This is a genomic window from Bacillus sp. BPN334 (assembly GCF_008368885.1).
GTDB lineage: Bacteria > Bacillota > Bacilli > Bacillales > Bacillaceae_G > Bacillus_A > Bacillus_A wiedmannii.
The window spans coordinates 1-57,671 of record NZ_QOZW01000016.1 but is presented as its reverse complement, the minus strand read 5'-3'; the positions used below and the strand labels follow the sequence as shown (position 1 = coordinate 57,671).

Genomic DNA, 57,671 nt, shown 5'->3' with positions numbered 1-57,671 from the left:
CTTTTTTGATTTCCGATCTGTTGCAACATATAACACAAAATCTTCGTGGAAAAACATCATAAAGGCGCTATGAGGTTTATTTTCACGTACAGTAGATAATACACCAGTTCGTTGACCACAAATAATAGTTTCAATTTTTTCTTTTAAATGCATGCTTTTAACCCCTGTTCATAATTTATTGTTTTCTCCGTTTAAACAAGATAATTTGAATATCTTTTATACTGTTTTCTTCAATCCGATTTTTTAAACGTAATTGTGATGAAATCGGACAAGTTAGGAGAAGAATAATAATAATATCGAGGAGAAATACATACGATGGAAGGATGAAAAGCATGTTTAATAAAATATTTCTTATAGTAGCGCTAATCGGGGTACCACTTTCTGTACTTGGAAAAACGCTTCATTGGCCTCAAACAATTATGTTCGCTGTGTATTGTATTACGATTATCGCATTAGCAGGCTTTATGGGCAGAGCGACAGAAAGTTTGGCAATTGTCTCTGGACCTAGAATAGGCGGATTATTAAATGCTACTTTCGGTAATGCTGTTGAACTGATCATTTCCATTTTTGCACTTCAGGCGGGATTAATTGAAGTGGTGTTAGCCTCATTAACGGGTTCTGTACTTGGAAATTTATTATTAGTAGGAGGGCTATCCTTCTTTATAGGAGGGCTTAAATACAAAAGACAAAGTTTTAATGTGTATGATGCAAGGCATAATTCAGCTTTATTAATCTTTGCTGTAGTAGTAGCTTTTGTTATTCCAGAGATTTTTTCAATGAAGATGGATGCTGGAAAGACGTATCAATTAAGTATCGGTGTGTCTATTATTATGATTATTATGTACCTTGCTGCATTGCTATTTAAGTTAGTTACGCATCGTGGTGTATATCAGCATAAAAGTGATGAAGTCGCTCATGAGGAAGAACCAGAGTGGTCGAAAGGTAAAGCACTACTCATTTTAGCAATAGCGACAATTGCGGTAGCGTATGTGTCAGAGGCGCTCGTGCATACATTTGAGACAGTTGCAAAGTCATTTGGTTGGTCAGAGTTATTTATAGGAGTTATTATCGTTGCAATTGTTGGGAATGCAGCGGAACATGCATCTGCAATTATTATGGCGTATAAAAATAAAGTAAATATTGCAGTTGAAATTGCAGTCGGTTCTACGTTACAAATTGCCATGTTTGTTGCTCCTGTATTAGTACTGCTTTCTATGTTATTCACGCAAAGGATGCCTTTAGTATTTACAATACCAGAACTTGTTTCTATGATTACAGCTGTTTTCTTAACAATTGCAATTTCAAATGATGGAGATACAAATTGGTTTGAAGGCGGTACGTTATTAGCAGCGTATGTCATTATGGGAATTGGTTTTTATTTATTATGAAAAATAGGCATAACAATTGTATTGAGAGAAAACAATAAACAAAGTAGTATATATACCTTTACGTAGGAAGGAGCCAGACAGGTGAAACGAGTATACAGCATATGTCTTTCAACTATGGTCTCGTTTATTCTATTATTTCCTAACATGAGTTTTGCAAAGACAACGGTAGAAACAAAAATGCCTTCATCTGTTTTAAATATTTCTAAAGACAATACGTTTCCAAATGATGCGCAAGATTTGCCGCGCTTACAACCGAGTAAGTTTGCTCAAGAACTATTGAAAACAGCAAATATTAAAATTGAAAATCCGGACTTAATTCGAATGTTTAATGAAACGACAATTTCGAATGCTCCGCTTGCGGTAGGGTACCGAGCGAAGATTTATTTAGGTCAATGGGCTTTAAATTATGAATCGGTTGATACATCGATTAATTGGGAATATAAACAAGTAAATCGTAATGTGTACGATAATCGCGGAGGGGATCGCTTATATCCGCTATGCTATAAGCAAGAAACGCAAAAGACGGTTGAAGGTGATTTAACAGCAGATATGAAAAATACTGCGGATGTGAAAAAAATGATGCTTCTCAAAGCACTTGAAAAAGTACAATTGCCGCTTTCATTTAAAACGACCATTGGTTATGGTACTGGACATGAGCGTGTGTATAATATTAGTCCGAGTCAACTTGGATATTTATACGCTTATACACCAGCAGTAAATGAAAAAGGAAAAGTAACGTTTGGAGAAGTGTACCTTGTGTTAAAAGGAAATCAAAAGAGGCTTGTAGTGAAAAATATTACCTCACAAGGAATTGGAGCGGCGATTCCAATTCATGATCATTTATATTTTAAATTCATTTCATCTTCTCACTCGCAATAATATGAAAAAAACGTCAGCTTATAAGCTGACGTTTTTATTTATCCCGCTAGTTGTGGGCAATTGGTTCAACTTTAAAATGTTATGTTTGCTGTTTTTGATAAGAAATCTTCTGTCGGATAGTAGCTATTTTTTACAAGAACATTTGGTCCAAGGCATTTTACTGCAGGACAGTGACAGCTTAATGATTGTGCTGTTTTTGAAGCACTCCATTTGTCATACGCTTCTTGTAGTGTGTTTGTTTGTACGTTACCTAGAAGGGGAACGTCACCGAAATCAGTTACAATAATATTTCCATCGAAAATGTTGACGTTTAAACGAGAACGACCATCTGGATCGTTACGAACTGTTACATTTTTGCTTTCTTGTAATTTCTTAAATGTGGCAATGTCTCGCTCGTCATCGCTACAAGCGTAGAAAGGTAAAGTTCCAAATAACATCCATACATTTTCATCGCGAATTTCTAGTAAATGCTCAATTGCATCACGAATTTCAGCTTTTGTTAAAATCTCTAGATTGCTCGCAAAATCACTCGGATACATCGGGTGAACTTCATGACGTTTACAGCCCATCTCTTCGACAATTTGACGATGAATATGTTCAATATGTGGTAGAGTTCTTTTGTTTAACATTGTTTCAGCTGATACGAGTACACCTGCATCTGATAGAGCTTTACTATTTGTAATCATTCGTTCAAATAGTTTTGCACGTTGTTCATAAGTAGGTTTACGTTCCATCATTGCAAATCCACCTTCAACGAAGTCATCAATTGTTCCCCAGTTATGGGATATATGCAATACGTCTAGATAAGGAATAATTTGTTCGTAACGTGCTAAATCTATAGTTAAGTTTGAGTTGATTTGAGTGCGAACGCCTCGTTCATGGGCGTATTTTAAGAGTGGTGTTACATAGTTGTCGACGGATTTCTTTGAAAGCATTGGTTCTCCGCCAGTAATACTTAAAGAACGTAAATGAGGAATCTCATCTAATCTTTTTAATAAAAGCTCCATCGGAAGCGGATTTGGATCTTTCGGCTGTAATGTGTAACCAACAGCACAATGCTCGCAACGCATATTGCATAACGTTGTCGTTGTAAACTCAACGTTTGTTAATAGTAGTTTGCCGTACTCTTCAAGGTCCATATACGCTTCCCATGGATCGTAAGAAGGAGTAATCGGCTTCATTTTTTGTGATATCGTCATATGAAATACTCCTTTGACTATTGAAATAACAATTTGTCCATTCTCTATAATAGAAGAATATGTACTTTTTATAAAGTGAAACTTTTTTGTGAAAAAAGAGAGAGGGCTTACATTTGAATGAATGACTGTGATAAAATTGATGAAATTTCATGCCCATAGCAATCATTTTTGCGGTATAATAAAAGCAACTCGAATTAAAAGGAGAGTGCCTTCATGGGAAAAGCAATTGAAGATAAAGATTCACAACTAGTATATTTAAAAGAACGTTTAAATATGTTCATTGAAGTAATTGATACAATTGAACCTGAAGAAGTAGAGTTAGAGGATGTAGATCGTCTTCTTGCGATGTTAGATGAATTAGAATTAAAATGTGAGCAATTTAAAAAAGACGAATAATATATTAAAAAGGCTGCCAATGCAAAATTGGCAGCCTTTTTCTGTATGGATAATAGAAGGACGGTAGAAAAAAAGGTATAATCAAGTTGTGAAAAATTTCATTTATGCTTTAATAGCGTGAAACAAATAAAAAGCTGAAGAGCATAACAATGGAATTTTCAGCTCATAACGTTTTGGTAGCGTTCACAATTGAGGGGGAAGTAACAATGGAAAAGCTTCAAGAAAGCATGTATCAACTAATTGTTGAAACGTCAACGAACTTACCGAAAGATGTTCGTCGTGCGATTCAACAAGCGAAAGAACGAGAAAATTCAGGGACTCGTTCTGCGATGGCACTTGGCACAATTACGAATAATATTAAAATGGCTGATGATAACATCTCGCCAATTTGCCAAGATACAGGGATGCCAACGTTTAAAATTTATACACCAGTTGGTGTGAATCAATTAAAGTTGAAGGAAGCTATCTATAATGCGCTTGAGCGGGCGACAAAAGATGGTAAACTTCGTCCCAATTCTGTTGATTCTCTTTTTGGAGACAATAGTGGAAATAATTTAGGACCAGGTACACCGGTTATTAAGTTTGAACAATGGGAAAAAGATTATATTGATGCACGCTTAATTCTAAAGGGTGGTGGCTGTGAGAATAAAAATATACAGTATAGCTTACCGTGTGAATTAGAAGGACTTGGACGCGCTGGTCGTGATTTAGAAGGAATTCGTAAATGCCTTCTTCATGCTGTATATCAAGCGCAAGGTCAAGGTTGTAGTGCAGGTGTAATTGGTGTTGGTATCGGGGGAGACCGCACATCAGGTTACGAATTAGCAAAAAATCAATTATTCCGTACATTAGATGATGTCAATCCAGTACCAGAGTTACAAAAACTTGAAGAGTACGTATTAGAAAATGCGAATAAGCTTGGCATTGGTACGATGGGATTTGGCGGAGAAACGACTTTACTTGGTTGTAAAATTGGCGTGTATAATCGTCTGCCCGCTAGTTTCTACGTATCTGTTGCGTATAATTGCTGGGCATATCGCCGCCTTGGCGTAACAATCGATCCTGAAACAGGTGAAATTATGGACTGGCTATATCAAGAAGGTGAGGATACACTTCAGCAAGAAGCGCAAGAAAAAACAGAGCAACGTGAGATTGTATTACAAGCACCAATTACAGAAGAGCAAATTCGAGAACTTCGCGTTGGTGATGTTGTAACAATTAATGGCATGATGTATACAGGTCGTGACGCAATCCATAAGCATTTAATGGATAACGATTGTCCAGTAGATTTAAAAGGACAAGTTATTTATCACTGTGGTCCAGTTGTCGTGAAAGATGAAAATGAAAACTGGCAAATTAAAGCGGCAGGTCCAACGACAAGTATTCGTGAAGAACCGTACCAAGGCGATATTATGAAGAAATTCGGTATTCGTGCTGTCATTGGAAAAGGTGGTATGGGTGCGAAAACATTAGCGGCTTTAGAAGAGCATGGTGGTGTATATTTAAATGCAATTGGCGGTGCAGCGCAATATTATGCTGAATGTATTAAAGAAGTGAAAGATGTTGATTTCTTACAATTTGGTATTCCAGAGGCAATGTGGCATTTACGTATCGAAGGATTTAAAGCGGTTGTAACGATGGATTCTCATGGTAATAGCTTACATGCAGATGTTGATAAAACATCACTTGAAAAATTAGCTAGCTTTAAAGAGCCAGTATTTAAGTAAACAAAAATGCATCTCGAATCATTCGAGATGCATTTTTTTGGTATATATAGAAAAACATGTTCAGCATGAAAGAATGCACGGCAACAGAAACTACAAGTACGATTATATATGGAAAGGAGACTATTTATGAAATATAAATGGTTATATATCGGTCTCATTTTTTCAATTATGATGGCACTTGTTCCAGTTTCAACATTAGCTTATACAAATACTCCACATAACTGGGGAATCCCGCGTCCTAAAAATGAAACAGTACCAGATGCAGGGAAGCTATATACAGAATTACTACAAAAAAATGGTGGGTTTTATTTAGGGGATACAAAGAAAAAAGATATTTATTTAACATTCGATAATGGGTACGAGAATGGATACACAGGGAAAATCTTAGACGTATTAAAAGAGAAAAAAGTACCGGCAACTTTCTTTGTAACGGGTCATTATATAAAAACACAAAAAGATTTGTTATTAAGAATGAAGGATGAAGGACATATTATTGGAAACCATTCGTGGAGTCATCCTGATTTTACAACGGTAAATGATGCGAAACTTCGTGAAGAATTAACGAGTGTAACGGAAGAGATTAAAAAAGTAACGGGGCAAAAAGAAGTAAAATATGTACGTCCGCCGCGCGGCGTATTTAGTGAAAGAACATTGGCTCTTACGAAAGAAATGGGCTATTATAATGTATTTTGGTCACTTGCATTTTTGGATTGGAAAGTGGACGAGCAAAGAGGATGGCAATATGCACATAATAATGTAATGACGATGATTCATCCAGGATCTGTTTTATTACTTCATGCAATATCAAAAGATAATGCAGAAGCACTTGCGAAAATCATTGATGATTTGCGCGAGAAAGGGTATCATTTTAAAAGTCTAGATGACTTAGTAAAAAGCAATCAACCGTAAGCATGTATGCTTGCGGTTTTCTCATGCTATAATGATGTGTAAAAAGGATGGGGAAACGTATGTGGAGCGAACATGTTACGTTAGAGTATCCGTATCATTTTGAAGAAGTATTAAAACGTTTATCTTTTGATCCTCTTAACGTCATTCAATTAGATGAGAAAGTCATTTATGTCCCGCTTTGTATAGACGAGGAACAGATTGTTGTTCGCTTGCAAGGGATTGGTACTGTTCAAAATCCACAGTTTTGGATCTCTAGTCAGGCAGGAGATCCGGAGAAAGTCATGAAACGAATGAGGGCCATTTTTCATTGGAATGAACCGTTTCAAGATATACAAAATCATTTTTTAAACACATCATTACGTCCACTATTTGAAACATATGCTTATACTCCAATTATTTTAGAGTTTGATTATTTTGCTTGTCTTCTTCGCTGTATCATTCATCAACAAATAAATTTGAAATTTGCTACTGTGTTAACAGAACAGTTTGTGAAACGGTATGGAACAGAGAAGAACGGTGTATTCTTTTTCCCCACTCCAGAAATATTAGCAAATATTTCAATAGAAGAATTGAGAGAGCAGAAGTTTAGTCAGCGAAAGGCTGAATATATAGTAGGGTTAGGTCGAAGTATTGTCAGCGGTACATTAAATTTAGCGAGTATAGAAACCAGGGCGGATGAAGAGGTTTCCGCACAATTGTTACCAATTAGGGGGATTGGTACATGGACAGTGCAAAATTTTTTAATGTTTGGGCTTGGACGGAAAAATATGTTTCCGAAAGCGGACATTGGGATTCAGCGTGCAGTGCAAGGTGTATTTCAATTAGATGATAAACCTGATGATGCATTTTTAGAAAAAGTGAAACAAGAGTGTGAACCATACTGCAGTTATGCAGCGTTATATTTATGGAAAAGTATAGAGTAGAGGTGTAATAATGATACAAAAGCAACATGAGAGTAAGTTGGAAGTTGGTCAAACGTTTCCTGTGACAATTAAACGTCTTGGGATTAACGGAGAAGGCGTTGGTTATTTTAAGAGACAAGTTGTTTTCATTCCAGGGGCATTACCAGGAGAAGAAGTTGTTGCTGAAACAACGAAAATTCAGCGTGGCTTCGCTGAAGCGAAAGTGAAAAAAGTTCGTAAAGCTTCACCACATCGTGTGAAAGCACCATGTCCGGTATATGAAGAGTGTGGCGGTTGTCAGCTGCAACATTTAGATTATAAAGAACAATTAAATCAAAAGCGTGATATCGTTGTACAAGCATTCGAGAAGTATATGAACAACAGTTTGGAAGAAAAAATTCGTCCAACGCTTGGTATGGAAAACCCATGGCATTATCGTAATAAGAGTCAATTACAAGTGGGACGTAAAGACGAAAAGGTTATTACAGGGCTGTATAAGCAAAACTCACATCAGTTAATTGATATTGCTCACTGTATGATTCAACATAAAGCAACGAATGAAGCGACAAAAGTTGTAAGACGTATATTAGAAAAATTAAATGTTTCTATTTACAATGAGAAAAAACAAAAAGGTTTAGTACGCACAATTGTGACACGTACTGCAGTTCAAACAGGGGAAGTACAAGTTACACTTATTACAACAAAAGAAGAATTACCAAATAAAGATCAATTTATCGCAGAAGTACAAAAACAGATGCCAGCTGTTAAATCAATTATGCAAAACGTAAACTGGCGTAAAACATCTGTTATTTTCGGTGATAAAACATTTAAATTAGCTGGAAAAGAAGTAATTCAAGAAACACTAGGTGATTTATCATTTGAATTATCAGCACGTGCATTCTTCCAGTTAAATCCAGAACAAACAGTTGTTTTATACGATGAAGCGAAAAAAGCAGCTGCTTTAACAGGCGATGAGAAAATTGTAGATGCGTATTGTGGTGTTGGTACAATCGGTCTTTGGCTTGCAAATGATGCAGCGGAAGTACGTGGTATGGATGTAATTCCAGAAGCGATTGAAGATGCAAGAAAAAATGCGAAGCGTCACGGATTTACAAATACGAAATATGAAGCAGGTAAAGCTGAACAATGGTTACCGAAATGGGTAAAAGAAGGATGGCGTCCAGATGTAATTGTTGTCGATCCACCTCGTACAGGTTGCGATGATAAATTACTGGAAACAATTTTAAAAGTGAAACCAAAACAAGTTGTTTACGTATCTTGTAATCCTTCTTCATTAGCACGTGATGTACAAGCATTAATGAAGAGTTATGAAGTGGAATATGTACAACCAGTTGATATGTTCCCACATACAGCTCATGTAGAAAATGTAGTGAAGCTTGTTAGAAAGTAAAGTGTATTCATATTCCCTCACGATATGAGGGAATATTTTCTATGAAGGAGAGTAAAATGAATAATTATAAATTAACGATTCAGTACGATGGTGCACGTTTTAAAGGATGGCAACGTCTCGGTAATAACGATAATACAATTCAAGGAAAAATCGAGAGTGTCATATCTGAAATGATCGGAAAAGAAATTGAAATTATCGGTTGCAGTAGAACAGATGCGGGTGTACATGCTTTGAATCAAGTTGCTAACTTTCAAAGTGATGAGAAGTTAGTGGAACATAAAGTGAAAAAATATTTAAATCAATATTTACCCAACGATATTAGCATTACGAGTGTAGAAGAAGTACAAGATCGCTTCCATGCTCGTTACAATTCTAAAGCAAAAACATATCTTTATAAAATTTGGAATGAAGAGCATACAAATCCATTTATGCGTAAATACAGCATGCATGTGAATAAAAAATTAAATATGAAAAGCATGAAAGAAGCTGCGAAACATTTAGTTGGTTCACATGATTTTACTGCTTTTTCAAATGCGAAATCAAAGAAAAAGTCTATGGTTCGAGAAGTATATACACTTGAAGTGATGGAAGAAGCAGGATTTGTACAAATTAGAGTAAGTGGTAACGGATTCCTTCATAACATGGTAAGAAAAATTGTTGGAGCATTAATTGAAGTTGGATTAGGACAATTAGATGCGGACACAATCCCAAATATTTTAGAGGAAAAACAACGTAATCAAATTAATTGTCTTGCTGAGGCAAGTGGTTTGTATTTGGAGAATGTTGAGTTTTAATAAACAGTAAAAAAATCGAGCTGTGTAAGCTCGATTTTTTTATTGTTTTGGCATTAAGAAGATTTTTCTTTCTTCATACGTATCTTCAAATTCCAAAAAGCAGCAAGCATAATAGCTGCAAAGGAGCCGCTAATTGTTGCTAATAGTTTTGCATAAGGATAAGCATTCATATCAACTAGTAACATCATACATACAATGGTAGGGAAGAAGGCTAAGTATTGTAATAACTTTAATTTGTTATCATTACTCATATATATCGTTCCTTTCTAGTATGTTATATGTTTATTGTAGCATATTTTTCCAATTTATATTTGCGCTTGGAAGCAGATTTATCCTGCATTAACAGGCAATAAAAGTCCAATTGGTGAGGGTAGACAAAACCTCCACAGATTAAAGCTTCACTTCATTTCATATGTGTAAATGCAATTTTTTAATTCGATATTGTAAGTTTTGCCTACTTAATCCTAAAAACTTTGCAGCCTGTGAGATATTACCGTGATACTCTGTCAGAATTTGATTGATGTAGTTCTTCTCCATTGCCTCTATTGTGTGCTTTAACGTTTTAGGTGCATCAGCATCGTTATTAGTTAGGGAAGGTTGCATATTGAATTCTTTTTTTATTTGTTCACGAAAGCGAGTGGGAAGATGAAAAGCTGTAATGATATTTTCATCTTCAACTAAATTCATTGAACCTTCAATGATATGTTCCAATTCTCGTACGTTTCCAGGCCAATCATATGCATACAAGAATTCTCTTACATGTACATCTAGATCCGTTACGCCAAGTCCAAATTGAATGTTGTACTTTTCGATAAAGTGCTGCACAAGATCAGGAATATCTTCTTTTCGTTCACGTAAAGGCGGGAGACATAAAGTAACGACGCTTAATCGGTAATATAAGTCTTTCCGTAATCGATTGTGTGTAATAGCTTCAAGAGGATCTTCATTAATAGTTGCTATAATACGAACATCAATTTCTTTTTCTTGTGTGCCTCCGATTCTTCGTATTGTTTTTTCTTGTATAGCTCGTAGTAACTTCGCTTGAAGTGCTGGACTTAATGAGTTGATCTCATCTAATAACAAAGTTCCTCCATTTGCTTCTTCAAATAAACCAGCTTTATCGATAGCTCCTGTAAATGCACCTCGGTTCGTACCAAATAATAAGCTTTCCATGAGTGTATCAGGTATAGCGGCACAGTTTTGTGAAATAAATGGTTTTGTTGAACGTTGACTTTCATTATGGATACTTTGTGCAAATAGTTCTTTACCGGTCCCTGTTTCTCCTACGAGAAGTATGGATGAGGATGTACGAATTACTCTCTTTGCTTCTGTAATGACAGATTGAAGAGCATTAGAATCACCGATTATGTGATCAAAGGTAAATTTATTATTTTGTTTTCGAGAAAGGTTCGTTTTCATCGTTTGTTTGAAATGGCTAATCTCTGTTGAAATTTCAATAGCGCCTTTAATTTTTCCGTTTTCTATTATAGGGAAAGTATTGTTAATCGTTGTAATTTCTTGCTCTTTATTGTTAAAATACGTTTGTTTTATATTTTTGTTTGTTTTTCCTAATTTTAATGCCTCTATAAGAGTACTATTTTTATTTTCTTCAAATGCGAATACTTCTATAGGACTTTTATATAGCACATCTGAGCGTTCCATTGATTCAATTTCCATCATTTTGCGGTTATAGATAATCGTTTTACTTTCCTCATTAATAATATGAATCCCGATATCGAGCTCATTAAGTAAAGTTTCATATAGCATATTCATTTCAATGATCTGTTTAAAATTAATTTCTTCTGTACGCATAGATTATCTTCTCCTCATTTCACCCTATGAAGACTGACTTTTTATAATTTTATTAAAATTCTTATAAAATCGCAAAATTTTTTTGCTATTTTCTCTTTAAAATTTCTCAAATGATAGAAAAATTTTGCGGTTATGAAGATTTTTTTTTGAGAAACCTTCATTTTAAATAGGAATTGGAGATTGGTACGCATTTTGCATAAATAATAGTTGAAATCTCTAAAGGAGGGATATGCAACGTTTCAGTACCAATTAATAAGAAGGAGGAGTTTATAAAGTGAAGATGGTTATAGAAGGCGTGTATAGTCCTTGTTATGGGAAAGTAGAGAAGTTATTTGTTACGGAAAGTTCTTACGTATACGAGTGGGAGAAATTAGCGTTAATTGAAACAATAGATAAACAGAAAGTAGAAATTAAAGTAGGGATCAGTGGATATATCGAATCATTAGAAGTAGTAGAAGGACAAGCTATCGCTGATAAAAAGTTATTAATAACAGTGAGGGATGATCTTTTAATAACAGGTAGTGATTGATACTATGTATTTTGCTCTTTTCAATAATTATTCTTATTATGAATATTTTTAAAAACGCTTACATGAAATGGGTTTCCAAAGGGAAAAGGGGGGATTTATATGATGGATCAAAACCAAGGGTTAAAACGGGAATTGAAAAGCAGGCACATATTTATGATTGCACTTGGAGGAGTTATTGGTACCGGTCTTTTTTTAGGATCTGGGTATACAATTCATGAAGCTGGGCCTGGAGGAGCGATTGTAGCGTATCTTGTTGGAGGATTTGTTATGTATTTAACGATGCTCTGTCTTGGAGAGTTAGCTGTTGCGATGCCTGACGCAGGATCTTATCAAACGTATGCTACAAAGCACATTTCCCCTGCAGCGGGTTATGTAGTCGGCTGGATGTCGTGGCTAAACTGGTCTGCTACGATAGGTATTGAACTGATTGCAGTTAGTATTTTAATGAAACGATGGTTTCCTGATGTACCGTCATGGATTTGGTGTGTAGTGTTTGCGGTGCTTCTTTTTGCTATCAATGCGTTATCTTCAAGAAGTTTTGCAGAAGTTGAATTTTGGTTTGCAAGTATTAAAGTAATTACAATCATTGCATTTATTATTTTAGGCGGGGCAGCAATGTTTGGTTTTCTAGATATGAAAGGAAACGAACCTGCACCGATGTTCTCTAGCTTTACTGATTATGGTGGGTTGTTTCCAAATGGATTATCAGCCATTTTAATTACGATGATTGCAGTTAATTTTTCCTTCCAAGGAACGGAACTAGTTGGTATTGCAGCTGGAGAGAGTGAAAATCCAGAGAAAACGATCCCGAAGGCAATTAATAATACAGTTTGGCGTATACTTGTGTTCTTTGTATTATCTATTTTCATTCTTGCAGGCTTATTCCCTTGGCAGCAAGCAGGAGTGATAGAAAGTCCATTCGTAGTTGTATTTGATAAAATTGGCATTCCTTATGCAGCCGATATTATAAATTTCGTTATTATTACAGCGGTTCTATCCGTTGCGAATTCAGGATTATATGCAACTTCTCGTATGCTATGGTCTATGTCTAACCAAGGCATGATTAGTCCAATTTTCGGTAAGTTATCTAAAAATGGTGTTCCTATTTATGCATTGATTGTAAGTACAATTGTAGGTTGCCTTTCATTACTATCAGGTATTTATGCGGAAGATACAGTTTATTTATGGCTACTTTCTATTGCTGGGTTTGGGGCGATATTAGTTTGGGCATCTATTGCTCTATCTAACTTATTGGCTAGAAGGTCATACATTAAGCAGGGCGGGGATGTGAAGGACTTGAAATTTAAAACACCGCTGTATCCATTTGTACCACTGCTTGCGTTAGTATTAAATGTAACAGTAATTGTTGGTATGGCTTTTATTCCAGAACAAAGAATGGCATTATATTGTGGTATTCCATTTATGATTGTTTGTTTACTGTTTTACCGTGCGACAAGAAATCAGGCACGTAAGGTAGAACATATTGAAAAAACAAATAAAACAGAGGCAGAAAGTTTATAAATATAGTAGAAACTTATGCTAAAAAAAGAGACTGTAAAATTGTAAACAGTCTCTTTTTTTGTGACAATAAAGCTGGAAACATACTATGTATGCAAAGGGGAATTAGCGATGAATCAAGAAGTTTCACAGCTATTAGAACAGATTGATTTACGAAAAGATGAGTTACTAGAGCTTACAAAAACTTTAATTCGCTTTGAAACACCAGCACCGCCGGCGAGGAATACAAATGAGGTGCAAGAATTTGTTGCAGATTTTCTAAGAAAACGAAATTTTAGTGTTGATAAATGGGATGTATATCCGAATGACCCGAACGTTGTTGGGGTGAGAAAAGGGATAGAAAGTGACACACATAAAAGTCTTATTATTAATGGACATGTGGATGTAGCTGAAGTGTCAGCAGATGAGGCGTGGGATACAAATCCGTTTGAACCATTTATAAAAGATGGTTGGTTAGTTGGACGTGGTGCGGCAGATATGAAAGGGGGACTGGCTGGAGCGCTATTTGCTATTCAGCTTTTACAAGAAGCTGGTATTGAATTACCTGGAGATTTAATCTTTCAATCCGTAATTGGGGAAGAAGTGGGAGAGGCAGGTACACTTCAATGCTGCAAAAGAGGTTATGATGCTGATTTTGCAGTCGTAGTGGATACAAGTGATTTACATATGCAAGGACAGGGCGGCGTAATTACTGGATGGATTACTGTGAAAAGCCCCCAGACGTTTCATGATGCAACACGCAGGCAAATGATTCATGCTGGAGGACGTTTATTCGGAGCGAGTGCAATTGAAAAAATGATGAAAATTGTGCAAAGTTTACAAGAATTAGAGCGTCATTGGGCAGTCATGAAAACATATGAAGGCTATCCATCTGGAACAACAACAATTAATCCAGCTGTTATTGAAGGCGGACGTCATGCAGCGTTTATTGCAGATGAGTGCCGGTTATGGATAACGGTGCACTTCTATCCGAATGAAACATATGAACAAATAATAAAAGAAATTGAAGAGTATATTGAGAAAGTAGCGGCTGCCGATCCATGGTTAAGTGAAAATCCACCACAATTTAAGTGGGGCGGAGAATCAATGATTGTGGATCGTGGCGAAATTTTCCCTTCTTTAGAAGTAGATTGTGAACATGCAGCAGTAAAAACGCTTAGCTCAGTGCACGAATCAATTCTATCTAAAAATGCAATTTTAGATATGTCTGCAACGGTAACGGATGGTGGTTGGTTTAGTGAATTTCATATTCCAGCTGTTATTTACGGACCAGGTACATTAGAAGAAGCTCATTCAATAAATGAGAAAGTTGAAGTAGAACAGTTAATTGAATTTACAAAAGTAATAACAGCATTTATATATGAATGGTGTCATACAAAAAAATAGATTAGTGTGTTGAAATCGTACAGGTATGTATACTTGTACGATTTTTTAGTGAACTATTTCAGAGTTGAACAGAAACAACTGAAATAGTTCTTTATTTTTCTATGTCTTTCGTTTTAGTTCGATTAATTTCTCTTTCGCTAATTCAACAGCAATTGCATCATCTAAATAGCCAATTGGAAAGAGATAGTCGGGAATAATATCTGTCGATAAAATGAAATACAGTAATGCGCCTCCAAGAACTGCACGTTCTTCTTTTGAGATAGTTTCATTGCAAAATTGTTGATACATATCGGTTAATTGTTCAATAAAAGGACCAGCGCTATCAATTTGTTCTAATTTACTGGCGAAACTTTCATGAATACGTTTTTCGCCTTCTGTTGTCTGAGCATAGCGTTCATAGTTTTCAAGTTCTTGTTTTACGCGAGTTGTTGTATAGTCGAAATCGAATAAGTTAGAGGATTGCAGCGTTTGCTGAATTGTATCAAGAGACGTGTACATATCCGTCTTCTCTTTATTAATGTGAGGAGAATCAGGATACATTTCATCAAATAACAATTGGGGTGGAACTTGCAAACATTCTGCAAATTTTTGTAGATGTTTTTGTTTTGGCGGTTGTTTACCATTCATAATTCTTGAGATTGTTGCGGGATCAATATTTGTATGCATTCCTAATTGGCGCATGGATAAGGCACGTTCTTTTAAAAGTTTTTTTATTAATGTACTAAGCCGCTCATTTGGATTTTCTCTAGGCATAGTGAAGGCACTCCTTTTTTATTGTTGAAAAAATGTTGAGCATTTATTACATGTATATGAAACAGACAGGCACAGTTGCTCAACATTTTCATAAGATGCATGGAAAAGTGAGAAAAAGGGGTGGCTGTTTATGAGTACGGCAGGTCTATTTTCAATTTTTTTAATCGGGATTGCTTCTAATTTAGATAATGCAGGTGTTGGGATTGCATATGGCATTCGTAAAATTCGAATTTCGTGGCTTAACAATTTTATCATCGCATTTTTGGGGTTTTTATTTACTTTGTTAGCTGGATTTTTTGGGAACTGGATAGCGTTACTTATTTCAGAGTTTACTGCAAACCTGATTGGAGCAATCGTTTTAGGAATAATCGGGATGTTTATTTTGTGTCAGCCTTTCTTGGGGCAAAGAAATACTGTAGGTTCTAACGATGGTAATGTACTTATGGGAATTTTACGTGATCCAGAAAAAGCAGATTTTGATGGTTCTAAAACAATTAGTTTTTCAGAAGCAATTGTTTTAGGGATTGCATTGTCTATTAATAATATTGCAGGTGGATTTGATGCTGGGGTAACAAACTTGAATCTGTGGCTTACAGCAACTATTTCTGGGGTGTTTAGTTTTATTTGTATTAGTGGTTTTGCGTATGTAGGAAAAAGATTTTTAGCAGCATACTTAGGGAAATGGGCTACTGTTATTGCGGGCATGCTATTAGTTTTTATTGGGATAGATCAGTTATTGTAACATACAATGTTCGAGCATTTCCTCGGAAATATTCGAATGAATTGCATATATCGACACCGGATGCGCAATTACCGAAACGTTACTGTTTTTATAAATATTAAAGCACCTACATAGGTGCTTTTTTAACGTATATCTTCAATTAATTGTTCCGATTCTTCATGCATACTGTACTCACTTAACACTTGAATGCAAAGCCACTTTAATTCTTCAATAGTATGTTCAAGTTCTTCAGGAAGCACATGATGAATGTCTTCAAGTCCCATTCCGAAGTGGATGAGTTCAAGTACTTGATCATCGATGTTTCGATCCATTAGTAGTTCAAGCACTTCTAAATTGAATATGTATCGGTGAGCTTCATCGAGTGAAACAACTTTTAACTTCAAGCTTTCTACAATACTCAATATAAAAAGGAGAATTGTTTTTTCAAGAACAGGCTGTTTTTCCATTTGAAATATTAGTTTCATCTTTCACACCTCCACATATAGCGCTAGGTTGTACTATATTATTCAGGAGGGGGGAGCAAATATGCATGATATAGAGAAACTTTCAGTACGGTTTTTGTAAGGATATGGATAGCTGATAAAATTGAGGGTTTTATGAAATAAAAAAATCCTGCTAGTATAGCAGGATAACTCTGAATTAAAAAATGCTCCAACCTTCTTGAGCAGAAAGAAGTTCAAGAATTTTAAAACCGGCGATACTATTTCCGTTTGCATCTAAAGCTGGTCCGAAAATACCAATTCCCATTTCTCCTTTTACGCAGCCGAAAATACCACCAGCTACACCACTTTTGGCTGGAATACCAACACGAATCGCAAATTCACCAGACTCGTTATACATACCGCATGTAACCATAAATGTTTTACAGATTTTTGTAATATGTTTAGGGATAATTTGTTTTTTCTTATATGGATCATAGCCATCCATCGCAAAAATTAAGCCGATACGCGCTAAATCGATACAGTTTACTTCAACTGCACATTGACGAGTGTATAAATCCATAAGTTCTTCGATGTCACAATCGATAATTCCGTTTTGTTTCATATAGTAACAAAGTGAACGGTTTAAGTAAGCTGTCTCTAATTCTGAATTGGCAACTTTAGAAGAATAATTAATAGTAGGATTATCTGTTATTTCACGTACAAAATGAAGGATGCGCTCCATTTTTTCTTCATTATCATTTCCGGTTAACATACTTGTAATAGCTAGTGCCCCTGCATTAATCATTGGATTAAGTGGCTTAGAAGGACTTGTCGTTTCTAACTTAATAATAGAATTAAATGGGTCACCAGTTGGTTCCATTCCAACTTTAGAAAATACATATTCTTCACCACGATCTAAAAGGGCAAGTGCAAGTGTAATTACTTTTGAAATACTTTGAAGAGTAAATAGTGTTTGTGAGTTGCCAGCATGGATGTATTCTGTTTCTTTATGGAAAATGGCAATCCCTAAATCAGCCGGATTTGCATTTCCTAGTTCGGGGATATAAGTAGCAAGCTTTCCTTTTTTCGTATATGGTTTTACTTGTTCTAACAACTGTTGTAAGTTGTTTGTTTCAATGCACTGCATAGTACCAACGCTCCTATTTCGAATTAACTACGTTTACTTTTCCCGATATGCTCGGAAATAAATAATAACATGAAAAGGTGGAATGATAAAACGAAAGTTATATGTACTATAGTAGGTATTTCGTTTCGAGTATTCTATATTAAAAAAGGATAATTTTCCTTTTATATAACAGTTTGGAAATAGGAGATTTATCCATAAAAAATTCGAAAATAAAAACTACACATCTATACAACTATATGTTATTATGGTTATGTAAATAGAAAGCGTTTTCTAAGGCGTACTTATAATGATAACGATTTCATAAATTTGATAGGGGGAATTAAAATGTTGCAGTTTTTACAACGTATTGGTAAAGCGTTAATGCTTCCAATCGCCGTACTACCAGCAGCAGGATTATTGCTTCGTTTAGGGCAACCGGATGTATTTGATATTCCTGTTATGGCACAGGCCGGCGCAGCGGTTTTTGATAATTTAGCACTTATTTTTGCAATTGGTATTGCAATCGGTCTTTCAGTGGATGGTAGTGGTGCAGCAGGTCTTGCAGGTGCAATTGGTTATCTGGTTATGAAAAACAGTATTGATGCACTTAGTAAGGGATATTCTACTGTAGAATTACAAGATAAATTAGGTAAAGTTCAAGATTTAATAGGCAATAGCGCAAATGTAGATCCATCTAAGCTGGCAGATACAATGACACAAGTATCTAAGGCCGCCGAATTATCGACTAAAGTGGATATGAAAGTTTTAGGTGGTATTATTGTCGGCGTTATAGCAGGATTCCTTTATAATAAATTCCATAAGATTAAACTTCCAGAATGGTTAGGTTTCTTTGCTGGAAAACGTTTCGTTCCGATTGTTACATCGGTTGTGATGCTAATATTAGGAATTCTATTCGCTCAAATTTGGCCAGCAATTCAAAATGCTATCGATGCATTAGCTCATGGAATTGTTAATTTAGGTGCAGTTGGTTCAGGTCTATTTGGTTTATTAAACCGTCTATTAATTCCAATTGGTTTACACCACGTAATGAACACATACTTCTGGTTCGTATTTGGTGACTTTACAAATGCAGCAGGTAATGTTGTAAATGGTGATATTGCTCGCTTCCTTGCAGGGGATAAAACAGCAGGTATGTTTATGACTGGTTTCTTCCCAGTTATGATGTTCGGTTTACCAGCAGCATGTTTCGCAATGATTGCAGCTGCTAAACCAGAAAAACGTAAAATGGTTACAGGTATGTTAGGTGGTCTAGCATTAACTTCATTCTTAACTGGTATTACAGAACCAATTGAATTCTCATTCATGTTCTTATCACCAGTATTATATGGTATTCATGCCGTGTTAACAGGTATTTCTTTATTTGTAACAACATCACTTGGCATTCACGATGGTTTCACATTTAGTGCCGGTGCAATTGATTACTTCTTAAACTTCGGTATTGCAACAAAACCAGTATTGCTAGCGGGAATCGGTTTAATTTACGCAGTAATTTACTTTGTAGTATTCTACTTCTTAATTAAGAAATTCGACCTAAAAACTCCTGGTCGTGAAGATGACGATGAGTTAGCTGAAGAGGATGATGCGCCAGTTGCAGGTTCAATTGGTGAAACTTACGTAGCAGCTTTAGGTGGAAAAGAAAACTTAACAGTTATTGATAACTGTGCAACACGTCTACGCTTACAAGTGAAAGATGCTGGTCAAGTAAACGAAGCAGCATTAAAACGTGCTGGTGCAAAAGGTGTTATGAAATTAAGTAACACGAGTGTCCAAGTTATCGTAGGTACAAATGTTGAATCCGTTGCCGATGATATGAAAAAACACGTATAAATAATGAGATAAGAGGATATCCCAAAAGATTGATAACATCAATTTTTTTAGAGGATATCCTCTTTTTTTGTTAACAATTTAACGGGAATCTTACTTTTGTAAATTTTCTTTTTCTTTTTCATACATATAGGTTGGTAATATGGGTAGTGCGTGATAAAGTAGGGATGACGTCGAATGGAATGTCAAAAATCTATGAAAAAGATCCGGAATGAATCTTGTGTAGTGGAATTAAATTATCGGTAAATAAGGGGAAAAAAGCAATCATGGATCAGGAAAAAAATAATGCGAATGGGAAAGCACGTCGGCCGATTGTATACATAAAAAGAACAATCATTCTCGTCTTACTATTTTCAGTTGTATATTTCATGTATACAAAAATTGTTGCGCATAATAAGAAAGAAGAAACTTTAAAAGCAGCAGAAATGAAGAAACAAGAAGAGCTAAAAAAGAAAGAAGAAAAGAAGAAGCAAGAAGCACAAAAACAAAAAGAGCAGGAAGAACAAGTAAAGCAAGTACAAGCTGTGGAAAAGCCTGCTGAGGGACCACCTCAAGAAATTAATGAAAACGCTCAATTAGATCAATATTTACAAAACGCAGGATTTAGCGGGACGGCTGTTATTGTGAAGAACGGAAAAGTTCTTTTAAATAAGGGATACGGTATGGCGAACAAAGAGAAACAAGTACCGAATAATTCAGAGACAACTTTTTATATTGGTTCTATTTCAAAGGCATTTGTAGCGACTGCTATTATGCAATTAAAGGATCAAAATAAATTAAACGTAGAGGATACGGTTGCAAAGTATATTCCAGATTTCCCTCAAGGTAATGGTATTCAGTTAAAACATTTACTAACACATACATCAGGAATCCCAGAGTATGAGCAGGGAACAGAGGATATTTCTCATGAAGAATTGATAAAACGAATAGGAAAGCAAAAGCGTGTTGGGGGTCCAGGAGAGAAATGGAAATATTCCGATTCGAACTATTCGATACTTGCCTACATCGCTGAGAAGGTAAGTGGACAACCGTTAGAAGAATATATTAAACAACATATTTTTGCTACTGCGGGTATGAAACATTCTGGTTTCGGTAAAGCGTTAGAGCAAACAAGGTTTCCATCGACAGGTTATAAAATAGTAAATAACAATATGACAACACCTAATATTCCAAGTATGTCACAACTATATGGTTGTGGTGATATATATACAAGTGCACATGATTTATATTTATTTAATGAAGCACTCTTCTCTGGGAAGTTAATTTCAAAAGAGAGCTATGATCAAATGTTTACAGGCGGAAAAAAAGATTACGGATTTGGTTGGTACGTAGACCCAGGTAGTTATTCAAATCACGGTGTAATGCCAGGATGGAATTGCTTAAATGGATTTAGTAAAAACGGAAGTGTGTATGTCGTTTTATTATCTAACATTCAAAACAACATTAAATCGTTTGGTAAAGTGAATAACGACATTTATACGATGTTGCGAAATATTGAAGTGTAAGAGGCTATCCTATTGGATGGTCTTTTTTTATTGAGGAAGTGTAGGGGGCAATGAGATAATGAAATAAAGTGAAACTTTAATCAGTGGGGGCCTTACTGCCAGTTAATGCGGGATAAATGGAAAAGGGGGGAGGGACATGAGTATACATAAGCATCACGCACGTAATGCAAAACGCATATTTTTTGTATCTGTCATTGTATGGATTATCGTCGCAATTGTATTAGTGATGGAATATAAAAAAGGAAGGCTGTTCACTTCGGAGAAAGAAAATCTGAAATTAATAAGTGTTGTACTACCAGCATTTGGATTATTAATATATAGTTTTATGGAAAAACGAAGGTCAAAAATGCTTAAACAGGAAAATTATAATATAGAGACTTCTGAATTATTTGAGCAAAAAAAATTTGTTGTTCGCAAAGAGGTAGGGGTATTTCAAGTAATAACGTACTTTGGATTAGATGGCAGTGCATTAGGATTTTTAAAAGAAGAGTATGATTTGGTTATTCAACGTGTATGGCAAGCTGTACTTTCGTTTCTTTTTAAGGGACTACATAAGCAACAATTTTATTTGTATAATCACTCGGGAGAAAAATTATTGCGTGTTCAAAAGGAGAAGGGATTACGCAATTTCTATACTTTTTCTAATGTAGATGGAAAGAAAATTGGAGAGTTGAAACAAGTACTAAGTTTAACAAAGTGGGAATGAATCTTTTTAGGGATGGATGGTAAAGAATTTGGTAAAGTGACTGGGGACCTTTCAGCAACAATGCAGAAAATAGATTGGCGAGATGGAACGCATATTGATGTAAAAGAAGATGGTATTCCTTTAGAAGCTGTTAAGTATTTCTCGGTAAGTGGTGGTTCACTTGTTACAGCTTCTATAAGTGAGCAGGCAGAATTACCACGAGCGGTTTATTACAGTGTCTCTGCGATAGTTACAATTAAAAATTAAAATATACAAAAAGATAGATGGGATACCATCTATCTTTTTTATGTGACTAGAAAAGATTGTTTCTTTGAAAATGTATGCCTTACCTATCACAAAAAAAGCCTGCTCTGTATACATTAAGATGTATGGATGTAATTTTTAAACTTTAAAAAATAATAGGAGGAGAAGTATATGTGTCTGTTCAAAAAATATTGGCATAAATTATCTCGATTATTTAATAGACAATTAGGCTATTTTTTAGATGACAAATTATTACCTGCTGTGGAACGAATTTTATTTTCGCAAAACTTTGCAAGGTTTATTCAAAGAAATTCAAAGAAAGCTACGGAAGAATTTATTGAATCAAGTCAATTTCAATCTATTATTTGTAACATATTAAAAGAATGTAATACATCACCGTTTAAAGAAATTGCAAAGCAATATTTAGGTAAAAACGTCGAAATTACTGTGACGGTTGGACAGCTAACAGGTGTGATTGTAGCAGTTGGTGATGATTTCTTAACACTGCAAGAAGGAATCGGAACTGAAGTTTTAGTACCATTTACAAGTATTATATCAATTAAAGAAGCGTAAGAAAGGAGATTTATATATGTTATTTACTGATGAATTGCGTAACCATGTTGGTGAGTTAGTGCAAGTTGTGACAGCTGTTGAAATTGTTGCAGGTATTCTGTTATCTGTGACAGATGGGGCAGTAAGTGTTCGTACTTCTCCTTCTTATGGAACACCGGAAGATGTAGTTGTGCGTACTCCTATTATTGCTTATGTTCGCTTGGAAGGGTAAGCGTGATACAAATATGAGAGTATCAGTTGTTATTCCAGCACATAATGAAGCGAGTACTTTATCACAAGTTTTAGTAGAAGTGGAGAAGCTCGAACCTTATGAAATTATCGTAGTTGATAATGGATCGACAGATGGGACAAAAGAAATAGCGTTACAACATCATTGCCATGTCATTTATTATCACTATTCTCTTGGCAATGATGTTGGACGGGCAATCGGAGCAAGAGAAGCGAAAGGTGACATTGTTTTGTTTTTAGATGGTGATATCGTCATTGATAGCAAAGAGTTGCAACGTTTCGTAAAAGGAATTCAGCAAGGCCACCAAATTTTTGTGAATAATTTAACATGGTCCGTTTATTTAAAGATGAGACCGCATTATACGACAGTTGGCAAGTGTATGTTGAATCGTTATTTGAATAAAAAAGATTTTGTTGTTGGATCTTTAATCGCAATTCCACATGCAATGAGTAGGGAAGTTATTCAGAAATTTGGTTGGTGGAATTTAGCAGATCCAGCGCTGTTTCAAGCGATGGCGATGTCTAGAGGAGTAGATATTGTCGATACGGCTTCGGTCGATGTTATTCATACAAATAAAGTGCGTCCTGTGCATACTGGTACATCACCCGATTCGCCTTATCCGAAAGCGACTAGTCGTATTATGGGAGATCATTTACGTGCTCTGCAATACGTAATCGAAATATATGGTAAGCGTGGTGGTTTTTCGGAAGGAAATAGGGATAGAGGGTTTATAGGAAAGTATAAACCAGTTGTATTACAAAAGAAAAAAGCGAAATATAGTGCGATCATCCCCGTATCAGAAGAGAAAATGACGATAAGGTCTGTTATACAAGAAGTAAAAAAAGCAGGTGTAGATGAAATTATAGTGGTTGCGAATGGAGCTGATATTGAGACAAGTAAACAAGCAAAGTTAGAGAATGTGATCGTTATTGAATTCGAGGAGGCTCTCGGGCATAATGTGGCCCGAGCGATAGGCGCTATGCATGCCACGGCCGATATTTGTTTATTTGTCGATGGTGATTTTGTTATTCCGGGAAAAAAACTAATTCCATTTTTACATGCTATTGAAGATGGGTATGATGTGGCATTAAATGACTTACAGTGTTTATTAGATATGTTTCATCCGGCAGATCCAATTAGCATGGGGAAATATTTTGTGAATTTAGTAGCAAAACGACCAGATTTATGGAATAACTCATTAACGGCAGTACCACATGCTATGCATAAAAAGGTAATAGAACAAATAGGATATGACTCTCTCGTTATTCCTCCATTAGCTCAAATGAAAGCTATTTTGGAGGGATTTTCTATTACAGCAGTAGAATTTGTGGATGTAATAAAAACAAATCGAGTACGCCCAGAGCAACATGGATTTGTAAATGGACGTATTCCGGCATTTGACCGTATTTTCGGTGATCAACTTGAGGCGATTGCACATTTATTACAATCCACAGACGAACGCGGGAGTTTTACAGATGGAGAGCGGGATAGAAATATAATTCAACAATTGAGAAAGGAAGAAGAGAATACAAATGAATGTTAGTAGTACAGTTGCCATTATCGGATTAGGATATGTTGGCCTTCCTTTGGCAGTCCATTTTGCAGAGAGAGGACATACAGTACTTGGATTAGATAAAGATACTAGAAAAATAGAATCAATTGTAAAAGGAGAAAGTTATATTCCGGATGTTTCTTCTAAATTGTTACAAAGTTTATTGGCTAAAAAAAAATTAATAGTAAATACACCGGATCAAGGTATTGCTGATTTTCAAAATAGTGATTATGTTATTGTCACTGTCCCGACTCCAATTAATGAACAAAGAGAACCAGACTTAAGTGCCCTCATTTCAGCTTCGCATTATATACAACAAAACCTTCAAAAAGGACAAACCTTCATTTTCGAAAGCTCCACATATCCAGGTACGCTCGAGGAAGTTATTATTCCGATTGTTTCTCAAGGCGGCCAAAAGGTAGGAGAAGATTTCTATATCGGATATTCTCCTGAGAGAATTGATCCAGCAAATAGTCAATATTCCGTTCAGGATATTCCAAAGGTTATTAGTGGACAAACTGAACAGTGCAAACAAAAGGTACAGGATTTATATAGCACAATTTTCGATGTAGTCGTTCCTGTTAGCTCTCCAAAAGTAGCGGAAATGTGTAAGTTATTTGAAAATATTCAGCGCCTAGTCAACATTTCATTAGTAAATGAGTTAAACACACTATGTGAAAGTTTAGGAATTGATTTTTATGAGGCGCTTGAAGCTGCATCTACAAAACCGTTTGGATTTACCCCATATTGGCCAGGACCAGGAATAGGGGGACATTGTATTCCAGTAGATCCTTTATATTTCCAATGGAGAATAAAAAAGAATGGGACAATTAGTAAATTAATTGAAGCAGCACATGTGATTAATGAAGAAATGCCAGAGAAAATAGTCCGGAAAGTAAAAGGCATGGTGCAATCACCTGCATCAGTTTTAATTGTAGGAATTGCGTATAAGAAAGATGTAAATGATTTGAGAGAATCACCGGCTTTACCAATTATTGAATTGTTAATAAAAGAAGGATATGAGATAGAATATCACGATCCATATATTTCTTCTACAAAATTTGGAGATAAGTTGTACCAATCTGTTTCTTTGGATGAACAAGTCATTAAACAAGCGGATTGTATTTTAATTTTAACTGATCACTCTAATATCGATTGGAAGCTTTTTAAAGGAATGAAGCGAGTAATAGATACACGTGGAATTATAAAGAAGGTGAGTGTATGAGTAAGAAATGTTTAATTACAGGTGGAGCAGGATTCATTGGATCGCATCTAGCCGAAGAATTGGTGAAAAGAGGAAATGAAGTCACGATTGTGGATAACTTCTATAAAGGAAAAAATAAATATCATGATGAGTTAATGAAAGAAATTCGGGTTATTCCAATAAGCGTTTTAGATAAAAATTCTATTTATGAATTAGTAAATCAACATGATGTAGTGTTTCATTTAGCAGCAATTTTAGGTGTGAAAACGACAATGGAAAAGAGTATAGAGCTTATTGAAACGAATTTTGATGGAACGAGAAACATTTTACAAGCAGCGCTAAAAGGAAAGAAGAAAGTAGTCTTTGCGTCTACTTCAGAAGTATATGGTAAGGCAAACCCACCCTTTTCTGAAGAGGGGGATCGATTATACGGGGCAACTTCTAAAATACGTTGGAGTTATGCAGTGTGTAAAACGTTAGAAGAAACATTATGTTTAGGCTACGCATTAGAAGGTTTACCGGTAACGATTGTTCGTTATTTTAATATTTATGGTCCAAGAGCGAAAGATGGTCCGTATGCAGGGGTAATCCCACGATTTATCAGTGCAGCCCTACAAGGAGAAGACATTCTCGTATATGGAGATGGAAAGCAGACACGTTGCTTTACGTATGTAAGTGATGCGGTAGAGGCAACGATTCGAGCAATGGATGAGAAGGTAAATGGTGAGATTATTAATATAGGTTCTGAGAACGAAAAGAGTATAAAAGAAGTAGCAGAAGTAATTAAAAAGCTAACGAAATCTTCTTCAAAGATTGTCCAAGTTCCTTTCGAAGAGGTATATCCACATGGTTTTGAAGAAATTCCAAATAGAAGACCAGATGTAACGAAATTAAAAGAACTTGTGCAGTTTCAAGCGACAGTAACGTGGGAACAAGGATTGAAAGAAACTATTAAATGGTTTCGTGAAGAAAACAATGGCTAAGTCGCTGTCGGTTATTATACCTGTATGTAATGAAGCGGATACGATTTCAGACGTTATTCAATCGGTAAAAGGATTGAATCCAGTAGAGGTTATTGTAGTAGCAAACGGTTGTGATGATGGTACAGAAGAGGTTGCTGATCGTTTAGGGTGTAAAGTAATCAAGTATACAGAGCTACTAGGGAATGATGTTGGCCGTGCGGTTGGTGCAAAACATGCGATAGGTGATGTATTACTATTTATAGATGGAGATTTTGCTATTCAAACTTCAAAATTACAATTATTCCTGAATCCAATTTTACATGATCAAGCCGACATCGTTTTAAATAATTTGGACGCATTATTTTTAAAGAAACAAAAACCGCACTCTGTGACAGTATGGCGCCAAATATTAAATGCAATGTTAGAGCGTGAAGAGTTAAAAATTGATTCTTTATTATCTGTACCTCATGCGTTGACGAAAGAAGTTGTTCAAAGCATTGGATATGAATGTTTCGTTAATCCTATTGTAGCTCATTTACGCCTAGTACAAAGCAAATGGAGAATGAGTCGTCATTGTGCAATTGACGTTATTACGCCGAATAAATTTCGGCCAACCGAGCATGCTGCGTATGGAACGGGTCTTTCTCAATCTGAAAAACGGATGATAGGTGATCATATAGAAGCTGTAGCGGAGCGAATAGTAGGCAGTGATGAGCGCGGAGGGTATTATGATGGAAATAGGAAAAGAGAGTGTGTCTATCATACTTTAAGTTTCGAAGATTTTTATCAAGGATGGGGCGTTACATCTAAGTTGTATAAAGGAAAGCAATTATCGGTCATTATTCCTGTACAAGATGAAGAGAAAACAATTGGAAACGTAATAGAAGAGCTTCGCAAAATTGAACCTTTTGAAATTATCGTTGTTGTAAATGGTTCATCTGATAAAACAGCAACGATTGCAAAAGACAAGGGAGCAACAACAATTGTATATAAAGAAGCACTGGGTAACGATGTGGGGCGTTCACTTGGAACTTATTTCGCCAAAGGAGAAATTGTGTTATTTATAGACGGTGATTTTGTTATTCCAGCTAGTGAGCTATATCCATTTGCAAAAGCTATTGCAGATGGAATGGATGTCGCATTAAATGATCTAAATCATTATTTAGATTTAAGAGTACCGCTTCATCTTGTAACTGCATTTAAATATGCATTAAATTTAGCTTGTGATAGAAAAGATTTAGGAGTAGGCTCTCTTATCGCTGTACCGAATGCGTTTAGCCGTAAGTGTTTGAAAGAAATCGGGTATAGATCTTTACTGTCACCTTGTGTAGCCCAAGTGAAAGCTATTCTGTCAGGATTCGAAATTGCGTGTGTAAGTCGTGTAGAGGTCGATAAGATGAATCGCATTCGTCCCAGTGAACATTTTGCAAAAATAGGTCATCCTCCAGCTGTTTTGCGAATTATAGGTGATCATATAGAAGGATTAGAGCAATTAATTGTATTAGAAGGCAGCCGTGGTGGATTCTATGATGGGAATAGAAAAAGAGATGTTTTAGAGTAGTAACAAAAAAAGTGTACAACATATGTACACTTTTTTGTTCTGTTATAAAAACTATAACAGATTAGGAGATAAGAGTATTACAGCTCTACAATGGGTATTGTTCTTATATTACAAAATAGGACTCGTATATAAGGATACCAAAAAAATACAATTAAGGAAAGGGTTAATTATAAAGACTTTTAAGTGAAGTTAACACTACGCATATAGTAGTTTGCTCAACTTTTCACAAACATGTCACAACTATTTCGTTCACTTTAGCAAAAAAGTAGTATTCTAAGTGTGTAAGCTGTTATATAAAAAATCTTAGTCCTGTACTAATCAAAAATGGAGGAGATTAGGATGACTCAAGTATTAGAAAATGTTAAAAACGCATGGGAAAACTTTAAAGGTGAAAAATGGAAAGCAGAGATTGATGTTCGCGATTTCATTTTAAATAATGTAAACGTTTTCGAAGGGGATGAATCTTTCTTAGCGGGAGCAACTGAAGCAACGAAACAACTTTGGGATCAAGTAATGGATTTAACAACGAAAGAACGTGAAAACGGTGGCGTTCTTGATATGGATACAAAAATTGTTTCTTCTATTACATCACATGAACCAGGATATTTAAATAAAGATATTGAAAAAGTAGTTGGTTTCCAAACTGAAAAACCATTTAAACGTTCTTTACAACCATATGGTGGTATTCGTATGGCGGAACAAGCTTGTGAATCTTATGGATACGAAATGGATAAAGAACTTAGCAGTATTTTCAGAGACTGGAGAAAAACGCATAATCAAGGTGTATTTGATGCATATACACCAGAAATGAAAGCGGCTCGTAAATCAGGTGTAATTACTGGTCTTCCAGATGCATACGGACGTGGACGTATTATCGGTGACTACCGACGCGTAGCATTATATGGTATTGATCATTTAATTGAAGTGAAAAAAGCTGATTTGAATTTAACTGGCGGTGTAATGAGCGAAGATACAATGCGTTTACGCGAAGAGTTATCTGAGCAAATGCGTGCACTTCAAGAGTTAAAACAAATGGCTGCTTCTCATGGCTTTGATATTTCTAAGCCTGCAAAAAATACACAAGAAGCATTCCAATGGTTATACTTCGCATATCTTGCAGCGATTAAAGAGCAAAATGGAGCTGCAATGAGTCTTGGACGTACTTCTACATTCTTAGATATTTATATTGAAAGAGATTTAGCAAATGGTACTTTGACAGAAGAAGAAGTACAAGAAATAGTGGATCACTTCATTATGAAATTACGTCTTGTGAAATTTGCAAGAACACCTGATTATAATGAATTATTCTCTGGTGATCCAACTTGGGTAACTGAGTCTATCGGTGGTATGGCATTAGATGGACGTGCATTAGTAACAAAGAACTCATTCCGTTTCTTGCATACATTAGATAATTTAGGACCAGCTCCAGAACCAAACTTAACAGTTCTTTGGTCTAAACAATTACCGCAGAACTTTAAAAACTACTGTGCAAAAATGTCTATTAAAACATCAGCAATTCAATATGAAAATGATGACATTATGCGTGCTGACTACGGTGATGACTACGGAATTGCTTGTTGTGTATCTGCAATGAGAATTGGTAAACAAATGCAATTCTTCGGCGCACGTGCAAACTTAGCAAAAGCATTACTATATGCGATTAACGGTGGTAAAGATGAAAAATCTAAAGCACAAGTTGGTCCTGAGTACGCACCTATTACTTCTGAAGTATTAGATTATGAAGAAGTTATGCATAAGTTTGATATGACAATGGAATGGTTAGCGGGTCTATATTTAAACACATTAAATGTTATTCATTACATGCATGATAAATATAGCTACGAACGTATTGAAATGGCACTTCATGATACAAATGTTCTTCGTACAATGGCAACAGGTATCGCGGGTCTATCTGTAGTAGCAGACTCGTTAAGTGCAATTAAACACGCAAAAGTAAAACCAATTCGTGATGAAAACGGTATTGCAGTTGACTTTGAAATCGAAGGAGATTTCCCTAAATACGGTAACAATGATGACCGTGTAGATGAAATCGCTGTAAATCTTGTAAAAACATTTATGAATAAACTTCGTAAACATAAAACATACAGAAATTCTGTTCATACAATGTCGATCTTAACAATCACATCTAACGTTGTATACGGTAAGAAAACTGGTAACACTCCAGATGGTCGCCGTACTGGAGAACCATTTGCACCAGGTGCGAACCCAATGCATGGCCGTGATACAAAAGGTGCATTAGCTTCATTATTATCTGTAGCTAAATTACCATATGAAGATGCACAAGATGGTATTTCTAATACATTCTCTATTATTCCAAAAGCACTTGGTAAAGAAGATGATGTACAAGTACGTAACTTAGTATCAATGCTTGATGGTTATGCAGTAAAAGAAGGCCATCACTTAAATATTAACGTATTTAATCGTGAAACATTAATGGATGCGATGGAACATCCTGAGAAATATCCACAATTAACAATTCGCGTATCTGGTTACGCTGTAAACTTTATTAAATTAACTCGTGAACAACAAATCGATGTAATTAATCGTACAATGCATGAAAGTATGTAAGTGAAAAAGTGTCCCTCTGCTTTTTATAAATAGCAGAGGGAGGCTGCTTCAATAAAGGAGGAAGTAACATGATAAAAGGAAGAATTCATTCTGTAGAGTCTTGTGGTACTGTTGATGGCCCAGGAATTCGTTATGTCATATTTACACAAGGGTGTTTATTACGTTGTCAATACTGTCATAATGCTGATACGTGGGAGATCGGTAAAGGAAAAGAAATAACAGTTGAAGAAGTAATGCAGGATGTGACATGTTACCTTCCTTTTATTGAAGCTTCTGGAGGCGGTATAACAGTTAGTGGTGGTGAACCATTATTACAGCTAGATTTCTTAATTGAATTATTTAAGAAATGTAAGGAAGTTGGAATCCATACAACAATTGATTCTTCGGGTGGTTGTTATTCTGAAGAACCAGAATTCCAAAATAAGCTAGATATTTTAATGGATTACACAGATTTAGTTTTATTGGATTTGAAACATATTGATTCAAAGAAACACCGTAAATTAACAGGGAAACCAAATGAACATATTTTACAATTTGCTCGTTATTTATCGGATAAAAATAAACCAATTTGGGTAAGACACGTATTAGTTCCTGGTGTTACGGATAATGAAGAGGATCTACAAAAATTATCTAGCTTTATTCAAAGCCTGTCTAATGTTCAGAAGGTTGAAGTGCTACCATATCATAAGCTTGGTGTATATAAATGGGAGGCACTTGGGCATAAGTATCCACTTGCGAATGTAGAACCACCTACTGAAAAAAATGTAGAGCAAGCAAGACATATTTTACAAGCAGTCTAATCCAAATATTGGATTAGGCTTTTTGCTTTCTTTACAATAAAACCTAGAGTATGTATATAGAAAAGAGTATACTGAAAATAGAATATCCATATTTTTGTAAGGAATAAGTGGAGAAATTTACATAATTGTAAAGGGAAATCAAAATAGTAAAAAGAATTAAGAAGTAAAAGAGTGAGTATCATGGAATAGAGAACATTTGTAAGTTATTGCGAAAGCTCTTATAGGAAAGTATAATGTAAAGATATGAGCACAGATAGGATTAAGGGGTCAATCTTATATGCTTTGCATATCCACGACAGGTACATAGCTGAAAGAGAAGTATTAGAATCTGTTTATGTAATTTTTAAGGAAAATGTTTTTCCTATTGTCGTATATGCAATATGGAGAAACAATAAGCTAGGAGTGGATTTGTTTGATAAAAAACCCCAAGGTTTTAATATTAACTGCACATTACGGTAATGGTCATGTGCAAGTAGCGAAAACATTAGAACAAACATTTCGCCAAAAAGGAATTAAAGATGTAATTGTATGCGATTTGTTCGGAGAATCACATCCAGTTATAACCGATATTACAAAATATTTATATTTAAAAAGTTATACAATAGGAAAAGAATTATACCGCTTGTTTTATTATGGCGTAGAAAAAATTTATGATAAAAAAATAGCATCTTGGTATGCGAATTTTGGAAGAAAACGTTTGAAATTACTTTTACAAGCAGAGAAACCGGATATTGTTATTAATACTTTTCCGATCATAGCTGTACCAGAGTTAAAAAAGCAAACAGGTATTTCAATTCCTGTGTATAACGTATTAACGGATTTTTGTGTGCACAAAATATGGATTCATCGGGAAGTAGATCGTTATTTTGTAGCAACTGATCACGTAAAAAAAATTATGATTGATATTGGTGTGCCCGCGGAGCAAATTGTTGAAACTGGAATTCCGATTCGTAGTAGTTTTGAGCTGAAGATCAATCCAGACATTATATATAATAAATATCAGTTATGTAAGAATAAAAAGATTTTACTAATTGTAGCAGGTGCTCATGGGGTATTAGGAAGTGTAAAAGAACTATGCCAATCATTTATGTCAGTACCTGATTTACAAGTAGTTGTCGTTTGTGGAAAAAATGAAGCGTTAAAACAGGATTTATTAGGGGTTCAGGAAAAAAATCCTGATGCATTAAAAGTATTTGGTTATGTTGAAAATATCGATGAATTATTCCGTGTTACTTCTTGTATGATTACGAAGCCGGGCGGTATTACGTTAAGTGAAGCGGCAGCATTGCAAGTACCTGTCATTTTATATAAACCTGTTCCAGGACAAGAAAATGAAAATGCGATGTACTTTGAAAGAAAAGGCGCTGCAGTTGTCATTCGTGATGATAGTGAGGTTTTTGCAAAGACAGAGGCGTTATTGCAAGATGATATGAAGCTTCTTCAAATGAAAGAAGCGATGAAAAGCATTTATCGTCCGGAGCCAGCTGGTCATATTGTGGATACAATTTTGACAGAAAACCATGTAGAACCGAATCATATACCTATTAAATCACCTGCTCTTGCACAATTATTTACTTAATATGAAACCCTCTTTTATATGTTTAAAGAGGGTTCTTTATTGTTTTATAAGATAAAGTGGTAACTTATCCACATGAAGATTACGCTTTCATTAAACAGTAAAGTCGAAATATTAACAACTATATCCACATTATCCACAATTTTTAGAAAACTATCCACAATTCTAACATTTACTATGCGTCACAACATATAAACTTGTGAAGGGTTTGTTGAATTTATTCACAATTCTATAAATTGTGTGGATAACGTTATCCACACAAAAAAGGTTCCTTATTTATAAGGAACCTTTTTTGTCTATTCTATCACGTAGAAAAAATATGTAATGAGAATGAATAATTAGGGGGGAAAACGTCTAATTATTCATTCTCACTTTAAATACTTTTCGAGCGATAACCCGCTGCGCGATCTGCTTTGCGAAATTCTCGTTGGTAGAGAACTTCTTGTGTACTAGATAATGTGTTTTTTGTTTTGTCACGTTTCTTTTTATCCATTACAAATCACCTCGTGTCCTAAAGTCACTATCTATCGTTTCCAAAGACATGGGGTGATATACGTATATGGCAAAATGTTAATGATTAATTATCTTTTCTAAAAATTTAGATTACGCTTCTTTTAATTGGTGAGCATCTTGGAACGTTGTATCTCGCATTGTAGCAAGTGTATATTGATCTTTTGGGATTTCATATAAGTTATATACTTCTTCATTTGCGTTAATTTCATCATAAACGGCTTTTCTTGTTTCGTTTGCTAGATTTACATATTGTAGTTTTTCGGCAGCTTTAATAGAACGAATATTTATTTTACGAATACGCATAAAGATTGTTTCAATATCTAATTCATAGAAAAGTTCACTAAAAAATGAATCTTTCGCCAATTTATTATAGCCTTTTCCATGATAGGGTTTGCCAAGCCATGTTCCGAGAAATCCGGCTTTTTCTTGCACATCAAATAAAGTAATTGTTCCGATAGGGTTACCCCATTCATCTAAAATTGTGCGTGAAATTAATTCCCCACGCTCTTCAGCTTCAATCGTTTGTTTCGTTAAAAATAAATACTCCTCATAAGAATAAGCCTTTTGACGCACAAAAGGGAAGACAGCTGGGTCCACCATTAACTCGTATAGAACGTGGCTGTCGTGTAAGTCGCGTTTTTTCAACATACTAACTCCTCCTCACACGAGGGTAGCATGACGAAAAAACACCCCACCCTCGAAATTTTTATATCAATCTTTAAAAAATTTCGGGGTGGGAATCGAACCCACTAGAACCAGTTTCTAACGCTGGTGGCGCACCATTTGCCTTCCCCATTCATCAATTTGAAAATGATAATCACGACACAAATTGATTATGGTTTCATTCAGTTTATAATCGTATAATACTTTATCTAGTCAAAAAAATAAACTAGTTTTTTTTATTTTTTTTGTAAATTATTTTTCCGTCAATCATGGTTAGTACAGGCTTGGCTAAATAATGGAAAGGATGATGAGTCCATAACACGAGATCAGCGTCTTTTCCAACCTCAATGCTTCCAATTCTATCCTCTAAACGTAAATTTCGTGCTGGAAATATAGTGATTCCTTCTAGTGCAGTTTTTTCGTCTAATCCTTCTCTTACTGCGACAGCAGCACAAACATTTAAATATTGAATTGGTGTATAAGGGTGATCTGTTGTTATAGAAACTTCCACTCCATTTTTCGATAATATATGGTAAGTATCCCATGTTTTGTTTTTAAGTTCGATTTTAGAACGGCGTGTAAGAGTGGGGCCAACTGAAACCTTCAAATTGTGTTTCGAAAGCTCTTCAACAATAAAGTGTCCTTCTGTACAATGTTCAATGCGTAAATCGAGATTGAACTCTGTTGCAAAGCGTAGAGCAGAACTAATATCATCTGCTCGGTGAGCGTGGATACGTACAGGTATTTCGCGGCGTAATGCTTTTAAGATAGGAAGCATTCGAAAATCAGCTTCATGTCCGTAGTGCTGTGCTTCATAGAATGATTCCCGAAGTAACCCCATAATTCCCATACGTGTTATGGATTCTTTTGTTCCATTACTATGGACCTTTTTAGGATTTTCTCCAAAGGCAATCTTTAAGCCGGCAGGTTCTTGAATAATCATATGATCAATACAAGTTCCAGCTGTTTTTATTACACAAGTCGTACCACCGATAATGTTTTGACTTCCTGGCATAACGTGAACAGTTGTGATTCCGTTTTGTACAGCATCTTGAAATGCAATATCAAAAGGGTGGATTCCGTCCAAAGAACGGATATGTGGTGTTGAAACTTCAGATGTTTCATTTGCATCATTGCCAGCCCAACCAGTACCTTCATCATAGAGACCAAGATGAGTATGGACATCAATAAATCCAGGTAAAAGATGAAGAGCACGAGCGTCTATAACTGTCATATCTTGAGTGGGTTGAATGGAAGGCTTGACCTCGGCAATTCTTTCTCCTATAACGAGTACATCCCCTTGAAATTTTTGGGATGTAATAGGATAGACAATGGCTTGTTTGAGCAATATTTTCATAGGTACCTCATTTCTGTTACTTTACAATGTTAATGGAATTTAAGGGAAAGTAACTGAAAGGTTATTTGTGTAATAATGCTCCGGATTCTAGAAAATGAAAGTTTTGAAAGGGGGCCCTGTAAAACTGTGTTTTAGAAGTACTACATTGTATGCGAAAGTACATTTTGTAATGCATGGTCTATTGCCGGAAATGTGTATTGATACCCATGTTCAATTGCTTTACTAGGTAATACATGTTGTCCTTCGAGTACAAGTATACTCATCTCACCCAATAAAGTGTGAAGCATAAATGAAGGGACAGGTAACCAATGAGGTTTTTTCATTATAGTTGCAATGGTTTCTCCAAATTCCTTCATTTTTATAGGTAGGGGAGCTGTGATGTTAAAAGGACCATCAATTTCTTCTTTGTGTATGATGAAATCAATTAGGCGAACGACATCGTCTATATGAATCCATGATAACCATTGGTTTCCAGATCCAATTGTACCTCCAATATAGAATTGATAGGGGAGTAGCATTTTGGGAAGAGCTCCTCCGTCTGCGCCTAATACAACTCCAAGTCTTGCGTAGATTGTTCGCATTCCATGAGAACGTGCTTTAGATGCTTCTTGTTCCCATGAATATACTGTATTTGCTAAAAAGTCATTTCCAGGAATCTCATGCTGTTCTGTAAAAGACTCAGTTTCAGACGTTCCATAGTATCCAATAGCACTTGCGTTAATAAATGTATTTGGCTTTGTACCAAGTGTTTGCAATTGTTTAATGAGTCCTTTTGTTGTTTGAATTCTACTGTTTAAAATGGATTCCTTTTGTTTCTTTGTCCATCTACTATTAATAGACTCTCCAGCTAGATTAATAACTACATCGATAGAAGAGAGGGGGAAGGTTTGTAAATCTGGTGTCCATTGTACATACTGAAGGTTAGGGTGGGAAGTTTCAGTAGTTTTGTTTCGAGTAAGAATGTAAACATTATATCCTTTTTGAATAAAAAAAGTAGAAAGGTATTTACCGATAAAGCCGGTACCACCAGAAATTGCGATTCTCACAATTATTTCCTCCTCATTATATATATTCTTGAAAAGCAAAAACGTTCCTTGACTATGTTAAAATAATAGAGAGGTGAGAGTATGGCTGTCATTACAAAAATAGAAGTGCAAAAACGATCGAAAGAACGGTTTAATATTTATATTGATAAAGGTCAAGGTGAAGAATACGGATTTAGTGTGGATCAAGTAATCTTAATGAAACATGGATTACAAAAAGGGTTAGAAATTGATGAACTAGCGTTAGGAAATATTTTATACAATGAAGAGGTACAAAAAGCATATTTACAAGCAATTTCCTATCTATCCTATCAAATGAGAACAAAAAAAGAAGTAGAAGACTATTTACGAAAAAAAGAAGTGGGACAGGCCGTCATCTCTGAAGTCGTTTCGAAATTATTACATGATCGATATATTAATGATAAAGAGTACGCTGTTTTATATACGCGAACGCAAAGTAATGTGAATCGAAAGGGTCCAACTGTTATTAAAAGAGAGTTATTAAATAAAGGTGTTCAGGATCTAATCATTACACATAGTTTACAAGAATATCCGAAGGAAAAGCAAATTGAGAATGCTTTACTTCTTATAGAAAAGAAGAAAAGGTCTTATCAAAAGCATTCCTTTTTACAAATGAAGCTAAAGTTAGACGAAATGCTTGTTCGTAAAGGATATTCTAGAGATATGATTCAAATTTGTTTGGAAGAATTGAAAGACGAAAAAGATGACGAACAGCAACAAGAAGCGTTACACTATCATGGGAATAAATATTATGAGAAATATAAGAAGTATGATGGATGGACATTTGAAAATAAGATGAAACAAGCGTTATATCGCAAAGGATTCTCTATTGATGAGATAGATATATTTTTGCAGATGAAACGTGAAGAGGGATGAGGGGAATAAGATGAATATGCCAAAGCGCTACAGTGAAATGACACCACATGAGCTAAGGGAAGAAATTGGGGTTTTGAAAGAGCAAGCAATAAAGGCAGAGCAGCTTGGTATTGTAAATGAGTTCGATGTATTAATGCGAAAGATGGCAATGGCTCGTGCTTATATGACTGATATCAATAAATTTCATATTGGTGAGACATATGAATTAGTAGAAGAACCTGGTATATTATTTGAAATTACGTATTTCAACGGGGTATTTGCTTGGGGACATAAGCAAAATGATAATGAAGAGATTGGAATACCGATTTCTTTATTACAAGAAAAATGAAAACCAGAGAGCGAATATCTCTCTGGTTTTCATTTTTGGTAGGCGTTACAGGAGATAGGAGATTCTAAAATTGGCGTTTTTTACATTCATTCGCCAGTATAATGAGAGACTGGGTTTGTTGCGTCTGTCCGTTAACTTGCGCTTTTGCATGTTTCGGACGAGTCCACGTATGGTTAAATAATTCAGAACGACTATCTAAGCGATCACGGTAGCTCATCTTTATCACCTCGTGTAGGAAGTTAATTTTTTAGGTTGTACCTGTACTATTCTTCCTGCTGATTTGCAGCACGCATACGTTCTTGTGGGTGCGTGTTAATTGTGCCGTTAGGTCGTTTCGAAGCGAAGCGTGATTTCGCTTTCGGTTGACCATCGATTTTGCTGTTGTTTTTTGACTCAGACCAAAATTCGGCTTGTTTACCCATTGCGAACGCCCTCCTCATCATCAGTTGATACCTCTTTAAGAAGTATCACTTATAGAATGTGCAAAATAGAAGAAACTATCCTTTAGAAATTAAGGGAATAAATAGGTAAAAGGAGAATGGAATATGAATGATATTCACGAAACATTAACAAAAGAACTATTAGACAAAAATGACAAACTTTCTTACGCACAAGCTCGTGCGTGGGTTGAATTATTGTGGGAAGACTTTCAAACAACTTATGCTAAATCAGGTCGTTATCAAGGTGATGAAATGACTGAACAAGTGGTACGAACATGGATTAATAATCATGGAGGTCGCCTTCATGAAATGCGTACAAATAATCCGAAATATAGCCATTTAATCAATCAAGAAGATCATTTGAAACATTAAAAAAAGCGACTTAAGTCGCTTTTTTTAATGTGGAAGTAATTCCAGTTTTTTTCGAAGTTTTTCTTCACTAAAAATCCATCCTGTATAGGAACTAATAATATTTAAATTGTGGTCGAGTTGAACGATTGCAACGAATGGATAATAATCTTTACTGCGATAGCGCAAATCAATGAAGCGAACTTCGTAATAATGATCATAATCGAAAATGTCCCAGCGATACACAGGAGAAAAAGATAGAAATGCTGAGATGTTTTCATCTTGTTTAGCTGCGCGCATAATAGCATTATCTGGGAACGGTATCCGGTCGAACTTATCATAGACCATGATGTTACCACGATGCCATCTAGCAACGTAGTAATAATCAGTTGTAACGATTGCTAAATGATAATGATAAAATCTGTAAGAAGGGGAAATGATTATTTTCTCCACATGATTGAAACGTTTATATACGATGCTACGTATGTTTCTATGCATCATAATCCGTCCGATATAGTAAACAATCATCAATATATACGCTGCTAAAGCAGTATACCCTTTATGGGAGCCTACGAGCATACAAGCAATCGCGAGTAGGTGGATAAAGAAAATGACGGTATCAAATGTATTAATGATGCCGAGTGCTACCCATTTTTTTGTGAAGGGCCGTAATGCCTGTGTACCGTAGGCGTTGAAAATATCTACAAAGACATGAAGAAAGACGGCAATAAATGACCAAAGTAGTAGATGCAAATATGGAGCGTCTGAAAAGAAGGCGAAAGAGATGCCACTTATAAGGAATGACCAAAGAATCACTGCAGGAATGGAATGAGTAATCCCGCGATGATTTCTTATATATTTAGCGTTATTACGCAATTTTAAAACTGTATCGATGTCAGGAATATTGGAACCGGCAATTGTAGCAAACATAACTGCTTGTGGCCCAATATCACTTTGTGCTATGGCTGGATCTAACGTTGCCAAACTGCCTAGAGTAACGCCCATAACAAGGTGAGTGGCTGTGTCCATAGAAATTCACCTCCGTTTTTTATTAATGTAACTCTTTTTATTCGATACCTCAAGTCCTTTGCCTTCTATTTCCTATGTCATCTTACTTAAATTTTTTCCTAAAATCTTTATAATAGTACTTATATGCAAAAAAATGAGGGGGATCAAGTTTGACACTTGAAATATTAAATAATTTTAACATAGAGCAGTTTCAAAATGATTTAATTGGTTGGTTTGAAAAAGAGCAACGCGACTTACCGTGGCGTAAAAATAAAGATCCATACCGCGTTTGGGTTTCGGAAATTATGTTGCAGCAAACAAGGGTAGAAGCTGTAAAACCATATTACGCGAATTTTATGGGGAAGTTTCCTACTCTAGAGGCTTTGGCAAATGCTGATGATGAAGAAGTGTTAAAAGCATGGGAAGGTTTAGGGTATTATTCTAGAGCACGAAATTTACATGCGGCTGTAAAAGAAGTGAAAGAAGTATACGGCGGGATAGTACCGAGTGATGTAAAGAAAATTGAAAAGTTAAAAGGAGTTGGCCCATATACAAAAGGTGCTATTTTAAGTATCGCATATGGTATACCAGAGCCAGCAGTTGACGGAAATGTTATGCGTGTATTATCTCGCATTTTATCAGTATGGGATGACATTGCAAAACCAAAGACTAGAAAAGTGTTTGAAGAGATTGTGCGTGAAATTATTTCAGCTGAAAATCCATCTTATTTTAATCAAGGTTTGATGGAGTTAGGTGCACTAATTTGTATTCCCAAAAATCCAGCATGCTTACTTTGTCCTGTACGTGAACATTGCAGGGGATATGCTGAAGGTGTTCAAAAAGAACTACCAGTAAAAAGTAAAGCGAAAGCTCCTACAATGGTACCGATTGTTGCAGGAGTACTTCAAACAGAAGATGGTCGTTACGTCATTAATAAACGTCCAAGTACAGGGTTATTAGCTAACATGTGGGAGTTTCCAAATGCTGAACTTGGGGAAGGGATTCGGAATCAGAAAGAGCAGCTTATAGATTATATGAAGGAAAAATTTGAGCTCTCGATTTCTATTGAAGAATACGCAATGAATGTACAACATACATTTACTCATCGTACTTGGGATATATTTGTATTTTACGGAAAAGTAACCGGTGATATTGTTGAAACAGATACATTGAAATTTGTATCGAAAGAAGCTTTTGAACAGTTACCTTTCTCTAAATCGCATCGTACGATTTATGAGAGTTGTGTTGAGAAAATTACAATGCAATAAACAAAAAAAGTGTTCCCTAGATTGGGAACACTTTTTTAATCGTAAGAAATTTTTGTCCCATGAGTCCAACTAGCATCACCTTCTTGTAAGCCGCCCCTTGATTCGATTTCTATCACAATTTCTTTATAGATACTTTGACCTTCTGCATTTAAATACGGCAAAATCTGTTGTAATGAATGATGAAAATAAGCTAATTCATCTTCTTTCCATTCATTTTTTGAAATCATCGTTAGTTCAGTCATATCGCGTCCTATATACATATTTCCACCTCCATTTTCTATAGTTTGAATGAGTAACAAGAGATATATGCGGAATTTTTTCAAAAGAAAATTACGGATAGCTTCTAGTTGAATTGGTTACATTATTGATTGTGGAGGTGAGAAAGATGAGTAAAAAACAACAAGGTTATAACAAGGCAACTTCTGGTGCTAGCATTCAAAGTACAAATGCTAGTTATGGTACAGAGTTTGCGACTGAAACAAATGTACAAGCAGTAAAACAAGCGAATGCACAATCAGAAGCAAAGAAAGCACAAGCTTCTGGTGCACAAAGTGCAAACGCTAGTTATGGTACAGAATTTGCAACTGAAACAGACGTGCATGCTGTGAAAAAACAAAATGCACAATCAGCTGCAAAACAATCACAATTTTCTAGTTCAAACGAGTAATGAAAGAAAAACACTTCTCCATTTCGAGAGAAGTGTTTTCTTTGTGTGCGGGTCATTGTAATGAAAAGAAAGCGGACGACATAACTTCTAATAAGTCAACAAATGTAGTCAAAGGAGAAGGAAGTTAAAGATTAGAAATATGTAATTAGGAATAATAACTGATGAATAAATCTAAAAGGGGGTAAGTAATGAACGATTTTGATAAGTTGGTAGGAGAGCAATTGGAAACGATGGATGAGTTGTTAAAGTTACAAGCTCATCTAGAGAAATATCAGCAAATTGAAATCAGCGAAAAGGATACGTGCGATAAAAAGGAATTACATTTTATCCGCCAAGAAATATATAGAACAGAATTAGCGTTAAAACTGTTACATGAGAAATTTGAAGAGCAAACAAATAGTGTGATTCAATCTTTTGAAACTGAAAAAATGATTTCGAATTTAGGGTAAGGCATATTGTTACCTTCCGGTGAAAGGCCCTTCTTTAGATAGAAATAAGGAAGGGCTTTTTCTATTCCCATTTCCTCGTTTGTAAATCATTCAGCGAAGGCCCCGTCTCCTAAGAAGATTAGGGATATAGTATTCGGTGTGAAAAATAGAGTCTTGTGGCTTTAGTTTTAAAATTTCGACAAAAAAGTTATAATAGAAAAAAAGTGAATGCAGCTCAAAGGGCATTTGCAGTTGAAAGAAGGGAGCATATATGGGATTTCCCAAAGAAGGAGAAAAAGTACAAATACATAGTTATAAACATAATGGCTCCATTCATAGAATGTGGGAAGAGACAACAATTTTAAAAGGGACACAGAGTCTTGTTATCGGAGCAAATGATCGTACAGTAGTGACAGAATCAGATGGCCGAACATGGATTACTCGTGAACCAGCAATTTGTTATTTTCATGCAAACTATTGGTTTAATGTGATTGGGATGCTAAGGGAAGAGGGAGTATATTATTATTGTAATTTAGGCTCACCTTTTGCATATGATTCTGAAGCATTAAAGTACATTGATTATGATTTAGATATTAAAGTATATCCAGATATGACATATACGCTTTTAGATGAAGATGAGTATGAAAAGCATAGTCAAATTATGCAGTATCCACCTGTTATTGATACTATTTTAAAACGAAATGTAGCACAATTAACACAATGGATTCATCAAAGAAAAGGGCCATTCGCGCCAGATTTTGTAGATATGTGGTATGAAAGATATTTAATGTACAGAAATTAAAACAAACCTGCAGGGGATTTCCCGGCAGGTTTGTCCTATTAGAGGGGGGATTATGTGCAAGGTATAAAAAGATATTTGCACTTTGTTAAACCATATCGATGGCTTATTGCTATTACGATTATGATTGGTCTAGTTAAATTCGGCATCCCGCTTATTATGCCGTGGTTATTAAAATATATTATCGATGATGTAATTCAAGGTGGAGGGTCACTTCAAGATAAAACATCCCAATTAGTAACAGCCGTTGGGATTGCCTTTTTTATTTTTGCAGTAATAAGACCGCCAATTGAATATTATCGTCAATATTTCGCGCAGCGTATCGCAAATACAATACTATATGATTTGCGAAAACATATTTTTGGTCATTTGCAAAAGTTGAGTTTACGCTATTATTCGAACACAAAAACAGGGGAAATTATTTCACGTGTAATCCATGATGTAGAACAAACGAAGGATTTTGTAATTACTGGTTTGATGAATGTTTGGTTAGATACGGCAACAATTGCAATTGCTATTATTGTTATGTTTTCTATGAATATAAAATTGACATTTGTTGCGCTATTAATTTTACCTATTTATGTAGTGGCGGTGAAATATTTTTTCGGACGTCTTCGAAAATTGACGAAAGAGCGTTCACAAGCGTTAGCAACGATGCAAGGGTATTTACATGAACGTATTCAAGGGATGCAAGTGACACGTAGCTTTGCATTAGAAGAATATGAGGGTAAGCAGTTTGAAAAAAGAAATAATGAATTTTTGACGAAAGCGTTAACGCATACGAGTTGGACTGCAAGGACATTTTCAGCAGTGAATACGTTAACCGATTTAGGCCCGTTACTGGTGATCGGCTTTGCAGCATATGAAGTAATTCAGGGGCAGTTAACATTAGGGACTATGGTTGCCTTTGTTGGATATATGGATAGTTTGTATAGTCCGCTTCGCCGCCTTGTTAATTCCTCCACAACATTAACACAGTCTTTCGCATCGATGGATCGAGTGTTTGAATTGTTAGATGAAAAATACGATATTGTCAATGTGCCAAGTGCGGTACAAACGACAAAATTAAATGGTGAAGTGATATTTGATAATGTATCTTTTCGTTACAATTCGGATGAAAAAGAGATATTACATAACCTTTCGTTAACTATGTTGCCAGGAGAGAAGGTAGCACTTGTAGGAGCGAGTGGGGGAGGGAAGTCATCTCTTGCTAGCTTAATCCCACGTTTCTATGATGTTTCTTCAGGTGCAGTTTATGTAGATGGGATAGATGTTAGAAAGTATGATATGAGAAATTTACGTAGTCATATTGGAATTGTACTGCAAGATAATTTGTTATTTAGTGATACAATCGGGGCAAATATTTTATATGGAAATCCGAAAGCTACAGAGGAAGAAGTGATTGCAGCTGCTAAAGCTGCGCAAATTCATGATTTTATTATAGAGTTACCTGATGGCTATGATACTGTCGTTGGGGAACGCGGTGTGAAGTTATCTGGTGGGCAAAGGCAACGTGTAGCGATTGCAAGAGTGTTTCTAAAGAATCTATCGTTACTTATATTAGATGAGGCGACTTCCGCTTTAGATTTAGAAAATGAACGGTATATTCAGCAGGCGCTTCAGACGTTAGCTGCTGATCGGACGACGATCGTAATCGCACATCGATTGGCGACGATTACGCATATGGATACGATTATTTACATTGAAGATGGTGAAATTAAAGAAACAGGTTCTCATGAAGAGTTAATGAAAAAAAGAGGGTTTTATTACAATTTATATCAACTTCAACATATAACAGAAACAGCTCCTTTAGCGTAAAAGGAGCTGTTTTCTTTATTCGTCTTCTTTTTTATCTTCGATTTGGAGTTCTGCTTCTGGTTTATGGTATGTGTAGAAGCTATCCACAAGTAAATCTAAATGCTCTACTTCTTCACTATAGTTAATAATGGCAGAAATAAGAGGGAAGAGGTGTAGCCATGTTTTATAAGCTTCCTCATCGTCCTTGTTTTGATAATCCATAAAGATATCAATTAATTCTTGTTTACCTGTTTCAACTTCATCAAGCATTTCAACGGATTGTTGTTTTTTTGCTTTACCAATAAATTTTAATAAAACTTGTTCATGGTAATGGGTTAATGAGTCAAGTTCGTTTTGGATAGATTCCTGAAATTCTTCTGGCATATAGCGCAGTTCATTTTCAGTACGATGTAATGATTTTAACGTACTTAAAGCACGGCTTGTCGTCGCTAACATTTGTCTGAATAAAACGAGCTTACGAATTTTTGCGAACTGTACTTTTTTCGTGTAGCTTCTTTCTTCTTTATACAGCAAATAGTAATGGTTTAGTTTGATCATCTTTTCTTTCATACGATCAATATCAGTTTTTAGCGTTGTAAAATCAGAAGCTTGCCTACTATTCATTCGAATCCATTTTACAATTTCTTCTGTATTATCAACGATACGGTGATATAGTTTTGTTTCGTATTTTGGCGGCATAAACACTAAATTTACAAGTGAAGCCGCAATAATTCCAATCATAATCGTCGCAAAGCGAAGTAAGGCAAAACTAAAGAAATCGTCGCCTTGATACTCCATAATGGCGATAACTGTTACTAAAGCAATTGATATTGTGTTTTCTAATCGTAATTGTAACGTAAGCGCAATTACTAATATACATGTTAATCCAATAATAAAAGGATTATGTCCAAAAGCAGTAGCAAATACGATAGCGAATACCGCACCAATGACGTTTGCTTGAATTTGCTCAAGAGCTGTTAAATATGAGCGGTATACAGACGGTTGAACAGCGAATATAGCTGAGATTCCCGCGAATACTGGACTCGGTAATTGAAGTAAAATACAAGCAAATAAAGCTAATGTGATGGCAATACCCGTTTTTAAAATGCGAGCACCAAGTTTCATACCCTTAATAAGATCCTTTCTCTTGTCATAATGAATGTACAACATGATACTATACATTCATTACAATATGTTAGCAAGTGATATTTTAGTGACGTTAATAAGAAATTAAGATTCATTTTATACTTTTTCCTAATTCTTTTTAAACATCAATTTTTAGTGAAAAAACCTGCTGAATTTCAGCAGGTTTCAAATTGTTACTATAGATTACTATGAGAAGTGTACTTCGTCAATTTTTTCTTGAGAATGAAAAGTTGGTATATCACTCTGTGGAGATAGATGGATCAGCCTGCTCTTTTTTCGGGATAATTTCAAAAAACTGTTGCTGCATATCATCGAGTAACGGTGTTAATAAAGCAACTTCCTCGTATTGCTCATGTTCATTTAATACACGAATATAATCTAGCAATAACTCAGTCACATCTTGCACGCCATTTTTACTAATTGGTTGTAATGTAACATTTGCCCCTTTTGCGATTCTTCTTTTTAAGGCGTTTTCTGTTAAACCCGAGCTTGAATCATGACGTAAATAAACAACACCACCAGTCATACCAGCACAAATCCATGGACCAGGATCCCCTAAAACAAGCGCTCGCCCATTTGTCATATATTCAAAAGCGAAACCTTTAATATTAGAGTATACACCTATATTCCCTTGCTCTTTTTCACGGAGTGGCTTTGTCATTCGCCCTCCAATTATCATGTCTGCTCCAGAGAGGCGAATGCCGGCGCGAGCATCAGCGTTACCTTGAACGTATAGCGATCCTTTTTGTGCACCGTACCCAAAACCTTTTCCGACAGAACCGTTATAATATATGCCGTCTTTTCCTTTTGCTTTCGTTATATAAATACCACCACCAAAGGAGGTTTTACCAATACCATCTTGTGCACCGCCATTTACGTGTATAAATAAGTTCTCACTATTATAAGCACCTAATCCATTTCCAGGAATAGAGCCATTCGTATACTTTAATGTAAGTGGTTCAAGCTTCGTGTCTTCATATAATTTACTACGAACGCGATAGCAAGATTCTAGACCACCCATAACGCGTTGCTCTACGCCAACGCCTACTAATTCTTTTGAATGAGGGGAATGAACTGTTTCAAATTGTTTTTCCGGTACGTATTCTGTTTTTGTAACAGATGGGTGTTCTATCGTTTGTAGTAAATTACATAAGTTTAATAAATTTTCGCCTTGAACTTGTTCTAATAAATCGGAATGTCCAACAATTGCTTGTAAATTTGTATAACCAAGATTTCCTGTTAATCGTTTTAGTTCTACGCCAAAAGTGGTGAATAAATGTAATAATCCAGCAACGGCGCTTTCTAATTCGCGCGGGACGAAGCGGCGTAATCCGTGTTCTTTCGCCTGAGCTTCAGACTCAATTTGTGTTGCAATTCCAACGTGACAAGTATCTAGATGACATCCGCGGCAAGTTGTACAGCCGATTGCAATCATGGATAATGTACCAAACCCAATACGGTTTGCTCCAAGGAGCATGATTTTCAAGGCATCATTAACACTTCGAATACCACCGTCAGCCCAAATTTCTACTTTATGTCTCATATTTGCTTCTAATAAAGCATTGTGAGCGGCTTTCACACCAATTTCTACAGGAAGCCCTACATGTTGCAATGCGTGAATACGTGCAGCACCTGTACCACCATCAAATCCGCTAATGTTAATAAAGTCAGCACCAGCTTTTGCGATACCGACAGCAATTGTTCCAATGTTAGGGACGACAGGGACCTTTACAGCTACTTTCGCAAGTTGATTAGCCGTTTTAATTTCTGTAATCATTTGAGCTAAATCTTCAATGGAATAAATATCATGGTTGTTAGAAGGTGAAATTAAATCTGAGCCAATTGTAGCATTACGTGCTTCAGCGATTTTTGCTGTTACTTTTGAACCTGGCAAATGTCCACCTTCACCAGGCTTTGCGCCTTGCCCGATCTTTATTTCAATTAAGTTTGATGAATTTAGTAGTTCGGCATTTACGCCAAATCGCCCAGATGCAACTTGTTGTCCACGTGTATGTGGATATTTTCCAATCATATCTTTAATTTCGCCGCCTTCACCGTTTAAACTAATCATATTTAGCTGATCGGCCGCTTCTGCATATGCACGGAAGGCAACTTCATTTTGAGAACCGAATGACATGGAACTAATAATAAATGGTAAATCATGATTTTGAATGCTGATGGACACTTCTTCAGTTGGAACTACATGTTTTGTTTCTTTCGTTTGAACAAGGTGTCTAATTGCGATTGGATTATTTTCTTCTAATTCACTTAACTTGTCACGGTAATCATCATAAGAGTTTCCTTTTGCGACATCGCCGATTGCTTTCCAAATTCGCGGGAATATATGAAAAGATTTTCGCATTCTAACTTTAGGATTGTTATAATCATCCGCTCGCAATTGTGCATCTTCAGCAAGTGATTCAAGCGAAAAAGCTAAATCATTTGAACCGAAGAAATTCGTAATTTGTAATATATTTGCGATTTCCTCATGTAATCCGATAGAAGAATAGAGGCGACCGTAACCACGTAATTCATGAATTCCAATTGTTGAAATGACTTTTTCTAGTCCTTTATTAAGAGCAGTATACAAATTCGTAATTGGCGTTTTTGTTCCATCATTTACGGTTGCAAATAATAAATATGGATTCATACCATCTGCTCCTAATCCATACAGTGTGACGATATCATGTAAGGAGCGAAGGGCACCAGAACGTATAACGAGAGAGCAGTTTCGGCGTAATTTATTTTCGCTTAATACTTGATGTACTTTAGCGGTAACTAAATGCGGATCAATCCATAACTGTTCATTTAGATGAGCGTTGGCATCGTCTATTAATAGTAGGGAAGCTCCATCGTTCACGGCCTTTATCGCTTCAGAACTAATTCGATTTAAGGCGCATTGTAAAGTTTCTGTCGGACTGAATGTAGCAGAGATTGTAGCGATAGAGCTATGAGTATTGAATAGCTGTATAAGTTGTTCGTACGTAATTGTGTGTAATTCCTCTGTAATAGATTGTGCTACACTTCCTTCTAGAATAATGGGGGAAAGCATCTCAACTACAAATGGCTGTTTAGCTCCGCTTAATAAACTTGGGCGCTCTCCAAGTATTGTTCGTGTGGAGAAGTGCTCGACCTCTCGATCACGATCGATTGCTGGATTTGTAACAACGGCTACACTTTCCTTAATGAAATCAGCGATATTTCGTCTATCAGTATCGAGTGCTGCAAGTGGTGAGTCATGCCCAAGTGAGCGAATTGGCTCGACGCCTTTTGTTGCCATCTGTTCAAGAAGCTGAATATGTTCTCGATCCCACCCGAAAGAAACGTACTGTTTCGTTTCAACTTGAACAGAATCACATAATCCTTGGATTTCTTTCGTTTCAGGGATAGATAAGTTTAAATGATAATTGCTAACATCGATTCGTTTTTGGAAACGATTATATACTTCAATTTGGTATTTGTCGTATTCATAAAGAACAAGTTCATCTTGTTCATTCCATTTTAATCCGACCTTTTCTCCAGGAGCGAGTGGTTTCGGTTCTTCTACATATTCGGTTGGTGATACAACTCCAGGTTCAGAAGAGAAAACATAAGAACTCACTGTCTCTACTTTCCATACTGGTCGTAGTCCAAGGGAATCAACGCTGAAAACAGCCTCATCTTTATAACGTGAAATAATACCAGCTGGACCTTGCGCAAAATGGCCCCATGCTTCACGTATATACGTATATAAATCTTGTAAATGCGGTTCATAAAGTTTAATTTCATTAATAATTGGTGGGAATAGTATATCCATTGCTTCAAATAAACTGTAGTCGTATTGAACAAGTAGGGTTTCTAGGGTGCGGTTTAAATCTTGGGAGTCACTTCCCCCAACAGTAAGTGGAACATGAATCATGTCAGCTTGATCGCGTAATTTTGCAATTGTGTTAATTTCACCATTATGTCCGAGAATGCTAAATGGTTGTACACGAAAAAAATTAGATAATGTATTAGTAGAATAGCGGTTATGTCCTAGTGTCATAGTTGAAGCGATAAGTGGATGTTGTAAATCATTGTAATAGGCAACAAGTGTATCCCCAGCACCTAGAACTTTATATACAACATGGTCACGACTTAATGAAGCAACATGAATCGCTTCGTTTTCCTCTATTTTTATCGTTACTGAAAATAATGTTTGCTCAATATTTTCAACTTTATTTTCTGCGATAAGAGCAACTTGCCAAAATAAAGGTTCTTCCTGTTTACCAAGTGGACCGAGTGCATCGGAATTTATTACATCATCACTTTCAAAAATAATAGTAAAATTTTCGTTATTTAATTGCGTACGAATATGATTTTTTAAATTAACGATATTTGCGTTTTTGTTTAGAAAAAAATGTCCAACGATAAAGTGGGGATGATCCACAATCGTTGGATTGTATCCGTTATTTTTCAGCTTTTCATTCCAAAGTGCTTTTGGGACATCAATGTGAATTCCGATACCATCTCCTTCACCATTAATGAAACCAGCTCGATGATTCATTTTGACAAGTGATTGTATGCAAAGGTCGATGTTTTCTTTTGTAGGAATTTTTCGTTTCTCCATAACGGAAACGATTCCACACGCATCATGTTCTGCATTTTTATAATCTCGAAATAAAGACGGTGTCCATGTATTTGTTTTATTGAGCATCCGTCAATCCCCCCTCTTATTGAAGTTTGAATAATCTTACTATTCAAGGCGTGAGCAGCCTTATATACAAGGATAGTAAGGATATAAAATAAAAATAAAACAGATAATTATGAATAATTATACTATTAATGAGGGATTTATGAAATAGAAAAAAGGAAAAAAGAAAGATGTGCTTTCTTTTTTCCTTTTAATGACGGGATTATTTATTATCCGCTAAAGCAGCAAATGCTCTGCCTACAGCTTCAATTGTATATTCAATATCTTCTTTTGTATGTTCTGTCGTTAAGAACCATGCTTCGTATTTAGAAGGTGCTAAGTTAACTCCTTCTTGAAGCATAAGCTTGAAGAATTTACCGAACATTTCACCGTCTGTATCTTGTGCTGCATCGTAATCTTCAATTGTATTTGTTGTGAAGTATACAGTTAAAGCACCTTTTAGTCGGTTTAATGTAATATCGATATTATGTTTTGCAGCTTGCTCTAAAATTCCCTTTTCAAGCATCGCACCAAGTTCATCTAATTTCTCATAAAGACCTTCTTGTTGAAGAACTTCTAGACAAGCGATACCGGATGCCATAGAAGCAGGATTTCCTGCCATTGTACCAGCTTGATATGCAGGTCCGAGCGGAGCAACTTGTTCCATAATTTCTTTCTTACCACCATAAGCACCGATCGGAAGTCCGCCGCCAATAACTTTACCAAGCGCTGTTAAGTCTGGTGTTACGCCAAGTAAGTCTTGAGCACCACCGTACATAAAGCGGAAAGCAGTAATAACTTCATCATAAATTACTAGTGCACCAGCTTCGTGAACAAGTTCATTCACTTTCTCAAGGAAGCCAGGTTTTGGCTCTACAATACCGAAGTTTCCAACAATCGGTTCTACAAGGATAGCTGCTACTTCATGTCCCCATTTATCTAAAGCTTCTTTTAAAGTTTCTACATTATTAAATGGAACGGTAATAACTTCTTGAGCGATACTTTGTGGTACACCGGCTGAGTCAGGAGTTCCTAGCGTAGAAGGGCCAGATCCAGCTGCTACAAGTACTAAATCAGAATGGCCGTGGTAACAACCAGCAAATTTCATAATTTTTGTGCGGCCTGTGTAAGCACGAGCGACGCGAATTGTTGTCATTACTGATTCAGTACCAGAGTTTACGAAGCGGACTTTATCTAATGCAGGCATTGCTTCTTTTAACATTTTTGCGAATTTTACTTCTAGTGCTGTTGGTGTTCCGTAAAGTACACCATTTTCAGCAGCTGTTGTAATTGCTTTTGTAATGTGCGGGTGAGCATGTCCAGTAATAATAGGACCGTATGCTGCTAAATAATCGATATATTTATTTCCGTCTACATCCCAGAAATAAGCACCTTTTCCACGTTCCATAGCAACAGGAGCGCCGCCGCCAACTGCTTTAAAAGAACGAGAAGGACTATTAACGCCGCCAACGATATGTTCTAAAGCTTCTTTATGTAATGCTTCTGATTTTGTGAATTTCACTACAATTCATCTCCTTACAAAAATCTATGTATTATTCTAACATGTTTTTCGAAAAGACGTATTGTTTGTGATAGAGAAGGCAGTTGGGTAAACTATTCGTTGTGACATTTAGGAAGGGGGTCCGATTATGAAATCGGTAATTGAGGTACAAGGGTTACGTAAAGAATTTACAGCCTATTCAAGTCGTCCGGGATTAAAGGGTGCTTTTCGCGATTTATTAAATCGTAATTATAAAATAGTACCAGCAGTAAATGATGTATCTTTTACTGTGAAACAAGGTGAAATGGTTGGGTATATAGGTGAGAACGGTGCTGGTAAATCAACAACTATTAAAATGCTTACGGGGATTTTGACTCCGACATCAGGAGAAATTTTAGTAAATGGGATGAACCCGCATAAGCAGAGAGAAGAATTCGTAAGAACAATTGGTGTTGTTTTCGGTCAACGCTCACAACTTTGGTGGGATATTGCTGTACAAGAATCTTTTCGTTTATTAAAAAAAGTGTACGGTGTATCAGACGCTCAGTATAAAGAGCATATGGAACACGTGATTGAAACGTTAGATATTGGTCCTTTATTAGATAAGCCAGTTCGAAAGTTATCTCTAGGTCAAAGAATGCGTTGTGAATTAGCGGCAGCATTAATTCATAATCCACCGTTATTATTTTTAGATGAACCAACAATTGGGTTGGATGTTCTTGTGAAATTAAAAATACGTGAATTTTTAAAAGAAATGAATGAACGTTATAAAACAACAATCTTATTAACAACCCATGATATTACTGATATTGAAGCTTTATGTGAGCGCGTTATCATGCTGGATGAAGGAAATATTATGTATGACGGTTCTTTAAATAATCTTCGTACACAGTGGGGAGCAGAGAAGGAAATCCATTTTCAATTTATTGCACCAGTTTCCTATCAGGCTTTATCAATGGTTATGCCAGATAGTCATGTCGTTTGGTCGAAAGCGAAAGAGGAAAACGCGTGGGTTGCAAAAATACCGAATGAAGAAGTTATCATTTCAATGCTTATTTCTAAAGTAGTACAAGCCTTTCAAATTAAAGATTTAAAAATTAACGAAGTATCTACAGAGGAAATTATTCGTAACATTTATGAAGAAGGTATTAAACATGGGTAAGTACATTGAAATGATTCGGATTCGCTTTTTAATGATGCTTGCGTATCGTACAAACTATTATAGTGGGATTTTAATTTATACAATTAATATCGGTGCGTATTATTTTTTATGGCAAGCAATTTATAGTGGAAAAGAGAATATTGAAAGTTTATCTATTTCGCAAATGACTACTTATATCGCAATTGCGTGGATGGCACGTGCTTTTTATTTTAATAATATAGACAGGGAAATTGCGATGGAGATTCAAGAAGGACGTGTAGCAGTAGAACTCATTCGTCCATATAACTATTTAGGCATGAAAGTGATGCAAGGTCTTGGTGAAGGAATATTTCGTTTTGCTTTCTTTTCAATTCCAGGTATGGTTATCGTTACCTTATTATTTTCATTGCAAATTACAACGAATTTTCAAACGTGGTTATATTTCTTCTTATCTTTAATATTTAGTTTTATTATTAATACACAAATTAATTTAATGACGGGAATGCTCACGTTCTTCCTATTTAATAATAGTGGAATTATGTATGCGAAACGTGTCGTTATTGATTTATTTTCAGGTCTATTATTACCAATTAGTTTTTATCCGTTATGGGCCCAAAAGGCAATGATGTTTTTACCGTTTCAGGCGATTAGTTATATTCCGAGTATGATTTTTTCAGAAGGTATACAAGGAAGTAAATTGTATGAGGCATTATTATTCCAAGTAATTTGGGCAATTGTACTTATTATTCCAATTGTACTCATGTGGAGAACGGCGAGAAAACGTCTAATTGTACAAGGGGGATGATGAGATGATATATATAAACCTATTTTTGCAATATGCAAGCCAATATATAAAAACAAAATTGGAGTATCGGGGCGATTTTATCGTTGGATTACTTTCTGATTTAGCACTACAGGCTGTTAATTTAATCTTTATTCTCGTTGTGTTTGGGCATACACAAGCATTAAAGGGCTGGAGTAGAGAAGAAGTAATCTTTATTTATGGTTTCTTTTTAGTGCCGTTTGCCATTTTCTCAGCTTTCTTTAACATATGGGACTTTAATGATCGTTACATTATTAAAGGAGAAATGGATCGTATATTAACGAGACCGATTCATAGTTTATTTCAAATTATATTAGAAAGAATGGAACTGGAATCTTTAATTGGAGCGATTACAGGAATAATTGTAATGGGATATGCAGCAGTGGAGCTGCAATTATCTTTTTACTGGTACGATTTCTTCTTATTCTTACTGATGGTAGGAGGAGGAGCACTTGTATACGGAGGGATATTTGTTACGCTTGCGAGCCTTGGTTTTTGGTCGGATGCGAAAAGTTCAATTATGCCGCTCATGTATAACATAGGTAACTATGGTCGCTATCCTGTTAACATTTATAACCGTGTGATTCGCTTCATTTTAACGTTTGTTTTACCATTTGCGTTTGTCGGAGTGTATCCAGCAGCATACTTTTTAAGAAAAACAGAGTGGAATAGCTATGCATTTGCAACACCATTCGTTGGTGTTATCTGTTTTACGATTGCAATTACTCTTTGGAATCAAGGGGTAAAAAGGTACCGTGGTGCTGGGAATTAATTATAGAAGCTTGTTTGTTTCTAAGGGATAAATCCAATGGCCGTCTCATACATATAAAATGAGGTGTAGGACATGTTATGGGGATTTATTCTATTAATTGCAGCAATTGCTATTTTGAGAAGTGTCCAATTGTTATGGAGTTCATATTCAGATTCTAGGCGTTTCTTTTCGCTTTATAATTTAGCCTCCTTATTTTTAATTTATACAACGGTATTGATTGCGTTTGGGTTAAGTTATGTTGTATTAGAAGAAATGGGTTTTGCAGTTTTGAAAGAAGATGGAGAAAGCTTGCATGCCCAATCTTTTCAACTTGTAGAAATTTGCTTATATTTTAGCGCAGTTACTTTATTGTCCGTTGGGTACGGTGATATAGCTCCGATTGGAATAGGGAGATGGATTGCGATTGCAGAAGCGCTAATTGGATATACATTACCGTTTGCTTTTGTAATGAGGTCTGTAATAGACAATGAAAAATAAGATAGCATTTGATATAGTAAAGAAAAGAGTAGGAGTGATAACAATGATCACAGTAGGAGAAATGGCTCCAGAATTTACATTAGAGGGAAGTAACGGGGAACAAGTTCGCTTAGCTGATTTTCGTGGTAAAAACGTAGTGCTATATTTTTATCCGAAAGATATGACTCCAGGGTGTACAACTGAAGCATGTGATTTTCGAGATGCATATGGATTATTTCAAGAGAAAGATACAGTTATTCTTGGTGTAAGTCCTGATTCAGCGAACAGACATCTGAAATTCATTGAGAAGCATGAGCTTCCATTTGTACTTTTAGTAGATGAAGATCATAAGGTAGCGGAATTATACGACGTTTGGAAATTGAAAAAGAACTTTGGAAAAGAGTATATGGGAATCGAGCGTTCTACATTCCTTATTAATAAAGACGGTGAGCTTGTAAAAGAGTGGCGTAAAGTGAAAGTGAAGGGACATACTGAAGAGGTTCTTTCTTATATAAAGTAAATTCATTGTGGAGATAAAATATATAGAAGTAAGGCGAGTGTCTATACATATTTTATCGTCTTACATAAAGTGAAGTGTAGGGCATACCTCCTCAGATGATAGTATTCCAAGTGCGATTATGTCGCACTTTTTTTCTATGTAAATGTATAGAAAATGGGGAAGGATATATAAGAATAAGGCTATATACAAAAATAAACCACATACTTATAGTAGAAATATTGACGATTTATAAGAAAAGGAGTACACTCTTTATAAGAATTATAAAATAATAATCCGTATAGAATCGGGGTGCATGACGGTGGTCAAAGAAGAATTAAAAGAAGCGCTAGAAATGCTGAAAAATACGGGTGTACGCATTACTCCACAGCGTCATGCTATTTTAGAGTACCTTGTGGAATCTATGACGCACCCAACAGCGGATGACATTTATAAAGCATTAGAAGGTAAGTTTCCAAATATGAGTGTTGCAACTGTCTATAATAACTTACGTGTATTTAAAGAGGTTGGACTTGTAAAGGAATTAACTTATGGAGACGCTTCAAGTAGATTTGATTATGTTACAAGTCAACATTATCATGTGATTTGCGAAAAATGTGGTAAGATTGTTGATTTTCCTTATGGAGGTTTGGAACAGCTTGAAGAGGAAGCTGCGAAAACGACAGGCTTCGTTATTAATAGTCATCGCTTAGAAATTTATGGCGTTTGTCCAGAGTGTCATAAGGCGTAATATATAATAAAGAAAGAGGCTGACGGCTTTACGTCAACCTCTTTCTTTATTATATATGGGAATTACGTTAGGTTCAGGAGGATTTAAAACGTTCAGTGAAGAACCTAATTTAATTAAAGATAAACATCAAAAGGTGATTTCTTAACCAAGAAATCACCTTTTGATGTTTAGTTTTGTCAGGCTACATTGTACCCATATATACCTATGATTTATAGCTCTTCTTATTATATTTCTCATCAAATTCTTTTCCTTCTAGATTTCGATCCATTGTTAAAGGTTGGTTGCAATGCATACATGCGTCGACACGACCGAGCATTTTGGTCGGCTTATCGCAGCTTGGACAAATAATTTGTACAGTTTTAGTAGATAACATGCCAATCCAAAAGTAAACGACAGTACTAGCGATAACAGCTAAAAAGCCAACCATCATAAATGTCGTCATAATAATAATGTTTTCACGGAAAAAGACACCTAAGTATGCAATGAAGAGGCCGATAAATACTAAACTTAATGCAAAGGTCCGGATTTTATTGATTTTGTTTGAATACTTAATGCTCATTCTCACCACTCCCCTATAACAATAATATAACATAAAATTTAGAATTTTCACTCGTCCGTAAACGTGATAAACCGATAAGATATGAAATATGGAGTATAATGAAGAATGAAGGGAGGCTATAATGATTTTTGGAACATATTTTTAAAGTTTTAACGGGATGTGAAATTTTTTTGTAAAAAGTATTGACCCTTTATATACTGCATGATATATTAATAACCGTCGCTGATGCAGAAACGCAGAAAACGACAAAAAAGAAATTGAAAAACTTAGTTGACATCGAAAAACGAAGATGTTAACATAAGGAAGTCGCAAATGAGCGACCAAGTAGTTCTTTGAAAACTGAACGAAACAAACAACGTGAAACGTCAATTTTTATTTTTAGATGCTAGACAAACTAACTTTATTGGAGAGTTTGATCCTGGCTCAGGATGAACGCTGGCGGCGTGCCTAATACATGCAAGTCGAGCGAATGGATTGAGAGCTTGCTCTCAAGAAGTTAGCGGCGGACGGGTGAGTAACACGTGGGTAACCTGCCCATAAGACTGGGATAACTCCGGGAAACCGGGGCTAATACCGGATAA

The 57,671-nt window shown here is 35.7% G+C and carries 57 protein-coding genes, 1 rRNA gene and 1 pseudogene (1 of these 59 running past the window's edge); 40 read left to right on the top strand and 19 right to left on the bottom strand.

Annotated elements, in window-relative coordinates:
- Positions 1 to 153 carry the start of a pyridoxamine 5'-phosphate oxidase family protein gene (locus tag DN393_RS23700; protein WP_048559739.1) on the bottom strand. 264 nt of this gene lie to the left of the window's left edge, so the window shows 153 of its 417 coding nt (coding positions 1-153); its start codon is at positions 151 to 153; the stop codon falls past the left edge of the window.
- 179 nt (positions 154 to 332) lie between these two features.
- Here DN393_RS23700 and cax point away from each other — a divergent pair, with 179 nt between their 5' ends.
- Together cax and DN393_RS23690 are read left to right on the top strand one after the other, a co-directional pair.
- Positions 333 to 1,388 carry a calcium/proton exchanger gene (cax, locus tag DN393_RS23695; RefSeq protein ID WP_064477247.1) on the top strand — a complete coding sequence of 352 codons (1,056 nt, stop codon included), beginning with the start codon at positions 333 to 335 and terminating at the stop codon, positions 1,386 to 1,388.
- An 81-nt stretch (positions 1,389 to 1,469) separates the two neighbouring features.
- The gene (locus DN393_RS23690; protein WP_149173995.1) at positions 1,470 to 2,267 is read left to right on the top strand and encodes a YfkD famly protein; all 798 of its coding nucleotides are present in this window, start codon (positions 1,470 to 1,472) and stop codon (positions 2,265 to 2,267) included.
- A gap of 71 nt (positions 2,268 to 2,338) precedes the next feature.
- Here DN393_RS23690 and yfkAB read toward each other — a convergent pair whose 3' ends face one another.
- Positions 2,339 to 3,466: a radical SAM/CxCxxxxC motif protein YfkAB gene (gene yfkAB / locus DN393_RS23685; protein WP_000156029.1), complete on the bottom strand. Its 1,128-nt coding sequence runs from the start codon at positions 3,464 to 3,466 to the stop codon at positions 2,339 to 2,341.
- A 213-nt stretch (positions 3,467 to 3,679) separates the two neighbouring features.
- Between yfkAB and DN393_RS23680 the strand changes: the two genes are divergently transcribed.
- From DN393_RS23680 to truA, 6 genes are all read left to right on the top strand, one after another.
- Entirely contained in the window at positions 3,680 to 3,862 is a 183-nt protein-coding gene (locus DN393_RS23680; RefSeq protein WP_000513547.1) for an SE1561 family protein, read from the top strand.
- 206 nt (positions 3,863 to 4,068) lie between these two features.
- The gene (gene fumA / locus DN393_RS23675; protein WP_088046941.1) at positions 4,069 to 5,589 is read left to right on the top strand and encodes a class I fumarate hydratase; all 1,521 of its coding nucleotides are present in this window, start codon (positions 4,069 to 4,071) and stop codon (positions 5,587 to 5,589) included.
- A gap of 126 nt (positions 5,590 to 5,715) precedes the next feature.
- Positions 5,716 to 6,498, top strand: coding sequence for a delta-lactam-biosynthetic de-N-acetylase (gene pdaA, locus DN393_RS23670; protein ID WP_064477249.1), 783 nt, complete (start codon positions 5,716 to 5,718; stop codon positions 6,496 to 6,498).
- A gap of 59 nt (positions 6,499 to 6,557) precedes the next feature.
- Entirely contained in the window at positions 6,558 to 7,421 is an 864-nt protein-coding gene (locus tag DN393_RS23665) for a DNA-3-methyladenine glycosylase family protein (RefSeq protein ID WP_149173994.1), read from the top strand.
- Between the two features lie 10 nt (positions 7,422 to 7,431).
- Entirely contained in the window at positions 7,432 to 8,811 is a 1,380-nt protein-coding gene (gene rlmD / locus DN393_RS23660) for a 23S rRNA (uracil(1939)-C(5))-methyltransferase RlmD (protein ID WP_000615214.1), read from the top strand.
- Positions 8,812 to 8,867: 56 nt separating this feature from the next.
- Entirely contained in the window at positions 8,868 to 9,605 is a 738-nt protein-coding gene (truA, locus tag DN393_RS23655; RefSeq protein WP_149173993.1) for a tRNA pseudouridine(38-40) synthase TruA, read from the top strand.
- A 53-nt stretch (positions 9,606 to 9,658) separates the two neighbouring features.
- On the opposite strand, the gene DN393_RS23650 is transcribed toward truA, so the two are convergent.
- Both DN393_RS23650 and DN393_RS23645 read right to left on the bottom strand, forming a co-directional pair.
- Positions 9,659 to 9,856: a hypothetical protein gene (locus tag DN393_RS23650; protein ID WP_000063919.1), complete on the bottom strand. Its 198-nt coding sequence runs from the start codon at positions 9,854 to 9,856 to the stop codon at positions 9,659 to 9,661.
- Positions 9,857 to 10,013: 157 nt separating this feature from the next.
- Positions 10,014 to 11,417, bottom strand: coding sequence for a sigma-54 interaction domain-containing protein (locus tag DN393_RS23645; protein ID WP_149173992.1), 1,404 nt, complete (start codon positions 11,415 to 11,417; stop codon positions 10,014 to 10,016).
- Positions 11,418 to 11,691: 274 nt separating this feature from the next.
- Between DN393_RS23645 and DN393_RS23640 the strand changes: the two genes are divergently transcribed.
- The 3 genes from DN393_RS23640 (at position 11,692) to DN393_RS23630 (ending at position 14,850) form a co-directional block, all read left to right on the top strand.
- Positions 11,692 to 11,946 carry a biotin/lipoyl-containing protein gene (locus DN393_RS23640; protein ID WP_000784766.1) on the top strand — a complete coding sequence of 85 codons (255 nt, stop codon included), beginning with the start codon at positions 11,692 to 11,694 and terminating at the stop codon, positions 11,944 to 11,946.
- Between the two features lie 99 nt (positions 11,947 to 12,045).
- The gene (locus DN393_RS23635) at positions 12,046 to 13,467 is read left to right on the top strand and encodes an amino acid permease (protein WP_149173991.1); all 1,422 of its coding nucleotides are present in this window, start codon (positions 12,046 to 12,048) and stop codon (positions 13,465 to 13,467) included.
- Positions 13,468 to 13,575: 108 nt separating this feature from the next.
- Positions 13,576 to 14,850 (top strand): acetylornithine deacetylase, encoded by a 1,275-nt coding sequence (locus DN393_RS23630; RefSeq protein WP_149173990.1) that lies wholly within the window; start codon positions 13,576 to 13,578, stop codon positions 14,848 to 14,850.
- Between the two features lie 99 nt (positions 14,851 to 14,949).
- On the opposite strand, the gene DN393_RS23625 is transcribed toward DN393_RS23630, so the two are convergent.
- Complete coding sequence (locus DN393_RS23625; protein ID WP_001136878.1) at positions 14,950 to 15,603, bottom strand: DUF1232 domain-containing protein; 654 nt, start codon at positions 15,601 to 15,603, stop codon at positions 14,950 to 14,952.
- Positions 15,604 to 15,733: 130 nt separating this feature from the next.
- Between DN393_RS23625 and DN393_RS23620 the strand changes: the two genes are divergently transcribed.
- Entirely contained in the window at positions 15,734 to 16,345 is a 612-nt protein-coding gene (locus DN393_RS23620) for a manganese efflux pump (RefSeq protein ID WP_149173989.1), read from the top strand.
- Positions 16,346 to 16,467: 122 nt separating this feature from the next.
- Here DN393_RS23620 and DN393_RS23615 read toward each other — a convergent pair whose 3' ends face one another.
- Both DN393_RS23615 and glsA read right to left on the bottom strand, forming a co-directional pair.
- On the bottom strand, positions 16,468 to 16,809 hold the full coding sequence (locus DN393_RS23615; RefSeq protein ID WP_000766602.1) for a DUF3969 family protein: 342 nt from the start codon (positions 16,807 to 16,809) through the stop codon (positions 16,468 to 16,470).
- Between the two features lie 175 nt (positions 16,810 to 16,984).
- Positions 16,985 to 17,914, bottom strand: coding sequence for a glutaminase A (gene glsA, locus DN393_RS23610; RefSeq protein ID WP_001149843.1), 930 nt, complete (start codon positions 17,912 to 17,914; stop codon positions 16,985 to 16,987).
- Between the two features lie 69 nt (positions 17,915 to 17,983).
- Here glsA and DN393_RS32530 point away from each other — a divergent pair, with 69 nt between their 5' ends.
- The 13 genes and pseudogenes from DN393_RS32530 (at position 17,984) to DN393_RS23540 (ending at position 33,241) form a co-directional block, all read left to right on the top strand.
- A complete protein-coding gene (locus DN393_RS32530; protein ID WP_081257449.1) occupies positions 17,984 to 18,067 on the top strand; it encodes a transcriptional regulator in 84 nt (27 codons plus the stop codon).
- 171 nt (positions 18,068 to 18,238) lie between these two features.
- Positions 18,239 to 19,741: an N-acetylglucosamine-specific PTS transporter subunit IIBC gene (nagE, locus tag DN393_RS23600; RefSeq protein WP_064477256.1), complete on the top strand. Its 1,503-nt coding sequence runs from the start codon at positions 18,239 to 18,241 to the stop codon at positions 19,739 to 19,741.
- A gap of 263 nt (positions 19,742 to 20,004) precedes the next feature.
- Complete coding sequence (locus tag DN393_RS23595) at positions 20,005 to 21,243, top strand: serine hydrolase domain-containing protein (protein ID WP_088046945.1); 1,239 nt, start codon at positions 20,005 to 20,007, stop codon at positions 21,241 to 21,243.
- Positions 21,244 to 21,379: 136 nt separating this feature from the next.
- Positions 21,380 to 22,195, top strand: a pseudogene (locus tag DN393_RS23590) (sugar ABC transporter ATP-binding protein).
- 168 nt (positions 22,196 to 22,363) lie between these two features.
- Complete coding sequence (locus DN393_RS23580) at positions 22,364 to 22,765, top strand: LSm family protein (RefSeq protein ID WP_098102473.1); 402 nt, start codon at positions 22,364 to 22,366, stop codon at positions 22,763 to 22,765.
- 16 nt (positions 22,766 to 22,781) lie between these two features.
- Positions 22,782 to 22,976: a hypothetical protein gene (locus tag DN393_RS23575; RefSeq protein ID WP_098102474.1), complete on the top strand. Its 195-nt coding sequence runs from the start codon at positions 22,782 to 22,784 to the stop codon at positions 22,974 to 22,976.
- A 13-nt stretch (positions 22,977 to 22,989) separates the two neighbouring features.
- On the top strand, positions 22,990 to 24,537 hold the full coding sequence (locus DN393_RS23570; RefSeq protein ID WP_229135727.1) for a glycosyltransferase family 2 protein: 1,548 nt from the start codon (positions 22,990 to 22,992) through the stop codon (positions 24,535 to 24,537).
- Positions 24,527 to 25,771, top strand: coding sequence for a nucleotide sugar dehydrogenase (locus DN393_RS23565; protein ID WP_098110749.1), 1,245 nt, complete (start codon positions 24,527 to 24,529; stop codon positions 25,769 to 25,771). Before DN393_RS23570 ends, DN393_RS23565 begins: the two co-directional genes overlap by 11 nt.
- On the top strand, positions 25,768 to 26,733 hold the full coding sequence (locus DN393_RS23560) for an NAD-dependent epimerase/dehydratase family protein (protein ID WP_000037030.1): 966 nt from the start codon (positions 25,768 to 25,770) through the stop codon (positions 26,731 to 26,733). The genes DN393_RS23565 and DN393_RS23560 overlap by 4 nt, the downstream gene beginning before the upstream one ends.
- A complete protein-coding gene (locus DN393_RS23555; RefSeq protein ID WP_064477262.1) occupies positions 26,726 to 28,273 on the top strand; it encodes a glycosyltransferase family 2 protein in 1,548 nt (515 codons plus the stop codon). Before DN393_RS23560 ends, DN393_RS23555 begins: the two co-directional genes overlap by 8 nt.
- A gap of 339 nt (positions 28,274 to 28,612) precedes the next feature.
- Positions 28,613 to 30,862 (top strand): formate C-acetyltransferase, encoded by a 2,250-nt coding sequence (gene pflB / locus DN393_RS23550; protein WP_098102477.1) that lies wholly within the window; start codon positions 28,613 to 28,615, stop codon positions 30,860 to 30,862.
- A gap of 68 nt (positions 30,863 to 30,930) precedes the next feature.
- Positions 30,931 to 31,662, top strand: a complete 732-nt coding sequence (gene pflA, locus DN393_RS23545; RefSeq protein WP_000589742.1) for a pyruvate formate-lyase-activating protein — start codon at positions 30,931 to 30,933, stop codon at positions 31,660 to 31,662.
- Between the two features lie 412 nt (positions 31,663 to 32,074).
- Positions 32,075 to 33,241, top strand: a complete 1,167-nt coding sequence (locus DN393_RS23540; protein WP_064477264.1) for a diglucosyl diacylglycerol synthase — start codon at positions 32,075 to 32,077, stop codon at positions 33,239 to 33,241.
- 370 nt (positions 33,242 to 33,611) lie between these two features.
- On the opposite strand, the gene DN393_RS23535 is transcribed toward DN393_RS23540, so the two are convergent.
- The 4 genes from DN393_RS23535 to DN393_RS23520 all read right to left on the bottom strand — a co-directional run bounded on the left by DN393_RS23535 (position 33,612) and on the right by DN393_RS23520 (position 36,817).
- Positions 33,612 to 33,731, bottom strand: a complete 120-nt coding sequence (locus tag DN393_RS23535; RefSeq protein WP_000358487.1) for a YfhE family protein — start codon at positions 33,729 to 33,731, stop codon at positions 33,612 to 33,614.
- 110 nt (positions 33,732 to 33,841) lie between these two features.
- Positions 33,842 to 34,399 carry a GNAT family N-acetyltransferase gene (locus tag DN393_RS23530; protein WP_000914737.1) on the bottom strand — a complete coding sequence of 186 codons (558 nt, stop codon included), beginning with the start codon at positions 34,397 to 34,399 and terminating at the stop codon, positions 33,842 to 33,844.
- A 241-nt stretch (positions 34,400 to 34,640) separates the two neighbouring features.
- Positions 34,641 to 35,771 (bottom strand): amidohydrolase, encoded by a 1,131-nt coding sequence (locus tag DN393_RS23525; RefSeq protein WP_000698308.1) that lies wholly within the window; start codon positions 35,769 to 35,771, stop codon positions 34,641 to 34,643.
- Between the two features lie 140 nt (positions 35,772 to 35,911).
- Complete coding sequence (locus tag DN393_RS23520) at positions 35,912 to 36,817, bottom strand: TIGR01777 family oxidoreductase (protein WP_064477265.1); 906 nt, start codon at positions 36,815 to 36,817, stop codon at positions 35,912 to 35,914.
- Between the two features lie 81 nt (positions 36,818 to 36,898).
- Between DN393_RS23520 and recX the strand changes: the two genes are divergently transcribed.
- Positions 36,899 to 37,711: a recombination regulator RecX gene (gene recX / locus DN393_RS23515; protein WP_149173988.1), complete on the top strand. Its 813-nt coding sequence runs from the start codon at positions 36,899 to 36,901 to the stop codon at positions 37,709 to 37,711.
- 10 nt (positions 37,712 to 37,721) lie between these two features.
- Positions 37,722 to 38,039 carry a YfhH family protein gene (locus tag DN393_RS23510; RefSeq protein ID WP_001057030.1) on the top strand — a complete coding sequence of 106 codons (318 nt, stop codon included), beginning with the start codon at positions 37,722 to 37,724 and terminating at the stop codon, positions 38,037 to 38,039.
- 64 nt (positions 38,040 to 38,103) lie between these two features.
- On the opposite strand, the gene DN393_RS23505 is transcribed toward DN393_RS23510, so the two are convergent.
- Positions 38,104 to 38,256: a YpzG family protein gene (locus DN393_RS23505; RefSeq protein ID WP_000122093.1), complete on the bottom strand. Its 153-nt coding sequence runs from the start codon at positions 38,254 to 38,256 to the stop codon at positions 38,104 to 38,106.
- 46 nt (positions 38,257 to 38,302) lie between these two features.
- Positions 38,303 to 38,461: a small, acid-soluble spore protein K gene (locus DN393_RS23500; RefSeq protein WP_000517891.1), complete on the bottom strand. Its 159-nt coding sequence runs from the start codon at positions 38,459 to 38,461 to the stop codon at positions 38,303 to 38,305.
- Between the two features lie 123 nt (positions 38,462 to 38,584).
- Here DN393_RS23500 and DN393_RS23495 point away from each other — a divergent pair, with 123 nt between their 5' ends.
- Positions 38,585 to 38,851: a YfhJ family protein gene (locus DN393_RS23495; RefSeq protein ID WP_000997857.1), complete on the top strand. Its 267-nt coding sequence runs from the start codon at positions 38,585 to 38,587 to the stop codon at positions 38,849 to 38,851.
- A 24-nt stretch (positions 38,852 to 38,875) separates the two neighbouring features.
- On the opposite strand, the gene DN393_RS23490 is transcribed toward DN393_RS23495, so the two are convergent.
- The gene (locus DN393_RS23490) at positions 38,876 to 39,856 is read right to left on the bottom strand and encodes a metal-dependent hydrolase (RefSeq protein ID WP_064477267.1); all 981 of its coding nucleotides are present in this window, start codon (positions 39,854 to 39,856) and stop codon (positions 38,876 to 38,878) included.
- A gap of 149 nt (positions 39,857 to 40,005) precedes the next feature.
- Between DN393_RS23490 and mutY the strand changes: the two genes are divergently transcribed.
- Complete coding sequence (gene mutY / locus DN393_RS23485) at positions 40,006 to 41,103, top strand: A/G-specific adenine glycosylase (protein ID WP_064477268.1); 1,098 nt, start codon at positions 40,006 to 40,008, stop codon at positions 41,101 to 41,103.
- A 35-nt stretch (positions 41,104 to 41,138) separates the two neighbouring features.
- Here mutY and DN393_RS23480 read toward each other — a convergent pair whose 3' ends face one another.
- A complete protein-coding gene (locus DN393_RS23480) occupies positions 41,139 to 41,363 on the bottom strand; it encodes a hypothetical protein (protein ID WP_000275431.1) in 225 nt (74 codons plus the stop codon).
- Between the two features lie 125 nt (positions 41,364 to 41,488).
- On the opposite strand from DN393_RS23480, the gene DN393_RS23475 reads away from it, so the two are divergent.
- The 4 genes from DN393_RS23475 to DN393_RS23460 all read left to right on the top strand — a co-directional run bounded on the left by DN393_RS23475 (position 41,489) and on the right by DN393_RS23460 (position 44,815).
- Positions 41,489 to 41,770 carry a gamma-type small acid-soluble spore protein gene (locus DN393_RS23475; protein WP_149173987.1) on the top strand — a complete coding sequence of 94 codons (282 nt, stop codon included), beginning with the start codon at positions 41,489 to 41,491 and terminating at the stop codon, positions 41,768 to 41,770.
- 188 nt (positions 41,771 to 41,958) lie between these two features.
- Positions 41,959 to 42,219, top strand: coding sequence for a YgaB family protein (locus tag DN393_RS23470; protein WP_000997573.1), 261 nt, complete (start codon positions 41,959 to 41,961; stop codon positions 42,217 to 42,219).
- A gap of 250 nt (positions 42,220 to 42,469) precedes the next feature.
- Complete coding sequence (gene ntdP, locus DN393_RS23465) at positions 42,470 to 43,000, top strand: nucleoside tri-diphosphate phosphatase (RefSeq protein ID WP_000506626.1); 531 nt, start codon at positions 42,470 to 42,472, stop codon at positions 42,998 to 43,000.
- A gap of 54 nt (positions 43,001 to 43,054) precedes the next feature.
- Positions 43,055 to 44,815, top strand: coding sequence for an ABC transporter ATP-binding protein (locus tag DN393_RS23460; RefSeq protein ID WP_149173986.1), 1,761 nt, complete (start codon positions 43,055 to 43,057; stop codon positions 44,813 to 44,815).
- A 15-nt stretch (positions 44,816 to 44,830) separates the two neighbouring features.
- On the opposite strand, the gene DN393_RS23455 is transcribed toward DN393_RS23460, so the two are convergent.
- The 3 genes from DN393_RS23455 to hemL all read right to left on the bottom strand — a co-directional run bounded on the left by DN393_RS23455 (position 44,831) and on the right by hemL (position 52,113).
- Positions 44,831 to 45,919: an aromatic acid exporter family protein gene (locus DN393_RS23455; protein ID WP_064477270.1), complete on the bottom strand. Its 1,089-nt coding sequence runs from the start codon at positions 45,917 to 45,919 to the stop codon at positions 44,831 to 44,833.
- A gap of 259 nt (positions 45,920 to 46,178) precedes the next feature.
- Positions 46,179 to 50,615 (bottom strand): glutamate synthase-related protein, encoded by a 4,437-nt coding sequence (locus DN393_RS23450; protein WP_098102479.1) that lies wholly within the window; start codon positions 50,613 to 50,615, stop codon positions 46,179 to 46,181.
- 199 nt (positions 50,616 to 50,814) lie between these two features.
- Positions 50,815 to 52,113 carry a glutamate-1-semialdehyde-2,1-aminomutase gene (hemL, locus tag DN393_RS23445; protein ID WP_000673249.1) on the bottom strand — a complete coding sequence of 433 codons (1,299 nt, stop codon included), beginning with the start codon at positions 52,111 to 52,113 and terminating at the stop codon, positions 50,815 to 50,817.
- Positions 52,114 to 52,240: 127 nt separating this feature from the next.
- Here hemL and DN393_RS23440 point away from each other — a divergent pair, with 127 nt between their 5' ends.
- From DN393_RS23440 to perR, 6 genes are all read left to right on the top strand, one after another.
- On the top strand, positions 52,241 to 53,254 hold the full coding sequence (locus DN393_RS23440) for an ABC transporter ATP-binding protein (protein ID WP_000843649.1): 1,014 nt from the start codon (positions 52,241 to 52,243) through the stop codon (positions 53,252 to 53,254).
- Complete coding sequence (locus tag DN393_RS23435) at positions 53,247 to 54,038, top strand: ABC transporter permease (protein ID WP_000521517.1); 792 nt, start codon at positions 53,247 to 53,249, stop codon at positions 54,036 to 54,038. Before DN393_RS23440 ends, DN393_RS23435 begins: the two co-directional genes overlap by 8 nt.
- A 4-nt stretch (positions 54,039 to 54,042) precedes the next feature.
- Complete coding sequence (locus DN393_RS23430) at positions 54,043 to 54,828, top strand: ABC transporter permease (protein WP_000639385.1); 786 nt, start codon at positions 54,043 to 54,045, stop codon at positions 54,826 to 54,828.
- A 72-nt stretch (positions 54,829 to 54,900) separates the two neighbouring features.
- Positions 54,901 to 55,305, top strand: a complete 405-nt coding sequence (locus tag DN393_RS23425) for a potassium channel family protein (protein WP_000964347.1) — start codon at positions 54,901 to 54,903, stop codon at positions 55,303 to 55,305.
- 43 nt (positions 55,306 to 55,348) lie between these two features.
- Positions 55,349 to 55,804, top strand: a complete 456-nt coding sequence (gene bcp / locus DN393_RS23420; RefSeq protein ID WP_060486952.1) for a thioredoxin-dependent thiol peroxidase — start codon at positions 55,349 to 55,351, stop codon at positions 55,802 to 55,804.
- A 298-nt stretch (positions 55,805 to 56,102) separates the two neighbouring features.
- Positions 56,103 to 56,531, top strand: coding sequence for a peroxide-responsive transcriptional repressor PerR (perR, locus tag DN393_RS23415; RefSeq protein WP_000237831.1), 429 nt, complete (start codon positions 56,103 to 56,105; stop codon positions 56,529 to 56,531).
- A 202-nt stretch (positions 56,532 to 56,733) separates the two neighbouring features.
- Here perR and DN393_RS23410 read toward each other — a convergent pair whose 3' ends face one another.
- Entirely contained in the window at positions 56,734 to 57,090 is a 357-nt protein-coding gene (locus tag DN393_RS23410; RefSeq protein ID WP_000025063.1) for a YgzB family protein, read from the bottom strand.
- A gap of 400 nt (positions 57,091 to 57,490) precedes the next feature.
- Here DN393_RS23410 and DN393_RS23405 point away from each other — a divergent pair.
- Positions 57,491 to 57,671: ribosomal RNA gene (locus tag DN393_RS23405) — 16S ribosomal RNA — on the top strand; the annotation flags it as partial.

Bases quoted from the DNA above. Each gene is read 5' to 3' on its own strand.
- pflA (WP_000589742.1), top strand. From the start codon at position 30,931: ATGATAAAAGGAAGAATTCATTCTGTAGAGTCTTGTGGTACTGTTGAT.
- DN393_RS23630 (WP_149173990.1), top strand. From the start codon at position 13,576: ATGAATCAAGAAGTTTCACAGCTATTAGAACAGATTGATTTACGAAAA.
- DN393_RS23525 (WP_000698308.1), bottom strand. From the start codon at position 35,771: ATGAAAATATTGCTCAAACAAGCCATTGTCTATCCTATTACATCCCAA.
- DN393_RS23410 (WP_000025063.1), bottom strand. From the start codon at position 57,090: ATGAGCATTAAGTATTCAAACAAAATCAATAAAATCCGGACCTTTGCA.
- DN393_RS23560 (WP_000037030.1), top strand. From the start codon at position 25,768: ATGAGTAAGAAATGTTTAATTACAGGTGGAGCAGGATTCATTGGATCG.
- bcp (WP_060486952.1), top strand. From the start codon at position 55,349: ATGATCACAGTAGGAGAAATGGCTCCAGAATTTACATTAGAGGGAAGT.
- DN393_RS23450 (WP_098102479.1), bottom strand. From the start codon at position 50,615: ATGCTCAATAAAACAAATACATGGACACCGTCTTTATTTCGAGATTAT.
- DN393_RS23495 (WP_000997857.1), top strand. From the start codon at position 38,585: ATGAATGATATTCACGAAACATTAACAAAAGAACTATTAGACAAAAAT.
- DN393_RS23530 (WP_000914737.1), bottom strand. From the start codon at position 34,399: ATGTTGAAAAAACGCGACTTACACGACAGCCACGTTCTATACGAGTTA.
- ntdP (WP_000506626.1), top strand. From the start codon at position 42,470: ATGGGATTTCCCAAAGAAGGAGAAAAAGTACAAATACATAGTTATAAA.
- nagE (WP_064477256.1), top strand. From the start codon at position 18,239: ATGTTGCAGTTTTTACAACGTATTGGTAAAGCGTTAATGCTTCCAATC.
- DN393_RS23680 (WP_000513547.1), top strand. From the start codon at position 3,680: ATGGGAAAAGCAATTGAAGATAAAGATTCACAACTAGTATATTTAAAA.
- DN393_RS23510 (WP_001057030.1), top strand. From the start codon at position 37,722: ATGAATATGCCAAAGCGCTACAGTGAAATGACACCACATGAGCTAAGG.
- DN393_RS23475 (WP_149173987.1), top strand. From the start codon at position 41,489: ATGAGTAAAAAACAACAAGGTTATAACAAGGCAACTTCTGGTGCTAGC.
- pflB (WP_098102477.1), top strand. From the start codon at position 28,613: ATGACTCAAGTATTAGAAAATGTTAAAAACGCATGGGAAAACTTTAAA.
- DN393_RS23430 (WP_000639385.1), top strand. From the start codon at position 54,043: ATGATATATATAAACCTATTTTTGCAATATGCAAGCCAATATATAAAA.
- truA (WP_149173993.1), top strand. From the start codon at position 8,868: ATGAATAATTATAAATTAACGATTCAGTACGATGGTGCACGTTTTAAA.
- rlmD (WP_000615214.1), top strand. From the start codon at position 7,432: ATGATACAAAAGCAACATGAGAGTAAGTTGGAAGTTGGTCAAACGTTT.
- DN393_RS23490 (WP_064477267.1), bottom strand. From the start codon at position 39,856: ATGGACACAGCCACTCACCTTGTTATGGGCGTTACTCTAGGCAGTTTG.
- DN393_RS32530 (WP_081257449.1), top strand. From the start codon at position 17,984: ATGAAAAGGTGGAATGATAAAACGAAAGTTATATGTACTATAGTAGGT.
- DN393_RS23595 (WP_088046945.1), top strand. From the start codon at position 20,005: ATGGATCAGGAAAAAAATAATGCGAATGGGAAAGCACGTCGGCCGATT.
- DN393_RS23635 (WP_149173991.1), top strand. From the start codon at position 12,046: ATGATGGATCAAAACCAAGGGTTAAAACGGGAATTGAAAAGCAGGCAC.
- DN393_RS23555 (WP_064477262.1), top strand. From the start codon at position 26,726: ATGGCTAAGTCGCTGTCGGTTATTATACCTGTATGTAATGAAGCGGAT.
- fumA (WP_088046941.1), top strand. From the start codon at position 4,069: ATGGAAAAGCTTCAAGAAAGCATGTATCAACTAATTGTTGAAACGTCA.
- DN393_RS23425 (WP_000964347.1), top strand. From the start codon at position 54,901: ATGTTATGGGGATTTATTCTATTAATTGCAGCAATTGCTATTTTGAGA.
- DN393_RS23435 (WP_000521517.1), top strand. From the start codon at position 53,247: ATGGGTAAGTACATTGAAATGATTCGGATTCGCTTTTTAATGATGCTT.
- DN393_RS23650 (WP_000063919.1), bottom strand. From the start codon at position 9,856: ATGAGTAATGATAACAAATTAAAGTTATTACAATACTTAGCCTTCTTC.
- DN393_RS23440 (WP_000843649.1), top strand. From the start codon at position 52,241: ATGAAATCGGTAATTGAGGTACAAGGGTTACGTAAAGAATTTACAGCC.
- DN393_RS23645 (WP_149173992.1), bottom strand. From the start codon at position 11,417: ATGCGTACAGAAGAAATTAATTTTAAACAGATCATTGAAATGAATATG.
- yfkAB (WP_000156029.1), bottom strand. From the start codon at position 3,466: ATGACGATATCACAAAAAATGAAGCCGATTACTCCTTCTTACGATCCA.
- DN393_RS23570 (WP_229135727.1), top strand. From the start codon at position 22,990: ATGAGAGTATCAGTTGTTATTCCAGCACATAATGAAGCGAGTACTTTA.
- DN393_RS23575 (WP_098102474.1), top strand. From the start codon at position 22,782: ATGTTATTTACTGATGAATTGCGTAACCATGTTGGTGAGTTAGTGCAA.
- DN393_RS23455 (WP_064477270.1), bottom strand. From the start codon at position 45,919: ATGAAACTTGGTGCTCGCATTTTAAAAACGGGTATTGCCATCACATTA.
- DN393_RS23665 (WP_149173994.1), top strand. From the start codon at position 6,558: ATGTGGAGCGAACATGTTACGTTAGAGTATCCGTATCATTTTGAAGAA.
- DN393_RS23580 (WP_098102473.1), top strand. From the start codon at position 22,364: ATGTGTCTGTTCAAAAAATATTGGCATAAATTATCTCGATTATTTAAT.
- DN393_RS23625 (WP_001136878.1), bottom strand. From the start codon at position 15,603: ATGCCTAGAGAAAATCCAAATGAGCGGCTTAGTACATTAATAAAAAAA.
- DN393_RS23500 (WP_000517891.1), bottom strand. From the start codon at position 38,461: ATGGGTAAACAAGCCGAATTTTGGTCTGAGTCAAAAAACAACAGCAAA.
- recX (WP_149173988.1), top strand. From the start codon at position 36,899: ATGGCTGTCATTACAAAAATAGAAGTGCAAAAACGATCGAAAGAACGG.
- pdaA (WP_064477249.1), top strand. From the start codon at position 5,716: ATGAAATATAAATGGTTATATATCGGTCTCATTTTTTCAATTATGATG.
- DN393_RS23565 (WP_098110749.1), top strand. From the start codon at position 24,527: ATGAATGTTAGTAGTACAGTTGCCATTATCGGATTAGGATATGTTGGC.
- DN393_RS23535 (WP_000358487.1), bottom strand. From the start codon at position 33,731: ATGGATAAAAAGAAACGTGACAAAACAAAAAACACATTATCTAGTACA.
- DN393_RS23505 (WP_000122093.1), bottom strand. From the start codon at position 38,256: ATGAGCTACCGTGATCGCTTAGATAGTCGTTCTGAATTATTTAACCAT.
- DN393_RS23480 (WP_000275431.1), bottom strand. From the start codon at position 41,363: ATGTATATAGGACGCGATATGACTGAACTAACGATGATTTCAAAAAAT.
- DN393_RS23620 (WP_149173989.1), top strand. From the start codon at position 15,734: ATGAGTACGGCAGGTCTATTTTCAATTTTTTTAATCGGGATTGCTTCT.
- cax (WP_064477247.1), top strand. From the start codon at position 333: ATGTTTAATAAAATATTTCTTATAGTAGCGCTAATCGGGGTACCACTT.
- DN393_RS23470 (WP_000997573.1), top strand. From the start codon at position 41,959: ATGAACGATTTTGATAAGTTGGTAGGAGAGCAATTGGAAACGATGGAT.
- glsA (WP_001149843.1), bottom strand. From the start codon at position 17,914: ATGCAGTGCATTGAAACAAACAACTTACAACAGTTGTTAGAACAAGTA.
- DN393_RS23615 (WP_000766602.1), bottom strand. From the start codon at position 16,809: ATGAAACTAATATTTCAAATGGAAAAACAGCCTGTTCTTGAAAAAACA.